This window comes from Streptomyces sp. NPDC059828 (genome assembly GCF_042731955.1).
Classification (GTDB): Bacteria; Actinomycetota; Actinomycetes; order Streptomycetales; family Streptomycetaceae; genus Streptomyces.
In genome coordinates, this window is sequence record NZ_JBHWIW010000016.1 from 1 (window position 1) to 40,997 (window position 40,997).

At 69.8% G+C, this 40,997-nt stretch carries 37 protein-coding genes and 1 pseudogene; 26 read left to right on the top strand and 12 right to left on the bottom strand.

All coding sequences use genetic code 11. The annotated features are described in order from the left end of the window. Positions 1-115: 115 nt before the first annotated feature. Entirely contained in the window at positions 116-1,789 is a 1,674-nt protein-coding gene (pgi, locus tag ACFV6V_RS12355; RefSeq protein WP_385563223.1) for a glucose-6-phosphate isomerase, read from the top strand. A 233-nt stretch (positions 1,790-2,022) separates the two neighbouring features. Then, entirely contained in the window at positions 2,023-3,294 is a 1,272-nt protein-coding gene (thrS, locus tag ACFV6V_RS12360) for a threonine--tRNA ligase (RefSeq protein ID WP_385562947.1), read from the top strand. A 92-nt stretch (positions 3,295-3,386) separates the two neighbouring features. On the opposite strand, the gene pgl is transcribed toward thrS, so the two are convergent. The 5 genes from pgl to tkt are packed head-to-tail and all read right to left on the bottom strand — an operon-like array spanning position 3,387 to position 9,993. Continuing rightward, on the bottom strand, positions 3,387-4,169 hold the full coding sequence (pgl, locus tag ACFV6V_RS12365; RefSeq protein ID WP_385562950.1) for a 6-phosphogluconolactonase: 783 nt from the start codon (positions 4,167-4,169) through the stop codon (positions 3,387-3,389). Continuing rightward, positions 4,166-5,203, bottom strand: a complete 1,038-nt coding sequence (gene opcA, locus ACFV6V_RS12370) for a glucose-6-phosphate dehydrogenase assembly protein OpcA (RefSeq protein WP_385562953.1) — start codon at positions 5,201-5,203, stop codon at positions 4,166-4,168. The genes pgl and opcA overlap by 4 nt, the downstream gene beginning before the upstream one ends. Then, positions 5,200-6,732, bottom strand: coding sequence for a glucose-6-phosphate dehydrogenase (gene zwf, locus ACFV6V_RS12375; protein ID WP_385562956.1), 1,533 nt, complete (start codon positions 6,730-6,732; stop codon positions 5,200-5,202). The genes opcA and zwf overlap by 4 nt, the downstream gene beginning before the upstream one ends. A gap of 5 nt (positions 6,733-6,737) precedes the next feature. Continuing rightward, positions 6,738-7,856, bottom strand: coding sequence for a transaldolase (tal, locus tag ACFV6V_RS12380; protein ID WP_361278054.1), 1,119 nt, complete (start codon positions 7,854-7,856; stop codon positions 6,738-6,740). Positions 7,857-7,890: 34 nt separating this feature from the next. After that, the gene (tkt, locus tag ACFV6V_RS12385) at positions 7,891-9,993 is read right to left on the bottom strand and encodes a transketolase (protein ID WP_385562959.1); all 2,103 of its coding nucleotides are present in this window, start codon (positions 9,991-9,993) and stop codon (positions 7,891-7,893) included. A gap of 418 nt (positions 9,994-10,411) precedes the next feature. Between tkt and ACFV6V_RS12390 the strand changes: the two genes are divergently transcribed. From ACFV6V_RS12390 to ACFV6V_RS12400, 3 genes are all read left to right on the top strand, one after another. Beyond that, the gene (locus ACFV6V_RS12390) at positions 10,412-11,359 is read left to right on the top strand and encodes a heme o synthase (RefSeq protein WP_385562962.1); all 948 of its coding nucleotides are present in this window, start codon (positions 10,412-10,414) and stop codon (positions 11,357-11,359) included. A gap of 96 nt (positions 11,360-11,455) precedes the next feature. Then, on the top strand, positions 11,456-11,815 hold the full coding sequence (locus tag ACFV6V_RS12395; RefSeq protein WP_385562965.1) for a hypothetical protein: 360 nt from the start codon (positions 11,456-11,458) through the stop codon (positions 11,813-11,815). A 135-nt stretch (positions 11,816-11,950) separates the two neighbouring features. Beyond that, complete coding sequence (locus tag ACFV6V_RS12400; protein ID WP_385562968.1) at positions 11,951-13,099, top strand: amidohydrolase family protein; 1,149 nt, start codon at positions 11,951-11,953, stop codon at positions 13,097-13,099. Here the strand turns inward: ACFV6V_RS12400 and ACFV6V_RS12405 are convergent. From ACFV6V_RS12405 to ACFV6V_RS12415, 3 genes are all read right to left on the bottom strand, one after another. Next, positions 13,096-14,064 carry a heme A synthase gene (locus tag ACFV6V_RS12405; protein ID WP_385563226.1) on the bottom strand — a complete coding sequence of 323 codons (969 nt, stop codon included), beginning with the start codon at positions 14,062-14,064 and terminating at the stop codon, positions 13,096-13,098. The genes ACFV6V_RS12400 and ACFV6V_RS12405 overlap by 4 nt on opposite strands. 111 nt (positions 14,065-14,175) lie before the next feature. Beyond that, positions 14,176-15,003, bottom strand: coding sequence for an ABC transporter permease (locus ACFV6V_RS12410; protein ID WP_385562971.1), 828 nt, complete (start codon positions 15,001-15,003; stop codon positions 14,176-14,178). Then, positions 15,000-15,926 (bottom strand): ABC transporter ATP-binding protein, encoded by a 927-nt coding sequence (locus ACFV6V_RS12415; RefSeq protein ID WP_385562974.1) that lies wholly within the window; start codon positions 15,924-15,926, stop codon positions 15,000-15,002. The genes ACFV6V_RS12410 and ACFV6V_RS12415 overlap by 4 nt, the downstream gene beginning before the upstream one ends. 141 nt (positions 15,927-16,067) lie before the next feature. Here ACFV6V_RS12415 and ACFV6V_RS12420 point away from each other — a divergent pair, with 141 nt between their 5' ends. The 11 genes from ACFV6V_RS12420 (at position 16,068) to ACFV6V_RS12470 (ending at position 24,635) form a co-directional block, all read left to right on the top strand. Continuing rightward, a complete protein-coding gene (locus tag ACFV6V_RS12420) occupies positions 16,068-16,820 on the top strand; it encodes a DUF72 domain-containing protein (protein ID WP_385562976.1) in 753 nt (250 codons plus the stop codon). An 82-nt stretch (positions 16,821-16,902) separates the two neighbouring features. Then, a complete protein-coding gene (locus ACFV6V_RS12425; RefSeq protein ID WP_385563229.1) occupies positions 16,903-17,316 on the top strand; it encodes a YidB family protein in 414 nt (137 codons plus the stop codon). A gap of 160 nt (positions 17,317-17,476) precedes the next feature. Beyond that, on the top strand, positions 17,477-18,259 hold the full coding sequence (locus ACFV6V_RS12430) for a helix-turn-helix transcriptional regulator (protein WP_385562978.1): 783 nt from the start codon (positions 17,477-17,479) through the stop codon (positions 18,257-18,259). Then, a complete protein-coding gene (gene sufB / locus ACFV6V_RS12435; RefSeq protein WP_385562981.1) occupies positions 18,256-19,677 on the top strand; it encodes a Fe-S cluster assembly protein SufB in 1,422 nt (473 codons plus the stop codon). The genes ACFV6V_RS12430 and sufB overlap by 4 nt, the downstream gene beginning before the upstream one ends. Before the next feature lie 69 nt (positions 19,678-19,746). After that, on the top strand, positions 19,747-20,928 hold the full coding sequence (gene sufD, locus ACFV6V_RS12440; RefSeq protein ID WP_385562984.1) for a Fe-S cluster assembly protein SufD: 1,182 nt from the start codon (positions 19,747-19,749) through the stop codon (positions 20,926-20,928). Beyond that, complete coding sequence (locus ACFV6V_RS12445; protein WP_338675803.1) at positions 20,928-21,245, top strand: non-heme iron oxygenase ferredoxin subunit; 318 nt, start codon at positions 20,928-20,930, stop codon at positions 21,243-21,245. The genes sufD and ACFV6V_RS12445 overlap by 1 nt, the downstream gene beginning before the upstream one ends. Before the next feature lie 7 nt (positions 21,246-21,252). Next, on the top strand, positions 21,253-22,017 hold the full coding sequence (gene sufC / locus ACFV6V_RS12450; protein WP_385562987.1) for a Fe-S cluster assembly ATPase SufC: 765 nt from the start codon (positions 21,253-21,255) through the stop codon (positions 22,015-22,017). After that, the gene (locus ACFV6V_RS12455) at positions 22,014-23,282 is read left to right on the top strand and encodes a cysteine desulfurase (protein ID WP_385562989.1); all 1,269 of its coding nucleotides are present in this window, start codon (positions 22,014-22,016) and stop codon (positions 23,280-23,282) included. Before sufC ends, ACFV6V_RS12455 begins: the two co-directional genes overlap by 4 nt. An 11-nt stretch (positions 23,283-23,293) precedes the next feature. Next, entirely contained in the window at positions 23,294-23,767 is a 474-nt protein-coding gene (sufU, locus tag ACFV6V_RS12460) for a Fe-S cluster assembly sulfur transfer protein SufU (protein ID WP_385562992.1), read from the top strand. Beyond that, the gene (locus ACFV6V_RS12465) at positions 23,764-24,177 is read left to right on the top strand and encodes a metal-sulfur cluster assembly factor (RefSeq protein ID WP_385562995.1); all 414 of its coding nucleotides are present in this window, start codon (positions 23,764-23,766) and stop codon (positions 24,175-24,177) included. The genes sufU and ACFV6V_RS12465 overlap by 4 nt, the downstream gene beginning before the upstream one ends. Before the next feature lie 92 nt (positions 24,178-24,269). Beyond that, positions 24,270-24,635: a VOC family protein gene (locus ACFV6V_RS12470; protein ID WP_385562998.1), complete on the top strand. Its 366-nt coding sequence runs from the start codon at positions 24,270-24,272 to the stop codon at positions 24,633-24,635. Here ACFV6V_RS12470 and ACFV6V_RS12475 read toward each other — a convergent pair. Further along, a complete protein-coding gene (locus tag ACFV6V_RS12475) occupies positions 24,625-25,653 on the bottom strand; it encodes a hypothetical protein (RefSeq protein WP_385563000.1) in 1,029 nt (342 codons plus the stop codon). The two genes, ACFV6V_RS12470 and ACFV6V_RS12475, sit on opposite strands and share 11 nt — an antisense overlap. 234 nt (positions 25,654-25,887) lie before the next feature. On the opposite strand from ACFV6V_RS12475, the gene ACFV6V_RS12480 reads away from it, so the two are divergent. From ACFV6V_RS12480 to dapD, 5 genes are all read left to right on the top strand, one after another. Further along, a complete protein-coding gene (locus tag ACFV6V_RS12480) occupies positions 25,888-26,208 on the top strand; it encodes a DMT family transporter (RefSeq protein ID WP_385563003.1) in 321 nt (106 codons plus the stop codon). Continuing rightward, complete coding sequence (locus ACFV6V_RS12485; protein ID WP_385563006.1) at positions 26,208-26,756, top strand: TetR/AcrR family transcriptional regulator; 549 nt, start codon at positions 26,208-26,210, stop codon at positions 26,754-26,756. Before ACFV6V_RS12480 ends, ACFV6V_RS12485 begins: the two co-directional genes overlap by 1 nt. A gap of 64 nt (positions 26,757-26,820) precedes the next feature. Continuing rightward, complete coding sequence (locus ACFV6V_RS12490) at positions 26,821-27,453, top strand: RNA polymerase sigma factor (protein ID WP_385563232.1); 633 nt, start codon at positions 26,821-26,823, stop codon at positions 27,451-27,453. Beyond that, positions 27,446-28,375: a hypothetical protein gene (locus ACFV6V_RS12495; protein ID WP_385563009.1), complete on the top strand. Its 930-nt coding sequence runs from the start codon at positions 27,446-27,448 to the stop codon at positions 28,373-28,375. Before ACFV6V_RS12490 ends, ACFV6V_RS12495 begins: the two co-directional genes overlap by 8 nt. Before the next feature lie 154 nt (positions 28,376-28,529). Then, complete coding sequence (dapD, locus tag ACFV6V_RS12500; RefSeq protein ID WP_385563011.1) at positions 28,530-29,531, top strand: 2,3,4,5-tetrahydropyridine-2,6-dicarboxylate N-succinyltransferase; 1,002 nt, start codon at positions 28,530-28,532, stop codon at positions 29,529-29,531. Between the two features lie 22 nt (positions 29,532-29,553). Here dapD and dapA read toward each other — a convergent pair whose 3' ends face one another. Further along, complete coding sequence (gene dapA / locus ACFV6V_RS12505; protein ID WP_385563014.1) at positions 29,554-30,459, bottom strand: 4-hydroxy-tetrahydrodipicolinate synthase; 906 nt, start codon at positions 30,457-30,459, stop codon at positions 29,554-29,556. A 142-nt stretch (positions 30,460-30,601) separates the two neighbouring features. Here dapA and ACFV6V_RS12510 point away from each other — a divergent pair, with 142 nt between their 5' ends. After that, entirely contained in the window at positions 30,602-31,315 is a 714-nt protein-coding gene (locus ACFV6V_RS12510) for a hypothetical protein (RefSeq protein WP_385563017.1), read from the top strand. A 405-nt stretch (positions 31,316-31,720) separates the two neighbouring features. Here ACFV6V_RS12510 and ACFV6V_RS12515 read toward each other — a convergent pair whose 3' ends face one another. Next, positions 31,721-33,571: an endonuclease/exonuclease/phosphatase family protein gene (locus ACFV6V_RS12515; RefSeq protein WP_385563020.1), complete on the bottom strand. Its 1,851-nt coding sequence runs from the start codon at positions 33,569-33,571 to the stop codon at positions 31,721-31,723. A gap of 204 nt (positions 33,572-33,775) precedes the next feature. Between ACFV6V_RS12515 and ACFV6V_RS12520 the strand changes: the two genes are divergently transcribed. Then, positions 33,776-35,353, top strand: coding sequence for a hypothetical protein (locus tag ACFV6V_RS12520; RefSeq protein ID WP_385563023.1), 1,578 nt, complete (start codon positions 33,776-33,778; stop codon positions 35,351-35,353). A 457-nt stretch (positions 35,354-35,810) separates the two neighbouring features. Here ACFV6V_RS12520 and tnpA read toward each other — a convergent pair whose 3' ends face one another. After that, positions 35,811-36,227, bottom strand: coding sequence for an IS200/IS605 family transposase (tnpA, locus tag ACFV6V_RS12525; protein WP_385563026.1), 417 nt, complete (start codon positions 36,225-36,227; stop codon positions 35,811-35,813). 27 nt (positions 36,228-36,254) lie between these two features. Between tnpA and ACFV6V_RS12530 the strand changes: the two genes are divergently transcribed. The 3 genes and pseudogenes from ACFV6V_RS12530 to ACFV6V_RS12540 all read left to right on the top strand — a co-directional run bounded on the left by ACFV6V_RS12530 (position 36,255) and on the right by ACFV6V_RS12540 (position 40,898). Then, positions 36,255-37,499 carry an RNA-guided endonuclease InsQ/TnpB family protein gene (locus ACFV6V_RS12530; protein WP_385563029.1) on the top strand — a complete coding sequence of 415 codons (1,245 nt, stop codon included), beginning with the start codon at positions 36,255-36,257 and terminating at the stop codon, positions 37,497-37,499. 5 nt (positions 37,500-37,504) lie between these two features. Continuing rightward, a pseudogene (locus ACFV6V_RS12535) lies at positions 37,505-38,800 on the top strand (alkaline phosphatase PhoX); the annotation flags it as partial. Between the two features lie 514 nt (positions 38,801-39,314). Next, on the top strand, positions 39,315-40,898 hold the full coding sequence (locus tag ACFV6V_RS12540; protein WP_385563032.1) for a TROVE domain-containing protein: 1,584 nt from the start codon (positions 39,315-39,317) through the stop codon (positions 40,896-40,898). Positions 40,899-40,997: the final 99 nt, after the last annotated feature.

Consider the following 40,997-nt stretch of genomic DNA (forward strand, 5'->3'; position numbering starts at 1 on the left):
TGTCAGTGGTGCCCTCTACCGTCGTACGCGCGGGATGAGGCTTTCCCTTCCCTCAGATCAATTAGGTTGGTGGGGCAGCGGGGCACCAAGCAAGAAAAGAAGTGGGCTGATGTCAGTGAACGCAGCAAGCCGTACCCGGCTGGGCGGGATGCCCGAATGGGCCGCCCTGGGCCGGCACCGTGAGCAGCTCGGGGACACGCATCTGCGGGACCTGTTCGCCGCCGACGCGGGCCGCGGCGGCCGGTACACCCTCCAGGTCGGCGACCTTCACCTTGACTACTCCAAGCACCTGGTGACCGACGAGACTCTGGCGCTGCTGCACGAGTTGGCCGCGGCCACCGATGTCGCCGGACTGCGGGAAGCCATGTTCCGCGGCGAGAAGATCAACGTCACCGAGCGGCGTGCCGTGCTCCACACCGCGCTGCGTGCCCCGCGTGGCGCCGTCATCGAGGTCGACGGCGAGAACGTGGTGCCCCAGGTGCACGCGGTGCTCGACAGGATGAGCGCGTTCTCCGAGCGGATCCGGTCCGGAAGCTGGACCGGGTTCACCGGAAAGCCCATCAGGAACGTGGTGAACATCGGCATCGGGGGCTCCGACCTCGGCCCGGCGATGGCCTACGAGACACTCCGCGCCGCCACCGCACGGCATCTGACGTTCCGCTTCGTCTCCAACGTGGACGGGGCCGATCTCCATGAGGCGGTCCGGGACCTCGACCCGGCCGAGACGCTGTTCATCATCGCCTCGAAGACGTTCACCACCATCGAGACCATCACCAACGCCACTTCGGCCCGCGACTGGCTGCTCACCGAGCTGAAAGCCGGTCCGGAGGCCGTCGCCCGGCACTTCGTGGCCCTGTCGACCAATGCCGACAAGGTCGGGGCGTTCGGTATCGACATCGCCAACATGTTTGAGTTCTGGGACTGGGTCGGCGGGCGTTATTCCTATGACTCGGCCATCGGGCTCCCCCTGATGATCGCCCTCGGCCCCGAGGGCTTCCGCGAGATGCTCGACGGCTTCCACCTCGTCGACGAGCACTTCCGCACCGCCCCGGCCGCCGAGAACGCGCCGCTGCTGCTCGGACTGCTGGGCGCCTGGTACGGCGGCTTCTTCGACGCCCAGTCCCACGCGGTGCTGCCGTACTCGCACTACCTGAGCAAGTTCACGGCGTATCTCCAGCAGCTGGACATGGAGTCCAACGGCAAGTCCGTGGACCGCGAGGGCAATCGCGTCGACTGGGAGACGGGCCCTGTCGTCTGGGGCACACCCGGCACCAACGGCCAGCACGCGTACTACCAGTTGCTCCACCAGGGCACCCGGTTCATCCCGGCCGACTTCATCGGCTTCGCCCGGCCCGTCGGAGAGCTGACCCCGCCGCTCGCCGCTCAGCACGACCTGCTCATGGCCAACTTCTTCGCCCAGACGCAGGCGCTGGCCTTCGGCAAGACCGCCGACGAGGTACGGGCGGAGGGCGTCGCCGAGGAACTGGTGCCGCACAAGACCTTCAGCGGCAACCACCCCACGACCACCATCCTGGCGAGCGAGCTCACCCCGTCCGTGCTCGGCCAGCTCGTGGCGCTCTACGAGCACAAGGTGTTCGTCCAGGGCGCGATCTGGAACATCAACTCCTTCGACCAGTGGGGAGTCGAACTCGGCAAGGTCCTCGCCAAGCGGATCGAACCGATGCTGACCGAGGGCACCGGCACCGAGGACCTCGACGGCTCGACCGCCGGGCTCGTGGCCACCTACCGCAGCCTGCGCGGAAGGTCGTCCGAAGCCTCGGAGCGGTAGGGGCCGGAGCCGATGACTGCTGCGGAGGACGCTCCGGAGCCCGGTGCGGATGCGGTCCCCACGGCCGTCCGGAAAACGAGCGCATGGCTCACGCACCCCTCTGCTACGGTCGGCGGCATGAAGCGCGCTGCCATCACGACGACGCCGGAGAGTGTCCCGGCGCGCTGACCGATGTCCTTAGTCGAAAGCCCCGGGGCGAGTGCCCCGGGGCTTTCGCCTTGGGAGCCCCGGCCGTGTGCGGGGGAGGTCGCTCGCCCCCGAACCGCGAGGAGACCACCATGCACGACCACCGCAGACTCGGTCGCGAGCTGGACCTGTTCGACACCGACCCGCTGATCGGCGCGGGTCTGCCCTACTGGCTGCCTGACGGCGCGACCGTACGGCACACCCTGGAGGAGTACATCCGTGCCGTCGAACGGCGGGCCGGCTACCGGCACGTGTACTCGCCCGTGCTCGGCAAACGCGAACTCTACGAGATCTCGGGCCACTGGTCGCACTACAGCGGCGACATGTTCCCCCCGATGGACCTCGGCGGTGAACAGGTCGTGCTGCGGCCCAGTCTGTGCCCCCACCACGCGCTGATCTACCGCTCCCGCTCCCACAGCTACCGCGAACTGCCCCTGCGCATGGCCGAGCTGGGCGGCATGTACCGCTCCGAGCTGTCCGGAGTCCTCGGCGGGCTGACCAGGGTCCGCTCGATCCAGCTCAACGACGCCCATGTCTTCTGCACCCTCGATCAGGTCACCGACGAGGCGCACGCCGCCCTGGACCTGATCCGCCGCGCCTACCGCGCGCTCGGCATCACCCCCAGCCGCTTCCGGCTCTCCCTCCCCGGACCCGGCGGCAAGTATGTCGACGCCCCGGAGCTGTGGCAGCGGTCCACCGCCCTGCTGACCGAGGTACTCGACCGCTCCGGACTGCCCTACGAGGCAGCCGAGGGCGAGGCCGCCTTCTACGGTCCCAAGATCGATGTGCAGGTCACCGACAGCGCGGGCCGGGAGTCCACCCTGTCAACCGTCCAGGTCGACTTCCACCAGCCGGAGCAGTTCGATCTGCACTACATCGGCCAGGACGGCGCCAAGCACCGGCCCGTCATGGTCCACCGCAGCATCATCGGCAGCGTGGAACGGGCCGTCGCCCATCTCGTGGAACAGCACGGCGGCGCCTTCCCCGCCTGGCTCGCCCCCACCCAGATGGTGATCCTCCCCGTTTCCGAAGGCGAGTCCGCGCAGGCGGAGGCGCTCGCCGGGCGCTGCGACGCCATCGGGTTGCGCGCCGAGGTCGCCGGACCGGAGCGCGGCACTCTCGGCGCCCGTGTCCGCGAGGCGCGGCTGGTGCCCTATCAGGCCGTGATCGGCGCCAGGGAGGCCGCCGACGACCAGGTCGCCCTGCGGCTGCGGGACGGACGCAGGCTTGAGCCACTGCACGCAGCGGAGGTCCTGACCCGGATCGGCGCACTCGTCCAGGACCACAGCACCGAGCTGTGGGACAGCGGCACCGGCTGACAACCGGACACATCGACGGCCCGGTTCCGTGCGGAACCGGGCCGTCGGTGCGGACCCGAGCGGTTCTGCGGCTCGGGCCGGGGTCCAGCGGCTCAGGCCGAGGCCGGTGGATACAACCCGCGGGGCAGCTGGGACGCAGCCGCCGAGTCGAGCAGCCACAGTGTCCTGGCCCGCCCGTACGCACCAGCCGCCGGGGCCTGGATCTCGCCCGCGCCCGACAGTGCGATCCGCGCCGCGTTCGCCTTGTCCTCGCCCGCCGCGAGCAGCCATACCTCGCGTGCCGCGCGGATCGCCGGAAGCGTCAGCGAGATCCGGGTCGGCGGTGGCTTGGGCGCGCCGTGGACGCCGACCACCGTGCGCTCGGTCTCCCGTACCCCCGGATGCTCCGGGAACAGGGAGGCGACATGGGTGTCCGGGCCGACACCCAGCATCAGCACGTCGAAGGTCGGCACATCGCCGTGGTCCTCGGGACCCGCTGCTGCTGCCAGCTCCCGGGCGTACGCGGCCGCCGCGGTGTCCGCGTCGCCGCCGTGGGGGCCGTCGGACGCGGGCATCGGATGCACCCGGGAGGGGTCCAGCGATACCGAGTCCAGCAGGGCCTGGCGTGCCTGGGTGACATTGCGCTCCGGGTCGCCTTCCGGCAGGAAGCGCTCGTCACCCCACCACAGATCGAGCCGTGACCAGTCGATGGCGTCCCGTGCGGGCGCCGCGGCCAGTGCTGCCAGCAGGCCGTTGCCGTTGCGCCCGCCGGTGAGGACCACCGATGCCGAACCCCGCGCGGCCTGGGCGTCCACGATCTTCGTGATCAGCCGGGCCGCGGCGGCCTGCGCCATCAGCTCCTTGTCACGGTGGACGACCAGTTGGGGAGCGCTCATTTCGACGCCGCCTTCCTGGCCGGAGCCTTCGCGGCGGCCTTCTTCTGCGGCGCCGCGGCCTGCGGGGAACCCTGTGCGGGAGCGGGCTGCGGAACCTCGTCCGGCGCCTCTTCCAGCCGGTCGACGCCATACCGCAGTGCCGAGGCGTAGATGTCGTCCGGGTCGAGCCGCCGCAGCTCCTCCGCGATCAGCTCCGCCGTGTCACGCCGCTTCAGTGCCACCGCACGGTCCGGCTGGCCCTCGATGGAGAGCGTCGCGATGGAGCCGTCGGCCCGGCCCAGCACGATCGGCCCCTGCTTGGTCTCCATCCGCACGGACGTCAGACCGGGGCCTGCCGAGACCGAGCGCTGCACCGGCACCTTGAGCCGGTCGGCGAGCCACATGGCGAGCAGCTCGCAGCTCGGGTTGAACTCCTCGCCCTCCACCTCGACCGAGGTCACCTTCCAGGGCGCCTGGTCCAGTGCCGCGGCGAGCATCGAACGCCACGGGGTGATCCGGGTCCAAGCCAGATCGGTGTCACCCGGGGTGTAGGCGTCGGCCCGGGCCGTGAGCTCGGCGATCGGCTGCTCGCAGGCGTAGGTGTCGGTGACCCGGCGCTGTGCCAGCGCGCCGAGCGGGTCGGACGCCGGGTCGACCGGTGCGTGCACCGGCCACCACACCACCACCGGCGCGTCCGGCAGCAGCAGCGGCAGGACGACCGAGTTGGCGTGGTCGGCGACTTCGCCGTACAGCCGCAGTACGACCGTCTCGCCAGTGCTGCCGGCGTCGGCGCCGACCCGCACCTCGGCGTCGAGGCGGGCCTTGGCCTTGTCACGCGGTGACCGGGAGACCCTCTTGATCACCACGAGGGTGCGCGAAGGGTGTTCGCGTGACGCGTCGTTGGCGGCCTTCAGCGCGTCGTAGGCGTTCTCCTCGTCGGTGACGATGACAAGGGTGAGCACCATGCCGACGGCTGGTGTGCCGATCGCCCGCCGGCCCTTCACCAGAGCCTTGTTGATCTTTCCCGACGTGGTGTCCGTGAGGTCGATCTTCATGGCCGACGCCAGCTCCGTCCGTCTCGTGCGAGCATTTCGTCCGCCTCGGCCGGCCCCCAGGTCCCGGCCCGGTACTGCGCGGGCTTGCCGTGCCGGTCCCAGAACTGCTCGATCGGGTCGAGGATCTTCCAGGACAGCTCGACCTCCTCGACCCTCGGGAAGAGGTTGGAGTCGCCGAGCAGCACATCGAGGATCAGCCGCTCGTACGCCTCCGGGCTGGACTCCGTGAAGGACTCGCCGTAGGCGAAGTCCATCGAGACGTCCCGGACCTCCAGCGAGGTGCCCGGTACCTTCGAGCCGAACCGCAGGGTGACGCCCTCGTCCGGCTGAACTCGGATGACCAGGGCGTTCTGCCCCAGCTCCTGGGTGGCGGTGCGGTCGAAGGGGGAGTGCGGGGCGCGCTGGAAGACCACCGCGATCTCGGTGACCCGGCGCCCGAGCCGCTTGCCGGTGCGTAGGTAGAAGGGCACTCCCGCCCAGCGACGGTTGTCGATCTCCACCTTGATGGCCGCGTAGGTGTCGGTCTTCGAGTTCGGGTCGGTGCCCTCTTCCTCGAGATAGCCGACGACCTTCTCGCCGCCCTGCCAGCCCGCCGTGTACTGGGCGCGCACGGTGCCCGCGGCCAGGTCCTTCGGCAGCTTGACGGCCCCGAGCACCTTGGTCTTCTCCGCCGCGAGCGCGTCCGCCTCGAAGGAGGCGGGCTCCTCCATGGCGGTCAGCGCGAGCAGCTGGAGCAGGTGGTTCTGGATCACGTCGCGGGCGGCGCCGATGCCGTCGTAGTAGCCAGCCCGGCCGCCGATGCCGATGTCCTCGGCCATCGTGATCTGGATGTGGTCCACGTACGACCGGTTCCAGATCGGCTCGAAGAGGGTGTTGGCGAAGCGCAGCGCCAGGATGTTCTGGACGGTCTCCTTGCCCAGGTAGTGGTCGATCCGGAACACCTGGTCCGGGTCGAACACCTCGTGGACGATCGAGTTGAGCTCCTTGGCGGAGGCGAGGTCGTGACCGAAGGGCTTCTCGATCACGGCGCGCCGCCAGGAGCCGTCCTTCTGGTCGGCCAGACCGTGCTTCTTGAGCTGTTTGACGACCTTGGGGAAGAACTTCGGGGGCACCGAGAGGTAGAAGGCGAAATTGCCGCCGGTGCCCTGCACCTGGTCGAGCTCGCTGATCGTCTTCTTCAGGTTCTCGAAGGCGTCGTCGTCGTCGAAGTCGCCCTGGACGAAGCGCATTCCCTGGATCAGCTGCTGCCAGACCTCTTCGCGGAAGGGGGTGCGCGCGTGCTGCTTGACCGCGTCGTGCACCTCCTGCGCGAAGTCCTCGTCGTCCCACTCGCGCCTCGCGTAACCGACGAGCGAGAAGCCCGGCGGAAGCAGACCCCGGTTGGCGAGGTCGTAAACGGCGGGCATCAACTTCTTACGTGACAAATCGCCCGTAACGCCGAAAATCACCAGGCCCGACGGCCCCGCGATACGCGGGAGCCGTCGGTCCGCGGCGTCACGGAGCGGATTCGCTCCGTGTGCGGGAGTCAAGATGCTCAGCCCTCCGAAGGGGCGAGGCGCTCGAGCTCCGCCTGCGTCGACTTGAGCAGATCGTTCCAGGCCGCCTCGAACTTCTCGACGCCCTCGTCCTCGAGCAACTGCACCACGTCGTCGTACGAGATCCCGATCTTCGCGAGACCGTCGAGCTCGGCACGCGCCTGCTCGTAGGTGCCGCGCACCGTGTCGCCGGTGATCTGCCCGTGGTCCGCCGTCGCGTTGAGCGTGGCCTCCGGCATGGTGTTCACCGTGCCCGGGGCGACCAGCTCGTCCACGTACAGCGTGTCCTTGTACGCCGGGTCCTTGACGCCCGTCGACGCCCACAGCGGGCGCTGCTTGTTGGCCCCCGCCTTGTCCAGCGCGGCCCAGCGCTGGGAGGCGAACACCTCCTCGTAGGCCTCGTACGCGAGGCGGGCGTTGGCGAGCGCCGCCTTGCCGCGCAGCTGCTTCGCCTCGTCCGTGCCGAGCGCGTCCAGGCGCTTGTCGATCTCGGTGTCCACCCGGGACACGAAGAACGACGCCACCGAACGGATCTTCGACAGGTCGAGTCCGGCCGCCTTCGCCTTCTCCAGACCGGCCAGGTAGGCGTCCATCACCTCGCGGTAGCGCTCCAGCGAGAAGATCAGCGTGACATTGACGCTGATACCGAGCCCGATCACCTCGGTGATCGCGGGCAGACCGGCCTTGGTCGCCGGAATCTTGATGAACGTGTTCGGCCGGTCCACCAGCCAGGCGAGCTGCTTGGCCTCCGCGATCGTCGCCGCGGTGTTGTGTGCGAGCCGCGGGTCGACCTCGATCGACACCCGGCCGTCCTGGCCGCTGGTGGCGTCGAAGACCGGGCGCAGCACATCGGCGGCGTCCCGGACGTCCGCCGTCGTGATCATCCGCAGGGCTTCCTCAACCGTCAGCCGGCGCACGGCCAGGTCGGCGAGCTGCTGCTCGTAACCGTCACCGGACGAGATGGCCTTCTGGAAGATCGACGGGTTGGTGGTGACACCCACGACGTGGTGCTGGTCGACCAGCTCGGCGAGATTGCCGGAGGTGATCCGCCTGCGCGACAGGTCGTCGAGCCAGATCGCCACGCCTTCGTCGGAGAGGCGCTTGAGTGCGTCTGTCATGAGAGTTGCATCTCCTACTAGTCGTATACCGGCGTCAGCGCCCGGCGGCGTCGATCGATTCCCGGGCGGCGGCGGCCACTGCCTCCGGGGTGAACCCGAACTCGCGGAACAGCACCTTGCCGTCCGCCGACGCACCGAAGTGCTCCAGCGAGACGATCCGGCCGGAATCGCCGACGTACCGGTGCCAGGTCAGGCCGATCCCGGCCTCGACCGCGACACGGGCCTTCAGCGACGGCGGCAGGACGCTGTCCTTGTACGCCTGGTCCTGCTCCTCGAACCACTCGACGGACGGCATCGAGACGACCCGGGCCGGGGTGCCCGCGGCCTGGAGCTGCTCGCGCGCCTCCACCGCGAGGTGCACCTCGGAGCCGGTGGCGATCAGAACGACCTGGGCGTCCGCGGCCTGCCCGTCGGGGCCCTCTGCCTCGAACATCACATAACCGCCCCTGGCCGTGTCCTCGTTGGGCTCGTAGGTCGGCACACCCTGGCGGGTCAGCGCCAAGCCGTGCGGGGCGCCCACGCCGAACTCCTTGGTCCAGCGCCGGAGGATCTCCCGCCAGGCGATGGCGGTCTCGTTGGCGTCGGCCGGGCGCACGACGGCAAGCCCCGGGATCGCGCGCAGCGACGCGAGGTGCTCGACGGGCTGGTGGGTCGGGCCGTCCTCGCCGAGACCGATCGAGTCGTGCGTCCAGACATAGGTGACCGGCAGGTGCATCAGTGCGGACAGGCGCACCGCGTTGCGCATGTAGTCGGAGAACACCAGGAAGGTGCCGCCGTAGACCCGGGTGTTGCCGTGCAGCGTGATGCCGTTCATCACGGCCGCCATCGCGTGCTCGCGGATGCCGAAGTGGACCGTGCGGCCGTAGGGGTTCGCCTCCGGCAGCGGGTTGCCCTTCGGCAGGAAGGACGAGGTGTTGTCGATGGTGGTGTTGTTCGACCCCGCCAGGTCGGCGGAACCGCCCCACAGCTCGGGGATGACACCGCCCAGCGCCTGGAGCACCTTGCCGGAGGCGGCACGGGTGGCGAGGCCCTTGCCGGCCTCGAACACCGGGAGCTTCTCCTCCCAGCCCGTCGGCAGCTCGCCCGCGCGGAAACGGTCGAACTCGGCGGCGCGCTCCGGGTTGGCGGCCCGCCACTCCGCGAACGTCTTCTCCCACTCCTCGCGCGCGTCACGGCCCCGGTCCAGGGCCTCGCGGGTGTGCCCGATGACCTCGTCGGAGACCTCGAAGCTCTGCTCGGGGTCGAAGCCGAGGACCCGCTTGGTGGCCGCGACCTCGTCGTCGCCGAGCGCCGAGCCGTGTGCCGCCTCGGTGTTCTGGGCGTTCGGGGCCGGCCAGGCGATGATCGAGCGGGCCGCGATGAAGGAAGGCCGCTCGGTCTCCGCCTGAGCAGCCTTCAGCGCGCGGTACAGACCGACCGGGTCGAGATCACCGTTCGGCAGCTGCTCCACACGCTGCACATGCCAGCCGTACGACTCGTACCGCTTCAGGGTGTCCTCGGAGACGGCCGTCTCCGTGTCGCCCTCGATGGAGATGTGGTTGTCGTCCCACAGCAGCACCAGGTTGCCGAGCTTCTGGTGGCCGGCCAGCGAGGACGCCTCGTGGGAGATGCCCTCCTGGAGGCAGCCGTCGCCCGCGATGGCCCAGACCATGTGGTCGAACGGGGAGGTGCCGGGCGCCGCGTCCGGGTCGAACAGACCGCGCTCGTAACGGGCGGCCATGGCCATGCCCACCGCATTGGCAACGCCCTGGCCCAGCGGACCCGTCGTGGTCTCGACACCGACGGTGTGGCCGTACTCCGGGTGCCCCGGGGTCTTGGAGCCCCAAGTGCGGAAGGCCTTCAGATCATCCAGCTCCAGGCCGTACCCGGCCAGGTAGAGCTGGATGTAGAGGGTCAGGCTGGAGTGACCTGCGGAGAGGACGAACCGGTCACGGCCGGTCCAGTCCGCGTCCGCGGGGTCGTGCCGCATCAGCTTCTGGAAGAGGACATACGCCGCGGGGGCCAGGCTCATGGCCGTACCCGGATGGCCGTTGCCGACCTTCTGTACGGCGTCAGCGGCGAGGACACGGACGGTGTCCACGGCCCGCTGGTCCAATGCGGTCCACTCGAGATCTGTGGTGGTCGGCTTGGTGCTCACCCTGGGTCAGGGCTCCTCTCCACATGTTCGGGTCCCGGTGACTGAACGGGTGTCCCGGGCGTTGTCGAGCCTACCCTCGCAGCAGCGGGCGTCCTTTCGAGAGCACGTCTCTCCCCTCGGACAGCGCCGGTCTTCCCTCCGGTGCCGCCACTGCCAGGGTGCGCTCACGGGCCGGACTTCGCCTCCTGTCGGTGATCGGCTCGGTGTTGGTCGCGTCGACGGGTCACGTCACTGCGTGAATACGCGGCCTCGTCCCCGACCGCTCAACACGACCCCACCCCCGCGAAGATCGGCATGCGGCCAACGTCTAGAGTGGCGTGGTACGCGCGAGCCTCCACGGGTGTTCATGCCCCCACAACCCCTCGGGTACGGGAGGCGTCCTCATGGGCTCGCTGGGAATTCTCTGTCAGGGGTGTGCGTGACGGCCGTCGAGTCCCGGCCCGCAGGGGTCGCCTTGACCACCGGCCCAGGGGGCCATCGGCCATTCGGGGCCCGAGTCAAGGCATTCGTGGCGCTCACCAAGCCGCGGATCATCGAGCTGCTGCTGATCACCACGGTCCCCGTGATGTTCCTGGCCGCCCAGGGGGTGCCGGACCTCTGGCTGGTGGTGGCGACCTGCCTCGGAGGCTATCTCTCCGCGGGCGGCGCCAACGCGCTCAACATGTACATCGACCGCGACATCGACGCGCTCATGGATCGCACCTCGCAGCGTCCGCTGGTCACCGGGATGGTCTCGCCCCGCGAGAGTCTCGTCTTCGGAGTCACCCTGGCGGTGCTCTCCACCCTCTGGTTCGGACTCCTCGTCAACTGGCTGTCCGCGGCGCTCGCGCTCGGCGCACTCCTCTTCTATGTCGTCGTCTACACGATGCTGCTGAAGCGGCGCACCGCGCAGAACATCGTCTGGGGCGGCATCGCGGGCTGCATGCCCGTGCTCATCGGCTGGTCCGCCGTCACGAACTCGATGTCGTGGGCCGCGGTCGTCCTCTTCCTGGTCATCTTCTTCTGGACGCCGCCGCACTACTGGCCGCTGTCGATGAAGGTCAAGGAGGACTACGCGCGCGTCGGCGTGCCGATGCTCCCGGTGATCGCCTCCAACAGGGTCGTCGCCCGCCAGATCGTCATCTACAGCTGGGTGATGGTCGCGGTCTCGCTGCTGCTCACCCCGCTCGGCTACACCGGCTGGTTCTACACGGCGGTGGCGCTGGCCACCGGCGGCTGGTGGCTGTGGGAGGCACACGCCCTCCAGAGCCGGGCCAAGGCCGGGGCCACGGGCGGCAAGCTCAAGGAGATGCGGCTCTTCCACTGGTCGATCACCTATGTCTCGCTGCTGTTCGTGGCGGTGGCCGTGGACCCGTTCCTGAGGTAGGGCGGGCAGCGGACCGGGCCCTTTGGGCCACGGCGTGGCCCAGGCCACGTGGTACGGAGGTCGCCAGTGGATCTACTCGCGAGTAGCATCGCTGTCATGGCAGAAACCCATCAGGTCGACGAGACCGCGCCCCAGGCCAGGCAGGACGCACGCGCCGACCGGAAGGCCGCGAAGCTCGCCAAGGAGATCGGCGCCTTCGCCAAGGCGCACGGCGGCGCCGAGGGCCAGCTCGCCTACATCGGGCAGCGCGGCACCCGCATCGTGCTCGTGGGCGAGGACGGCGGCTGGGGCGACATCGTGGCCCCGACCCACGCCATCGCGGTCAGCGCGGCGGAGAAGTCCGGTATCACCATGCACGAGTCCTTCGACGGCGACTTCGCCGCGAAGGTCCGCACCGGACCGTACGAGTGGACCCGCATGGCGGGCATCCAGGTCGGCGGCCCGTCGAACGGCTGACGCGGGGCCGGGCCGTGTCCTCGGGACAGGGCCCGACCGCCCGTAGGGACGGTCCATCGGGCACCAGGGCAACACCTCATGCGGGGCTCACCCGTTAGGACGTGTGGAAGCGCGTCCACCGCAGGGAGGCCCCGGATGATCGATACGCCGTCCTTGGTGGACCAGTACTGCCACGGCGTCCTGCGCACCGAGCTCGGCCTCGGCACCTTCGAGGCGCACCTGGGCAGGACCGCCGGACCGCCTGCGCCCGGGACCACCTTCTTCGACACCCAGACGGGCTTCGCCGTGCGGCGCTGGTGCCCGCCGCTGCTCGGCCTCGAGCCGCACTGCCCACCCGCGCACTATCTCGCCCGCCGCAGGGAACTCGGCGTCCTGGAGTCCGGCAGACGGCTGCTGCGTGCCACCGGGATCTCCACCTATCTGGTGGACACCGGGCTGCCCGGGGACATCACCGGGATCCCCGAGATCGCCGCGGCGGGCGCGGCCGAAGCCCATGAGATCGCCCGCCTGGAGCAGCTCGCCGAACAGGTGGCCGACACATCAGGCACCGTCGACGGATTCCTCGCCAACCTCGCCGAGGCCGTGCACGGCGCGGCGGCGACGGCGGTCGCCCTCACGTCCGTCGCGGGCGTACGGCACGGGCTCGCCCTCGCACCCGAGCCGCCGGGGCCCGGAGAGGTACGGGGCGCGACCGGCCGCTGGCTGTCCGCGCGCCGCGTGGGAGAGCGCCTCACCGATCCCGTACTGCTCCGCCATCTGCTCTGGATCGCCGTCACCGCGGGGCGTCCGCTGCAACTGCACGTCGGTGTCGACGATCCGCTGCTGCTCACCGGCTTCGCCGCGGCCACGACCGGTCTCGGCACCGATCTCGTCCTGCTGCACGGCTATCCGTACCACCGCCACGCCGCACACCTGGCGAGCGTCTACCCGCATGTGTACGCCGACGTCGGGCCCGCGCTCGCGCACACGGGGGCTGGGGCGGCGTCCGTGCTCGCGGAGATCCTGGAACTCGCGCCCTTCGGGAAGCTGCTGTTCTCCAGTGGGTCGCGCGGACTGCCCGAGCTCCATGTGGTCGGTGCGCGGATCTTCCGGGAGGCGCTGGGGCGGGTACTGAGCGGCTGGGTCACCGACGGTGCCTGGTCCCGTGCGGACGCTCAGCGGGTGGCCGAGATGATCGCGGCGGGCAACGCCCGGCGCGTCTACGGACTGCCGACTCAGGCCCCGGCCCCCGGGCCATTGGCACGGAACCCCGGGCTGCCGGCCCAGATCCAGCGGGGCGGCTAGGCCGTGGTGAGTGCGGGGTCCTGCCGTACCGGGGTGGCCGGGCTCTCGACCGGTCGCTCCCGCAGGCTCAGTGCCAGCCGCAGCACCGCGACCCACATCAGCGAGGAGCCGAGCATGTGGGCGCCCACCAGCAGCTCGGGCACATCGGTGAAGAACTGCACGTAGCCGATGGCGCCCTGGGCCAGCAGCACGATCAGCAGGTCGCGGGCGCGAGCCCGGGTGTCGTTGGGGGCGTCCACCACCCGAAGGGCCAGCCACATCGCGAGGGCCAGCGCACACACCAGCCAGGCCAGGGCGGCGTGTACATGCGCCGCGTCCACCCAGTTGAACGGCATCCGCGGCACATCGCTGCTGTCGCCCGCGTGCTTCCCGGAGCCGGTCACCGTCGTACCCACCGCGATCAGCAGCGCGGAGGACACCAGCAGCGCCCAGGACAGCTTCCGCACCGGGCGAGGCACCCGGGGACGGGCCGCGGCATCGCCCTCGCCCGCCCTGATCCAGGTGAGGGTGGCCACGGTCAGCAGTGCGTTGGCCGCCAGGAAGTGTCCGGCGACGGTCCACGGATTGAGGCCCGCCCACACGGTGACACCGCCGATGACCGCGTTGCTCATCACGACCCAGAACTGGGCCCAGCCGAGCCGGGTGAGCCCGCGCCGCCAGGGCTTGGTGGAGCGTGCCGCGATGATCGCCCAGCCGACCGCGGCCGACAGGACGTAGGTCAGCATGCGGTTGCCGAACTCGATCGCGCCGTGGATGCCCTGCGCGGGGGTGGCGAAGAGGCTGTCGTCCGTGCACTTGGGCCAGGTGTCACAGCCGAGACCGGAGCCGGTCAGCCGGACCGCGCCACCCGTGACGATGATGACGACGCTCATCACGACAGCGGAGAGCGCGGCACGCCGGACGGTCGCGGGGGATGGTGTCCAGCGCTGGGCGATGAAGGCGAGGGGGGTCTGCACGGCGACTATCGTAGGCGGCCGCTTGTGCAAGCATTCACGAGGGGGACGACTGGGTCGTGTCCGGACGTGAACGGCCATGCCGTGGGCGGCGCTCCGCGCACATGCCCCTACCTGCCGTGCTCACTCCCAGCGGAAGAACGCCGCTGCCGCCCCGAGCCCGAGCAGGGCCCAGCCCGCCAGAATCCCCAGGTCGGCCCAGGGCATCCCGGCACCGTGCTGGAGCACGTCCCGCAGTCCGTCCGACAGCGCGGATATCGGCAGCAGCCCGAGCACCGACTGCGCCGCGTCCGGGAACCTGTCGAGGGGCACGATCACCCCACCGCCCACCAGGAGCAGCAGGAACACCAGGTTTGCCGCGGCCAGGGTCGCCTCCGCCCTGAGCGTGCCGGCCATCAGCAGCCCGAGTCCGGAGAAGGCCGCAGTGCCGAGCGCGAGCAGGGCCAGGACGGGGACGGGGCCCCCTTCGGGGGACCAGCCCAGAGAGAAGGCGATCACCGTCAGCAGGACCACCTGAAGCACCTCGGTCACCAGGACCGCGAGCGTCTTGGCCGTCATCAGCCCCCAGCGGGGCAGCGGAGACACAGCGAGCCGCTTGAGCACCCCGTAACGCCGCTCGAAACCGGTGGCGATCGCCTGGCCCGTGAAGGCGGTGGACATCACCGCGAGCGCGAGGATGCCGGGGGCGAGGTAGTCCACGGCACGACCGGCACCCGTGTCCACGATGTCGACCGTCGAGAACAGCACCAGCAGCAGCGACGGGATGATCACCGTCAGCAGCAGCTGTTCGCCGTTGCGCAGCAGCATCCTGGTCTCCAGCGCCGCCTGCGCCGCGATCATCCGCCCGAGCGGCGCGGCGCCCGGCTTCGGCGCATAGCGCCCGGGCGCTCCCGGCGTCCCGGGCGCCGACGACGCACCCGCCGTCACGTCCTCGCTCACCTCAGCGGTCATGACCGCAGCTCCTTCCCGGTCAGCTCCAAGAAGACGTCTTCAAGCGTGTGCCGCTCCACCGCGATCCCCTCCGGCATCACCCCGTGCTGTGCGCACCAGGTGGTGACCGTGGCCAGCAGCTGCGGGTCGACGGCGCCGGAGATCCGGTACACCCCGGAGGCCAGCTCCGCGGCCGAGGTGCCGTCCGGCAGTGCCTTCAGCAGGGAGCCCAGGTCGAGTCCCGGTCGCCCGGTGAAGCGGAGGGTGTTCTCCGCACCTCCGCGGCAGAGCTGCTCGGGGCTGCCCTGCGCGACCACGCGACCCGTGTCGATGATCGCGATGTCGTCGGAGAGCTCCTCGGCCTCGTCCATGAAGTGGGTGGTGAGGACCACGGTCACTCCGTCCGCGCGCAGCTCGCGCACCAGCTCCCAGGTGGACCGGCGGGCCTGCGGGTCGAGCCCCGCGGTCGGCTCGTCGAGGAAGACCAGCTCGGGGCGGCCGACGACGGCCATGGCGAGCGCGAGCCGCTGCTGTTGTCCACCGGACAGCCGCCGGTAGGTCGTACGGCCGCAGGAGCCGAGGCCGAGCCGCTCGATCAGGGTGTCCACGTCCAGCGGGTGGGCATGCAGCCTGGCCATGTGGCGGAGCATCTCGTCGGCGCGGGCCCCCGAGTAGACGCCACCGGACTGGAGCATCACGCCTATCCGGGGCCGCAGCCGCTCGGCGTCGGCGACCGGGTCGAGCCCGAGGACCCGGACGCTCCCCGAGTCGGGGCGGCGGTAGCCCTCGCAGGTCTCGACCGTGGTGGTCTTCCCCGCGCCGTTGGGACCGAGGACGGCGGTCACCGTACCGGCGCGGACGTCGAGGTCGAGCCCGTCCACCGCGGTCTTGGCTCCGTACCGCTTGACCAGGCTGCGCACCTGGAGGACGGACTCGTTGTTCATGCGGGGAAGTCTAAGGAGCCGCGGCCGGTCCCCGGACCCCCGGGTCTGGAACTCGCCATAACCGGAACCAGTGCTTCCGGTGGGCGGCGACGGAGTCCTCCGGAAGCGGGTGAGGCGCGACACGCCGGGAAGATTCCCCCTATGCCTGTGCACATCGGCACCTCCGGGTGGCAGTACAAGGACTGGCGGGGGGTGCTCTATCCCGACGGGCTGCCCCAGCGGCTGTGGCTGGAGGAATACGGGCGGTGCTTCGCGACCCTGGAGAACAACAACGCCTTCTACCGGCTGCCCGAGCGCTCGACATTCGCCGACTGGCGGGACCGGACCCCCGGTGACTTCCTCATGGCGGTGAAGGCGAGCCGCTATCTCACGCACATCAAACGGCTGCGCGACCCCGGGGAGCCGGTGCGGCGGCTCCTGGAGCATGCCGAGGGGCTGGGGGAGCGGCTCGGACCGGTGCTGCTCCAGCTGCCGCCGACGCTCAAGGCCGACCCCGGACTCCTGGACGCCGCTCTCGCCGGCTTCCCGCCCGAGGTGCGCGTGGCGGTCGAGCCCCGTCACGCGTCCTGGTGGACGGAGGAGGTCAGGCGGGTGCTGGAGGATCGCGGAGCGGCCCTGTGCTGGGCGGACCGGGGTTCCCGGCCGCGGACCCCGCTGTGGCGGACCACGGAATGGGGCTATGTGCGCTTCCACGAGGGCCGGGCCGAGCCCTGGCCCCGGTACGGCCGCGGGGCGCTGGCCTCCTGGGCCGGACGTATCGCCGACACCTGGCCCGGGACGGCCGATGTCTTCGCGTACTTCAACAACGACCCGGGTGGCGCGGCGGTCCTCGACGCCACGGCGTTCCGGCGCGCGGTCATGTCGCGCGGGCGCGGCGCGACCCGCACCCCGTGACGGCGCGCCGGACACCAAGCGGGTGAACCATCAGGCAGGGGGTCCGCCCCCGGGGTGCCGGGGGGTAGGCCTTGGGGATGTCCTGGGCGGCCCCTCCCGAAAGGCGACGGTGATGGCGGAGAACGATCTGGAACGTCTGCTCGGCGGGCTGCTGGGCGACTCGCCGGAGGGGAGCGGGGTGGGCAGGCTGCTCGCCTCGCTGTTCAGCGAGGTCGGTGACAGCGGCCAGGGCGGCGGCAACCCGCTTCAGGGCCTGGTGAACGAGCTCGACGAGGGCGGTCTCGCCGCCAAGGTCCGCTCCTGGATCGGTCTCGGTGACAACGAGCCCGTCAGCGGCCCGGAGCTCGCGCAGGCCCTTCCGTACCAGGTGCTCGACCGTGTGGCGCAGCAGGGCGGTGTCTCCCCCGAACAGGCCGCCGACCGGCTCGCCGCCGCATTGCCGCAGGTCGTCGACAAGCTCACGCCGGAGGGGCAGGTGCCCGAAGGGTTGCTCTAGAGCGCTCGACGCCCCCGCGATCACCCGGCGCGCCCCAAGGCGGCCGTACCGGAGTGATCGTTTCCGCAGGTCAGGTTAGGTTTCCCTAAGTGATGCACGGCACCGTCCAGGGCCTGGACGCGGCTTGTCACTGTCCGGGGAATTACGCAACAATGGCGTTGTGAAAAACGGTGAGGCGGGGCCCGAGGCCCCCCAGGAGGAGCTCGCTACCGGGGAGCGCTCGACGCGCAACCGGGTCGCGCGATCCATCCTGGACCACGGTCCCTCCACCGTCGCCGACCTCGCGAAACGCCTCGGCCTGACCCAGGCTGCCGTCCGCCGCCATCTCGACGCGCTGGTGAGCGACGATGTCGTCGCCCCTCATGAGCAGCGCGTGTACGGCACGCGCACGCGCGGCCGGCCCGCCAAGGTGTTCGCACTCACGGACTGCGGCCGTGACGCCTTCGAGCAGTCGTACGACAAGCTGGCCGTTGACGCCCTGAGCTGGATCGAAAGCGCGGCCGGCGGCGGAGCCGCTGGTGAAGCGGCCGTCGCCGACTTCGCCCGGGCCCGGATCGAAGCCCAGGCCGATGCGTACCGCAGGGCGCTCGATGCCGCCGAGCCGGACCGCCGCACCGAGGCTCTGGCCAAGGCTCTGAGCGCCGACGGGTACGCTGCTACGGCCCGTGACGCCCCGGTCGGCGAGCAGCTATGCCAGCACCACTGCCCCGTCGCCCACGCCGCCGAGCGGTACCCCCAGCTGTGCGAGGCGGAGACAGAGTTCTTCTCGCGCCTGCTCGGGACCCATGTGCAGCGGCTGGCCACCATCGCCCACGGCGACGGAGTGTGCACCACCTTCATCCCGAAGGCGGGCCGTGGCACGAGCGGTAGCGGCAGAACCAGAAGCAGCACCACAACAGACACATCAGCATCTGCAAGCAAGGCCGGGAGGAACCCCGCATGACTCTCCCCACGGAGACTGCCCACCCTGAGCTCGAGGGCCTGGGTAAGTACGAATACGGCTGGGCCGACTCCGACGCCGCCGGCGCCGCCGCCAAGCGCGGCCTCTCCGAGGACGTCGTCCGCGACATCTCCGCGAAGAAGTCCGAGCCCGAGTGGATGCTGAAGCTGCGTCTGAAGGGTCTGCGGCTGTTCGACAAGAAGCCCATGCCGAACTGGGGCTCCGACCTCTCCGGCATCGACTTCGACAACATCAAGTACTTCGTACGGTCCACCGAGAAGCAGGCCGCGAGCTGGGAGGACCTGCCCGAGGACATCAAGAACACGTACGACAAGCTCGGCATCCCGGAGGCCGAGAAGCAGCGCCTGGTCGCCGGCGTCGCCGCCCAGTACGAGTCCGAGGTCGTCTACCACCAGATCCGTGAGGACCTGGAGGAGCAGGGCGTCATCTTCCTGGACACCGACACCGCGCTGAAGGAGCACCCGGAGCTCTTCAAGGAGTACTTCGGCACGGTCATCCCCGTCGGTGACAACAAGTTCGCCTCGCTGAACTCCGCGGTGTGGTCCGGCGGTTCGTTCATCTACGTCCCGAAGGGCGTGAACGTCGAGATCCCGCTGCAGGCCTACTTCCGGATCAACACCGAGAACATGGGTCAGTTCGAGCGGACGCTGATCATCGTCGACGAGGACGCCTACGTCCACTACGTCGAAGGCTGCACCGCCCCGATCTACAGCTCGGACTCGCTGCACAGCGCCGTGGTCGAGATCATCGTCAAGAAGGGCGCCCGCTGCCGCTACACGACCATCCAGAACTGGTCGAACAACGTCTACAACCTGGTCACCAAGCGCGCCGTGGCCTACGAGGGCGCGACCATGGAGTGGGTCGACGGCAACATCGGCTCCAAGGTGACGATGAAGTACCCGGCCGTCTACCTCATGGGCGAGCACGCCAGGGGCGAGACCCTCTCCATCGCCTTCGCGGGCGAGGGCCAGCACCAGGACGCCGGCGCCAAGATGGTCCACATGGCGCCGAACACCTCCTCGAACATCGTCTCCAAGTCGGTGGCGCGAGGCGGCGGCCGCACCTCCTACCGCGGTCTGATCGAGATCGGCGAGGGCGCCCCGGGCGCGAAGTCCAACGTGCTCTGTGACGCGCTGCTGGTCGACACCATCTCGCGCTCCGACACCTACCCGTACGTGGACGTCCGTGAGGACGACGTGTCCATGGGCCACGAGGCCACCGTCTCCAAGGTCTCCGAGGACCAGCTCTTCTACCTGATGAGCCGCGGTCTGTCCGAGGACGAGGCGATGGCGATGATCGTGCGCGGCTTCGTCGAGCCGATCGCCAAGGAACTGCCCATGGAGTACGCCCTCGAGCTCAACCGGCTGATCGAGCTCCAGATGGAAGGAGCGGTCGGCTAGCGCCACGCGCCACCGCCGCATCCGACCGTCAGCACCGACTTATCCGAGAAAGCGAGCACCACGACAGCCATGGCTGAGGCTCACAACATCCCGGCGGGCTCCACCACCGCCGGCTCGATCGCGGTGGCCGCGGAGTCCACCGTCGCCACGCGCATGAGCGCGCCCCCGTCCTACGACGTGGCGGACTTCCCCGTCCCGCACGGACGCGAGGAGGAATGGCGGTTCACCCCGCTGGACCGCCTCGCCGGGCTGCACGACGGCACCGCGGTCGCCACGGACGGCGGGGTGACGGTCGAAGTCAGCGCCCCCGAAGGCGTCACGGTGGAGGCCGTCGGCCGCGACGACGCGCGGCTCGGCCGGGCCGGCAAGCCCGTGGACCGGGTCGCCGCCCAGGCGTACTCCTCCTTCGAGAAGGCCTCCGTCGTCACGGTCCCCAAGGAGACCGTGCTCAGCGAGCCGATCCGGATCTCGGTCCGCGGTGAGGGCGGGGTCGCCTACGGCCACCAGCACATCGAGCTGGGCGCCTTCGCCGAGGCTGTCGTCGTCATCGACCACACCGGTGACGCGGCCGTTGCCGCCAACGTCGACTTCGTGCTCGGAGACGGTGCCAAGCTGACCGTCGTCTCCGTCCAGGACTGGGACGACAAGGCCGTCCACATCGGCCAGCACAACGCGCTGGTCGGCCGGGACGCCTCCTTCAAGTCCGTCGTCGTCACCTTCGGCGGCGACGTCGTACGGCTCCACCCGCGGGTGTCGTACGCGGGCACGGGCGGCGAGGCCGAGCTGTTCGGCCTGTACTTCACCGACGCCGGCCAGCACCAGGAGCACCGCCTCCTGGTGGACCACAACACCCCGCACTGCAAGTCGAACGTCGTCTACAAGGGCGCGCTCCAGGGCGACGACGCCCATGCGGTCTGGATCGGCGATGTGCTGATCGAGGCCAGGGCCGAGGGCACCGACACCTACGAGATGAACCGCAACCTCGTCCTGACGGACGGCGCGCGGGTCGACTCGGTGCCGAACCTCGAGATCGAAACCGGTGAGATCGTCGGCGCCGGTCACGCCTCCGCCACCGGCCGCTTCGACGACGAGCAGCTCTTCTACCTGATGGCTCGCGGTATCCCGGAGACCGAGGCCCGCCGCCTGGTCGTCCGCGGATTCTTCGCCGAGCTGGTCCAGCAGATCGGTCTGCCGGACGTCGAAGAGCGCCTCATCGCCAAGATCGAGGCCGAGCTGGAGGCGTCCGTCTGATGGCCTTCGTCCGAGCCTGCGGGCTGAGCGAGCTGGAGGAGGACACCCCGAAGAGGGTGGAACTCGACGGCACGCCGGTCTCAGTGGTGCGCACCGAGGGTGAGGTGTTCGCGATCAACGACATCTGCTCGCACGCGAACGTCTCTCTCTCCGAGGGCGAGGTGGAGGACTGCCACATCGAATGCTGGCTGCACGGCTCCAGCTTCGACCTCCGCACCGGCAAGCCCGACAGCCTTCCCGCGACGGCACCCGTCCCCGTATACCCCGTAAAGATCGAAGGGGACGATGTGCTCGTCTCCGTCACCCAGGAGTCCTGAGTCACCCATGGCAACGCTTGAAATCCGCGACCTGCACGTCTCCGTCGAGGCCGAGAACGGCCCCCGGGAGATCCTCAAGGGCGTCGACCTGACCGTGAAGCAGGGTGAGACCCACGCCATCATGGGCCCCAACGGCTCCGGCAAGTCGACCCTCGCCTACTCCCTCGCGGGCCACCCCAAGTACACGATCACCGGTGGCACCGTGACCCTGGACGGCGAGGACGTCCTGGAGATGTCCGTCGACGAGCGCGCCCGTGCCGGTGTCTTCCTCGCCATGCAGTACCCGGTCGAGGTCCCGGGCGTCTCCGTCTCCAACTTCCTGCGCACCTCCGCCACCGCCATCCGCGGCGAGGCCCCCAAGCTGCGCACCTGGGTGAAGGAGGTCAAGGAGGCCATGGAGCGTCTCCAGATGGACCCGGCCTTCGCCGAGCGCAATGTCAACGAGGGCTTCTCCGGCGGTGAGAAGAAGCGCCACGAGATCCTCCAGCTCGAGCTGATCAAGCCGAAGATCGCGATCCTCGACGAGACCGACTCCGGTCTGGACGTCGACGCCCTGCGCGTGGTCTCCGAGGGCGTCAACCGGGTCCGCGAGACCGGCGAGGTCGGCACCCTGCTGATCACGCACTACACCCGGATCCTCCGCTACATCAAGCCCGACTACGTCCACGTGTTCGCGAACGGGCGGATCGCCGAGTCCGGCGGCCCGGAGCTCGCGGACAAGCTGGAGGCCGAGGGCTACGAGGCATATGTGAAGGGTGGCGTATCCGCGTGACCCATCCCCGCCAGGGGCTCCCCGGCCTTCTCGACACCGAGGCGCTCCGCAAGGACTTCCCGATCCTGGACCGCGTCCTGCACGACGGCAAGAAGCTCGTCTACCTGGACAACGCGGCGACCTCGCAGACCCCGCGCCAGGTGCTCGACGTGCTCAGTGAGTACTACGAGCAGCACAACGCCAACGTCCACCGCGGCGTGCACGTGCTCGCGGAGGAGGCCACCGCGCTGTACGAGGGCGCTCGCGACAAGGTCGCCGCCTTCATCAACGCGCCCAGCCGCAACGAGGTGATCTTCACCAAGAACGCCTCGGAGTCGCTGAACCTCGTGGCGAACATGCTGGGCTGGGCCGATGAGCCCTACCGCGTGGACCAGGACACCGAAATCGTCATCACGGAGATGGAGCACCACTCCAACATCGTTCCGTGGCAGCTGCTGGCGCAGCGCACCGGGGCGAAGCTGAGGTGGTTCGGTCTCACCGACGACGGCAGGCTCGACCTGTCCAACATCGACGAGGTCATCACCGAGAAGACGAAGATCGTCTCGTTCGTGCTGGTGTCGAACATCCTAGGCACGGTCAACCCGGTCGAGCAGATCGTGCGCCGCGCGCAGGAGGTCGGGGCACTCGTGCTCATCGACGCCTCGCAGGCGGCCCCGCACATGCCGCTGGACGTCCAGGCCCTGGGTGCCGACTTCGTGGCCTTCACCGGTCACAAGATGTGCGGCCCGACCGGCATCGGCGTGCTCTGGGGACGCCAGGAGCTGCTGGAGGACCTCCCGCCGTTCCTGGGTGGCGGCGAGATGATCGAGACCGTCTCGATGCACTCGTCCACGTACGCCCCGGCGCCGCACAAGTTCGAGGCGGGCACGCCCCCGATCGCCCAGGCCGTCGGTCTCGGCGCTGCCGTGGACTACCTCACCTCGATCGGCATGGACAAGATCGCCCAGCATGAGCACGCGATCACCGAGTATGCGGTCCAGCGCCTTCAGGAAGTCCCCGACCTGCGGATCATCGGCCCAGTGACGGCCGAGGACCGTGGTGCGGCGATCTCCTTCGTGCTCGGGGACATCCACCCGCACGACGTGGGCCAGGTGCTGGACGAGCAGGGCATCGCGGTCCGGGTCGGCCACCACTGCGCACGGCCCGTCTGCCTGCGGTACGGAATTCCTGCGACCACGCGGGCGTCGTTCTATCTGTACTCCACGCCGGCCGAGGTGGACGCCCTGGTCAACGGCTTGGAGCACGTCCGTGACTTCTTCGGATGAGGGACTGACGCGTGAAGCTTGATTCGATGTACCAGGACGTCATCCTGGACCACTACAAGCACCCGCACGGGCGGGGCTTGCGGGACGGCGACGCCGAGGTGCACCACGTCAACCCGACCTGCGGCGATGAGATCACCCTTCGCGTGAAGTACGACGGATCGCGCATCGAGGACATCTCCTACGAGGGTCAGGGCTGCTCCATCAGCCAGGCCTCGGCCTCCGTGCTGAACGAGCTGCTCGTCGGCAAGGAACTGGCCGAGGCGCAGAAGATCCAGGGCACCTTCCTGGAGCTGATGCAGTCCAAGGGTCAGATCGAGCCGGACGACGCGATGGAGGAGGTGCTGGAGGACGCGGTGGCGTTCGCCGGCGTCTCGAAGTATCCGGCGCGGGTGAAGTGCGCGCTGCTGAGCTGGATGGCGTGGAAGGACGCGACGGCCCAGGCGCTGTCCGAGCTGCCGGAGCCGTCCGAAGGGAAGACCGCATGACTGAGAACGCCGACACCACGACGACCCCGGAAGGCACCACCGAGCAGGAGTGGCCGACCGAGGAGACCTTCTCTTCCGCGGCTCCGGGCCCGGCGGGTTCGAAGGCGTCCGAGGAAGAGGTCCGCGAGGCCCTCTACGACGTCGTCGACCCCGAGCTGGGCATCGACGTGGTCAACCTCGGGCTGATCTACGGCATCCACATCGACGACTCCAACATCGCCACCCTGGACATGACGCTGACGTCCGCGGCCTGCCCGCTGACCGATGTCATCGAGGACCAGGCGAAGGCGGCGACCGACGGCATCGTCAATGAGCTGAAGATCAACTGGGTCTGGATGCCGCCGTGGGGCCCGGACAAGATCACGGATGACGGTCGCGAGCAGCTTCGCGCCCTGGGCTTCAACGTCTGACCCGCGTCCGACGCTCCGGGGTGGTCCTCCGCGACATCCCGGCACCGTCCGGATACCGGCAACGGCCATGCCCGCCAGGCACACTGGCGGGCATGGCCGTTCGTCTGTACCACCTCGTCCTCGACGCCCGAGACCTGCCCGGACTCTCGCGCTTCTGGTGTCAGGTGCTCGACTGGAAGGTGCTCTACGAGGCCGAGGACGAAGTCGTCATCGGGGCCGACGAGCACGCGATGCCGGGCATGTGCTTCGTACCGGTGCCGGAGCGCAAGACCGTCAAGAACCGGCTCCACATCGATCTCGCGCCCGACGACCAGGACGCCGAGGTCGAGCGGATCCTCGCACTCGGGGCGCGGCGGGTCGATGTGGGACAGGGCGCGGAGGTGAGCTGGGTGGTGCTGGCAGATCCCGAGGGCAACGAATTCTGCGTGCTGCGGCCGAAGCGGACGCTCACGGACTGACGGGCGGCTCCCCAGGGGCAGCGGGACCGTACGACGCCGGGGGCGCCGGCGGCTGCTGCATCCCCGCCGCCTCGGCCAGGACCGGGCCCAGGTTCTCCTTCCGGAGGCGCTCGTCCACGTAGAGCAGGCACGTCACCAGGCTGGGGAAGGTCGTGGTGATGATCTGGGAGATCAGCCCGCCGACCATGGAGATGACCATGGCGACACCGAGCCCCGCGAAGATCTCGGCGATGTCGGGCTCCGGGCCGTAACTGCTGGGGCTCATCAACATCGTCGGGAACATGCCCAGGAGCTGTGTGAAGTACTGCACCATCGAGCCCACGGTCGCCGCCCCCATGTAGGCGAGCAGCGAGATGCCGAAGACCCGCCACCACTCGCCGCGTACCAGGACGGATGAGCGGCGCAGCGCCTTGACCGGTCCCTGGCCCTCGAAGACGACGGCCGCCGGAGCCAGACTGAATCTGACCCAGAGCCAGACGGCCAGGGGGGTGGTCACCATGGTTCCCAGGAATCCCAGCAGCGCCAGGCCGCCTGCTGCGGGGGCGTCGTCCTGGGTGGCAAGGACGACGATCGCGCTGACGAAGCCCAGGAGGGCAAGCGCCACCGGGACCACCACGATGAGGCTGCTGATGAGGAGGGCACCCAGCACGGCCGGGACCCGGGGTGCTGTGCGCCGCCAGACCGCGCCGATGGTCGTGGGACGTCCGAGGACGGCGTCCTGGACGACGACCGCGATGCTCGTCTGCACCACCACCGTCGAGAGCAGCATCGCCAGTACGGCGATGAGCCAGACGCAGACGAAGGCGGTGAGCAGCGGGCCGCCTTCGTCCCAGCTCGGGGGCGAGTCGTGGGACGTGTCCAGCAGGACACGGAGCTCCCTCTCGACGGCCGAGTAGGCGATGGCGAACGCCGCGACCACGAGCAGGGTCGCGGCCCCGTACACGGCGAGGGCCATGCCGAACAGCTGCTTCCAGTGACGGCCGACCGTGCTGAAGGCGCCGTTGAAAAGATCGCCCACCGTGAGTGGCCGCAGGGGTATCACGCCCGGCTTCGGCGGCGGCGGTGCCCAGCCGCCCCAACCTGGCGCGCCCGGCGCTCCGTGAGGCCCGCCGTAAGGTCCCCACCCCGTGTTCTGCGACATCCCGTACCCCGCCCCGTCCGTACTCATCCCCACTGTGACTCGAACACGGTAGCGGTATGCGCCGACGGGTTGTGCGTACGGTCGTACCCATCGATAGGTACACTCGTACATATGGGATACGCACTGCTGGCCGCGGCGATCGCGGCAGAGGTGGCAGGCACCACGGCCATGAAGTACAGCGAGGGCTTCACCAGGCTGTGGCCGTCGCTGATCACCGTGGTGGGTTATGTGACCGCCTTCGCGCTGCTGGCACAGACACTGAAGACCCTCTCGGTCGGCACGGCCTATGCGATCTGGGCCGGTGTGGGCACCGCCGCGGTGGCGGCGATCGGGATGGTGTTCCTGGGCGAGCCCGCGAACGCCATGAGGCTCGCGGGTATCGCCCTCGTCGTCATCGGGGTCATCGTGCTCAACCTGGGCGGCGCCCACTGATGCCGCGCCGCAGGCGGTACGACCCCGAGCGGCGCCAGCGCGTCATCGACGCCGCGATCCGGGTGGTCGGACGCGACGGCATCGCAGGGCTCAGCCATCGCACGGTCGCCGCCGAGGCCGACGTGCCCCTCGGCTCGACCACGTACCACTTCGCCTCCCTGGACGAACTGCTCATCGCCGCCCTGCGGCAGACGAACGAGGGCTTCGCGGAACTGCTGCGCACCAGCGATGTCCTCGCGGACCCGGACGCGGACCTTGCCGTCGGACTCGCCCGGTTGATGGGGGAGTGGCTCGGCGGTGAACGGACCGGCGTGGAGCTCGAATACGAGCTCTATCTGGCGGCGCTGCGCCGTCCCGCCCTGCGCCCGGTCGCCGCCGAATGGACCGATGGTGTCATCGAGGCACTCTCCCGCAGGACGGACCCGGTGACGGCGCGTGCGGTGATGGCGCTGATGGACGGAATCTGCGTACAGGTGCTGCTCACGGACATCAGCTACGACGAGACGTTCGCACGGGAGATGCTGGCCCGTGTACTGGTCCGGGGCTGACCGCCCAGGGTGCGGGACCCGCCGTGAACCCGTTCCGGACCTGTGGGTAACAAGGGGCGTGACTCTGACCGATATCAGATACGGAGCCGGCAGGGCCGGTCCGCCCGAGGCACCCGGCGATGACGCTTCGGTCATCGCCCAGTCCCTCGAACGGCCCGAGATCTTCGCCGAGCTCTACCGGCGGTACGCAGGCGACATCCATCGCTATGCCTTGCGACGGCTCGGCGACGGCGCTGCCGACGACATCACCGCGGACACCTTTCTGACCGCCTTCCGTATCCGAGGGCGCTACGACCTGGCCCGCGCCAGTGCCCGCCCCTGGCTCTACGGCATCGCCGGCAACCTGATCGGCAAACACCGGCGTACGGAAATCAGGGCGCTGAAGGCGCTCGCCCGTACCGGTACCGACCCGGTGGCCGAGTCATGGTCCGAGCGTGCCGAGAGCCGCGTCGCGGCACAGGCCGCAGGCGGGCCACTCGCCGGAGCGCTGGCCGGGCTCAACGCCGGCGACCGGCATGTCCTGCTGCTGGTCGCCTGGGCCGACCTCAGCTACCAGGAGGTGGCCGAGGCCCTCTCCATACCCGTGGGCACGGTCCGCTCGCGGCTCAACCGGGCCCGGCGCAAGGTGCGGGAGGCACTGGGCGGCGCGGACCCCACGCTCGTACACGACAAACACGAGGTAACCGGTCATGGATGAGATGAGCGCGGTACGGAACCTGCGCGCCGACGCTCCGGCGTCCGACCACCTCCGGCTGACACCGGGGCGGCAGCGGCTGCTCGACGAGATCGAAGGGCGCAGGCGGCGCCGCGGCGGCTGGCGGCTCGCAGCCGTGAGCGTGGCGGCCGCGGTGGTGGCGGCGGTGGTGCTGGCCTCGCAGCTCGGGCCGGACACGGGCCGGGGGAAGCCGGAGGTCGGGCAGAGCATCACCGTCGAGCCACGGGACTCGCAGTGGATCTACCGCAAGGTGATGGTGACGCAAGCAGACCTCAGCTTCGTCAACGACCTCAACCCCACATCGGACGGCGACGGCGAGCCTGCTGCGCATGAGACGGAGACCTGGACGCAGTACGGCACCGGAAAGGAGCGCCAGACCCTTCCCACCGGTGCGCTCGACGCATACGTGACGCAGGCGAACTGGGGCAGCCCGAAAGCCTTGCGGAACATGGTCGGGGGCCTGCCCGACGAGTCACCTGCCCTGCTCCGGGACCTGCGGGGCCTGGTCCCCATCGATGACCGTGACGTCGGGGCCGACAAGGGTGACTATCTCCGGATCGTGTGCGCCTACTCCGAGGTCGACGTGATTCCGCCGAGGGTGCGCAGCGCGCTTTTCGAGGCGTTGAAGACGATCCCCCGGGTGAAGATCAGCGAGCGACTCGTCGATGACGCGCTGGGGCGGCCGTCCCTGGCCGTCCACTTCACCAGCACGGACCGGACCAAGGACCTGAACCTCCAGGACGAACTGCTCCTCGACCCCGACAGCTACGAGTACCGGGGCGGCCGAACCATGTACCTCGCCGGTGGAAAGCTCAACGGCAAGGCCACCACGAAGGACACCCTGGTGGACGTCAGCGCCGTGGTGCGGCAGGGGGTCGTCGACAAGCCGGGGCATCGGCCCTGACGCGCGGGGGCCGGACCGTCACGGGGGCGGTCCGGCCCCCGGCTACCGGGGCTGCCCGGGGACGGCTCGGCAGGGCACTCGGTGGGCCCGCGGGTGCGGACCGGCACCTGAGACCGGTTCGCACCCGCCCGGTCCGGCCGGTTAGGTTCTCCGTATGACTGACTCGCCCGACAGCACCACCGCACCCCGCACCACCGGCGCCGTCGCCGCCGGCCTCGCCACCATCGCCGGCGACGGCACCGTGCTCGACACCTGGTTCCCCGCCCCCGAGCTCTCCGCCGAGCCCGGGCCGGCAGGCACCGAAAGGCTCTCCGCCGACCAGGCGGTCACGCTCCTCGGCGCGGGCGCCGCGAAGGCCGTCGGCGTGGACGCCCGCCGCGGGGTCGAGATCGTCGCCGTCCGCACGGTCATCGCCTCGCTGGACGACAAGCCGCTGGACGCGCACGACGCCTATCTGCGTCTGCACCTGCTCTCCCACCGCCTGGTGAAGCCGCACGGCCAGAACCTGGAGGGCGTCTTCGGGCTGCTCTCCAACGTCGCCTGGACCTCGCTCGGGCCGGTCGCGGTCGACGACATCGAGAAGGTGCGGCTCAACGCGCGCGCGGAGGGCCTGCACCTCCAGGTGACCTCGATCGACAAGTTCCCGCGGATGACGGACTACGTCGCACCCAAGGGTGTGCGGATCGCCGACGCCGACCGCGTCCGGCTCGGCGCGCATCTCGCCGAGGGCACCACCGTGATGCACGAGGGCTTCGTCAACTTCAACGCCGGCACGCTCGGCACCTCCATGGTCGAGGGCCGGATCTCCGCGGGCGTCGTGGTGGGCAACGGCTCCGACATCGGCGGTGGCGCTTCCACCATGGGCACCCTCTCGGGCGGCGGCAACGTCATCATCGCCATCGGCGAGCGCTGCCTGGTCGGCGCCGAGGCGGGCGTCGGGATCGCGCTCGGCGACGAGTGCGTCGTCGAGGCCGGTCTGTACGTCACCGCCGGTACGCGTATCACCATGCCGGACGGCCAGATCGTCAAGGCCCGCGAGCTCTCCGGCGCCTCGAACATCCTCTTCCGCCGCAACTCGGTGACCGGCACCGTCGAGGCCCGCCCGAACAACGCGGTGTGGGGCGGTCTCAACGAGGTGCTGCACAGCCACAACTGACCCTTGGCCGGGGGCATCCGGGCTACCAGGCCGACCGGAGTTGCTCATACGCCGCCAGCAGCCCGTCGACCGTTTCCCGGTCGGCGGGCTGTAGCGGTGCCCGCACCGCCCCCGAGGGCAGACCCAGTGCGGCCAGCAGCGCCTTCGCCGTCACTGTGCCCGGCAAGCCGGAGGCCATCATCAGCTCGGTGAGCGGCAGGGTGAGCCGGTGGAGCCGGGCGGCCTCGTCCGGACGGCCCGCGTCATGGGCGTCGAGCACTGCCCGCAGCGGGCCCGGAGCGATGTTCGCGACCGTGCTGACGAAGCCCGCGCCGCCGATCGCGTAGAGCGGCAGGTTCAGCTCCTCGCAGCCCGCGTAGTAGGCGAGGGAGGTGTCGGCCAGCACCTTGCCGCTGCCGAGAAGGTCGTAGGCACAGTCCTTCACGGCCACGATCCGTGGATGGTCCGCGAGCCGCACCATCGTCGCGGGGGTGATCCTGGTGCCGGTGCGGCCCGGGATGTCGTACAGCATCAGCGGGATTCCGACCGCGTCCGCGACCTCCCGGAAGTGCGCCTCCACCGCGGCCTGCGGCGGACGGCTGTAGTACGGGGTGACGACCAGCAGCCCGTCCGCGCCCGCGCCTTCGGCGGCCCGGGCCAGCTCGACGGTGTGTCGGGTGCTCGCACTGCCGACGCCCGCCACGATGCTCGCCGACGCCCCGATCTCTTCGCGCACGGCGGCGACGAGCGCGGTCTTCTCGGCGTCCGTGGTGGTCGGGGACTCGCCCGAGGTCCCGTTCAGCACCAGCCCGTCGCAGCCCTCGGCCACCAGATGTGCGGCGAGCTTGCGCGCTCCGTCCAGGTCCGGTGCGCCATCGCCGGTGAATGGAGTGATCATGGCGCAGAGGGCACGGCCGAAGGGCGGCTCGGGAAGGTGAGACATCGTCATGTCTGAAGTGTCCGCCGGGCCTACCGTGAAGGTCCACTTAGATCTCCTTCGAACCAAGGGTTAGTGATGGTTAACGAAGGGGCGGTGGCGAGTATGTGCCAGGGGGGTGCGAGGTCGCTCGAGCGCCGGGCAGGATGGATCCATGATCCGTCACGCGCGCATCACCCGTACCGGCGGTATGGTCCGCATGAGCCGCACTGGCCGCATCGGGCGTATTGCTGTGTTTCCCCTGCTCATCGTGCTCGCTGCCTGCGGCACGCAACGGGTCGACGGGATACGGACGTCCGGTGCCACCCCGTCCCGGCCCGGCCCCGATCGGTCCGCCGCCATCGACCGGCCCGTCCCCGACCGGTCCGTGCTGGAGGCCAGGGCGCGGAGTCTGGAGTCCGCCATGGAGCTGATCTACGTCATCGACGTTCCCGGCTTCGCGGTGGCCAAGCAGTCCCTGGGGCCCTCCGGGGACGACGGCTTCCAGAGCGCCTATGCGGCGGCGTCCGGCGGCGGGCAGATCCATCTGCGCGTCGACCGGGGCACGTTCCCCGACGCCACCTGCGAGTCCGGTGCGCAGCGGAGTTGTCGGCCCGACGGTGATCGGACGTGGTACAGCGCCACGGGCGGACAGCACGAGTACGTCCGGGTCGAGGACGGCCACATAGTCCGGCTTGACGCCGACAGTGCGTTGGTGGACCGGGCGGTCCTCCACGCCGCGGCGATATCCGCGCACCGGGCCGACGACCGTGAGCTCGACGCTCTGCTCCCCGAGGAGCCGGCGCGGTCCGCCGTACCGGTCGAGCGGGGCGATCTGCCACCAGTCGGTGACGGAGCACCCGACAACGAGGTGAACGCGGGAGGCTGACCATCATGGGGATATGCGGAGGGCGGCCTTCATCGCGGCCGGGTGGCCTCGCCACCCGGTGGTGCTTCTTCTCCCGCACCTGCGCCGGGGACCACGACCCGCTGATACGCCGACGCCTGGACCTCCCGGTGCTGCCCGGGCTTCGGTGGGCCTGGTCGAGTGCGTGACAGAGGGTTCGACTCCCCGGCGCAGAAAGGATGATCCGCGTCTCGCCCGAAGGCAGAGGAGACATCTGCTCCGCTCTCGCCGTCACGGCGGTCGTCGAGAAGACGGCCCCGCCCGCACCACCATGTGCCCTCACCGCGTGGCGGCTGCTCAGCGAACGAGCGGACTGAGGCGGGCCCATGACGCACTACACGCCCGCACTCGGTATGAGCACGGGCGTGTGGTGGCGAGCACTAGCGCTTACGGGCGGAAGCGCAGCACCTGCGGGTCGTGGTCGCTGTTCTGGTCGGCGAACTCCGCGTTGATGTGCACGCTGTCGTAGTCGAAGTCGCAGATCGACGGGCTGACCAGGATCTGGTCCAGCACCTGGCTGTTGCCCTGGTAGACGTACGAGTAACGCTCGGCGCGTGGCAGGGACTTGATGCCCGAGTACAGCACACCGCCGTCGGACAGCGCCTTGGTCGTGTCCGAGAACTCGAAGTCGTTGATGTCGCCGAGGGTCACGACGTGGGCGTTGCGCTGCACCTTCAGGATGTCCTTGACGAAGGTGTTGACGGCCTTGGCCTGCTCGAGGCGCTTGGTCTCCGACGAGCGGGCCGGCGGCTGGTGCTGCGCGGTCAGGCCCTCGTCGCCGCCCTTCGAACCGAAGTGGTTGGCGATGACGAACACCGTGCGGCCGCGGAAGACGAACTCGCCCGCGAGCGGCTTGCGGCTGGCCTCCCAGGCGGTGTTCGCCGGGTCGATGCGGCCCGGGGAGAGGGTGAGCGCGGCCTTGCGGCCCTCGCTGGTGACACCGGTCGCAGTGGCCGCGTCACCACCGGCGCGGTCGGTGAAGGAGACCCGCTCCGGGTTGAACAGGAACACCTGGCGGATGTTGCCGCCCGGCTCGCCACCGTCCTTGTTGTTCTCCGGGTCGACCGTGCGGTACTCGTACGCCGGACCACCGGCAGCCGCGATCGCGTCCGTGAACTTCTTGATCGTCTGGTCGGCGGCGACCACACCGTCGTTCTTGGCGCCGGTGTTGTCCTGGATCTCCTCCAAGGCGAGGATGTCCGGGGAGGCGAGATTCTCGACGACGGCCTTGGCCAGCGCGTCGAACTTCTCCTGCGGGTCGGACGGGTCCAGGTTCTCCACGTTGTAGGTGGCGATCGCCAGCTCGCCACGGCGCTGCGGACGGGTCGACTCGCGCTCCAGCTCGCGGTCGGTGACCGTGCCCATGGTGCGGGCGGTGATGGTGTAGCCGCCGAACTGGTTGAAGTCCAGAGGGCCCTCGGTCGTACCGGACAGCACATCGCCGACGTTCGCCTTCGGGAACGCCTGCTGGGCGGTCGGCACCAGCGACTGGATCTGGAGACGGCCGGTGTTCTGGGACTCGTACGAGCCGTAGCGGGCGCCGCCGCGCACGGTCGCGTTCTCGCGGGGCTTCACCGTGACCCAGAGCTCGGAGTACGGGTCGGTGGCGCCGACCACGCGCGAGGTGCCGATGCTCACGTTGGTGCCCTCGAGGGACTCGTAGTAGTCCAGGGCGTACGTACCGGGCTCCAGCGTGAGTCCGTTGATGCTGTTCGCTGCGGCCGGGTCGCCCTCGGGGGCGTAGGCCGACGGGACGCTCTTGGCGTTGATGGTGACCGGGGCCGGCAGCGCGTTGCCCGAGGACACCACGGCGATGGTCGGCTTGGAGATCTGGGTCAGGGACTGGTTGCCCGACGTCAGACCGCCCGGGACGTACTCGCTGACCGTGCCGGAGACCTTCACCGAGTCGCCGACGGCGACGGTCGGGGCGGAGCTGGTGAACACGAACAGGCCCTCGCTGGTGGCCGGGTTGGCGTCCGCCTGCGTGTCCTGCATCCAGAAGCCGCGCGAGGAGCCGTAGGCGCGCACGCCGGTGACGATGCCCTCGACATCCTTCACCTGCTGGCCGACGAGCGGGCTGGTGCGGGTGGTGCCCTGGATGTCGTGAATGCGTACACCGGCGGTGTCTGCCGTGATGTCGGCGTCGGCGGCGGCCGAGGAGGAACCGGCGAGCAGTCCGGCGGCCAGGGCGGACGCCATAACGGACGCGACGGCGGCTGATCTCGGGATCGAAGGCATCGAGAAAACTCCGGAATGAGGGGGGTATGAGGGTGGTGATGCTGGTTCTACGCGCGTCAATGTCCTGGGTGGACATGTCACTTGTCAAGGGGCTCTCGGTGTACTGCCGTTGACGCGTGTATGAACCGGGTGGCATGGGGCGAAATGCGTCTACGCTGGGGGCGCCGCCCGAGCCGGTACACGTATGCCGAGGAGAACTTCCAGATGTCACCAGACCGCCCCGCCGCAAGCCCCGCACTGCCCCCGGTGAGGCTGCGCCAGGAGGCCGAGCTGGCACGGGACGCGCTGGGCGCACCGTTGCTGTCGCGTGCCGTGCGACTGGCGCGCTGGGCCGGCCCCGGCACCAGGGTCGGCGCGGGCGGAGTGCTGGTGGATGAACAGCTTCCGGATGCGGCGAAGGCCTTGGGCCTCGCGCCCGACGAAGAGGGGACGGCGGACGCGAGCGCGGCCTGGCGCGTGGCCGTGGACACCGGACTGGTCGAGGTCGTCGTCCCCGATGACGGAGACGGGGATGGAGACGGTGGCGGCGAACTGCCGGGGACCGTCACCACCGGTGGCAATCTGCCGCTGATCACGGGCGGCAGCCCCAAGGATGTGCTGGCGCTCTGGCAGGACGCTTTCGAATCGGTCCGCGCCGACGCCATCGCGCCCCTTCTGGACGATCTGTCGGCGGTCATCGACGAGCACGGCGAGATCGACCTGGACGCCCTGGACTGGGACCCGGAAGCGGAGTCCGAGTTCCTCGACGGTGTGCTCGGCAATCTGTATCTGCTGACCCTGACCGAGGGAGCCGCAGGCGGAGCCGCTGATGACGGCTTCACCGGGGCCGACGCCGCGTCCGCGGGCAGCGGTGGCGCGGTGCCGCTGCCCGCGCTTGCCGCGTCGATGATCGTGCCCGACGACATGGGAGAGCCGACCGACGACATCCTGGAGCAGGTGTCGGAGGCGATGATGCGGCTGGACGACCAGTTCCGGCTGCTCGAGCCGATCGGCCTGGTGCGGTACCGGCCCGTGGACGGGGAACTGATGGAGGAGGAGGCGGGGCCCGCCACCGCCCGGTCCGGCCCCTCCGGTTCGGCCGCGACGGACTCGCATGCGCCCGACGCGGCGGATGACGATGTGTCACGCTACGGCCTGGTGACGCTCACCCCGCTCGGGCTGTACGGGATCAGGGCCCGGATGCTGGAGGCCGGGATCGCGGCACCTGCCGTCGGGGACCTCGCGGCCGGGGGAGCGGACGCACTGCTCGACGGGGTGGCGCGGTACTCCGAGCTCGCGGCGCGGGCGGAGACCATCGAGTGGCTGGCCCGCCGTACCCCACGCGCAGCCGCCACCGAACTGCTGGACGCCGCACACGGCACTGACCGCGGCGCGCCGCTTCGGCGGCTGCACTGCCAGCAGGCGCTGGCACTGCTCGGCGCGGACGCCGAGCCCGCCGTACGCGCGGTACTCGACGACCGGGAGCTGGGCGGGCTCGCCCGGGTATGGCTCGCGGAGCGTGGCACCGCCGATGTTCCGGCGCCCCCGCCGTCCATGATCCTCTGGCTGGCGGTCGACACGATCGCGGCCCAGCTCGACGCCGAGGGGGAGTCGGACGAGCTACGGGGGCTCGTGGAGGGGCTCGTCGGACAGCACAGCGGGTTCTTCGGCGAGGCATGGCGCGTGGAGCATCCCGCGACAGCCGATGTGCTGGAGGCGATGGGACGGCTTCACGGCGACCGCAGGACGGCCAAGGAGGCCCGCAAGGCGGCGTTCAAGGCCCGCTCCCGCGCCGGGACCTGAGAAAGCGGCCGGCAGACAGAGCCGGGTGCGCGGCAGCGGGAACGGGCGCAGGGCGGCGATTCACGGACGCGGGCCCACCGTGTCGTGTGACGGTCGCGTGGTGTTCACCTGCCGTCTGTCCGTGCGCGGGTCGCGGCCGGGCACACTCGCACCGCCAGCATTCAAGAGGCACACCGCCTCATCTCCCCGGGAGAACGCGATGCCGCTCAGCCGCAGGGAATTCACCAGGCAGTCCGCGCTCACCGGCGCGGGTGTCGCCCTCACCGGCGCCGTCGGCGCACTCGCCACCGCCCCCGGCGCCCTCGCCGCCGAAGACACCGCGCACGTCCTCGTCCGCCGCCGACCGCCACGGCGACCACGGGCACGGTCACCCCGGCCTCGGTTACCGGGACCTTGCAGAAAGCCCCGGCGTTCACGCCGGGGCTGAATGCATCTCAAGACTGCTCTGACGTGCACTTTAGAGCGGACGTTTTTGCTGCTCGATGTACTGGCGGACGATCGCCAACGGTGCTCCGCCGCACGATGCGGAGAAATACGAGGGCGACCACAGGTGCCCGTGCATGATGGCGCGGTTGATCCGGCCCGTGAACTCCTGGCGTATGCGGCGGGCGGAGACGCCCTTGAGGCTGTTGACCAGCTTGGAGACGGCGACCTTGGGCGGGTAGTGCACCAGGAGGTGGACGTGATCGCGTTCGCCGTTGAACTCTTTCAGCTCCGCTTCGAAGTCCTCGCAGACCTTGCGCATGATTTCTTCGCAGCGTGTCAGCATCTCGTCGTTGAACACCCCGCGCCGGTACTTCGTCACAAAGACCAAGTGCACATGCATCGCCGAAACAACGTGTCTCCCACGCCTGTAGTCGTTCTGCTCATCCATGAGACCAATCGTAGTAGGATCTTGGGCATGCAGCTCCGCTACAACTACCGGGCCTACCCGGACGCCTCCCAGCGTCGTGGGCTGGCGAGGGCGTTCGGGTGCGCCCGCGTGGTGTGGAACGACTGCCTGCGCGACCGGAAGGAAGCGCACGCGGCCGGGCTGCCGTACGTGAACTCGGCCGAACTGTCCCGGCTTCGCATCACCCAGGCCAAGCGCACCGAGGAACGCGCCTGGCTTGCCGATGTGTCGGCGGTCGTCCTGCAACAGTCCCTTCGGGACCTGGACACCGCGTACAAGAACTTCTTCGACTCGGTCAAGGGCAAGCGGCAGGGCCGCAAGGTCGGCCCTCCCCGCTTCAAGTCGAAGAAGGACACCCGGCAGTCGGTCCGCCTCAACACCAACGCCTTCTCCCTGACGGACGACGGCACGGTGTATGTGGCCAAGGTCGGCAACCTCAAGGTCAAGTGGTCCCGCCGGCTTCCGGCCGCACCCACGTCCCTGACCGTCACCAAAGACAGCTGTGGCCGGTACTTCCTCAGCTTCGTCGTGGACACCGAGCCGGACATCCTCCCCAAAGCGCAGACCGACGCCGGTATCGACCTCGGCCTGTCCTCCTTCGCCGTCCTGTCCGACGGCCGGAAGATCGACAGCCCTCGCTTTCTGCGCCGGGCCGAGAAGAAGCTCAAGCGTCTTCAGCGGGAGCTGTCCCGCAAGGCCAAGGGCTCGAAGAACCGGGCCAAGGCCCGTATCAAGGTCGCACGCCAGCACGCCAAGGTGGCCGACCGGCGCCGGGACTTCCACCACAAGGCCTCTACACAGATCATCCGCGACAACCAAGCGGTGTATGTGGAAGACCTCGCGGTGTCCGGTCTCGGGCGCACCCGGCTTGCCAAGTCCGTGCACGACGCGGGATGGTCCGCGTTCGTCGGCATGCTGGAGTACAAGGCGGCTCTGCACGGCCGCACCTTTGCCAAAGTGGACCGGGCCTTCCCGTCCTCTCAGGTCTGTTCGGCCTGCGGATTCCGGAGCGGCCCCAAGCCCCTGCACGTCCGGGAGTGGACGTGCGGCGAGTGCGCCACCGTGCACGACCGTGACCACAATGCAGCCCGCAATGTCCTGTTCGAAGGACGCCGAATCGTCGCCGCCGGACGGGTGGAGACACTAAACGCCTGTGGAGCGCCGGCAAGACGGGCACACGTGCCCGCACAGCGCGTTGAAGCAGGAAGCCCCCGGAAGGGTCAGACGACCCAGGCCGGAATCCTTGGACTTTAGGCCAGGGAGCACGTCAAGGACCCCTGATTCCTGACCCGAAGGGCATGCTCGCCCTGCCCGCCGGGTTCTCGTACCGCGTCATCACCCACTGCGGCGTCACCAAGCTGGAGTCGGGTGAGTTCACCCCGTCCAAGCACGACGGCACTGCCACCTTCGAGGGTCCGCGCGGCTCGGTCCTGCTCGTCAACAACCACGAACTCAAGGGTCCCCGCACCAAGTTCCCCCACCCCGTCCCGCTCGCTGACGGCCTCGTCTACGACCCTGGCGCGGCCGGCGGCTGCACCGTCGTCGAGACCCACCGCGACGGCCGGACCGCCGAATGGGTGGGCATCGCGGGCACGTCCACCAACTGCGCGGGCGGACGGACCCCTTGGGGTACCTGGCTGACCTGCGAGGAAAACGCGGACAGGGCCGGTGAGAACGGCATGACCAAGGACCACGGCTATGTGTTCGAGGTCGATCCCCACGACCGTCGTGCCAACCGCGATCCGGTGCCGGTCAAAGCCTTCGGCCGCTACGAGCACGAGGCGGTCGTCATCGACACCCGGCGCGGCCACGCCTACCTCACCGAGGACGCCGCAGGCCCGAACGGACTGTTCTACCGCTGGGTCCCGCCGCACGGCTTCCAGCACGGCCGCGGCCGACTGCGCCACATTCCGGAGGACGCCGGGCTGTTGCAGGCGCCCACGTGCTACGACGCCGGCGGACGCTTCGTCGACGATCTGTCCCGTGCCACCAGGATCGGCACGGTGTACGGCGTGGACTGGGTCAACGTCCCGGACCGCGACGCCAGGACCGTGCCGGTGCGCCAGCAGTTCGGCGACGGCGAGGTCACCCGCGCCCGCAAGCTGGAGGGCATGTGGTGGGCGGACGGCGGGGCGTACATGGTCTCCTCGTTCGCCCGCGACGAGAGCCCGGGCCAGCCGCACGACGGCCAGGTCTGGTTCTACGACCCCCGGCGCCGGACCCTCACCCTCAAGGTGCTGCTGGGGGTGAACGCCGCCCCGGCCGAGGACGGCTCGTACGACGGCCCCGACAACATCACCGTCTCACCCTACGGCGGCCTCATCATCGCCGAGGACGGCGAGGGCATCCAGCATCTCTTCGGCGCCACCGAGAGCGGCCGTACGTACCCGATCGCCCGTAACGACCTCAATACCGGCACCGAAGAGAATCCGGACTACAGCGAGTTCACCGGTGTGGTCTTCTCACCCGACGGGCGGACGCTGTTCGCCAACATCCAGAACCCGGGCATCATGCTCGCCATCACCGGACCATGGAAGCGCCAGCGCCCCCGCTGAACCGCCGGCGCCCTCCGGGTAAATCCCTTGGCGCGCACCCGGCCCGCCGCCCTAGAGTGATCAGCGTCCAGGTGCGCAGGCAGGACCTACTTCCACTTCTCATGGGGAGGTCACGGGTTCGAGTCCCGTCACCGGCACTCAGGCCGGTGTAGCTCAGGGGCCAGAGCACCATCGTCGGTTCCGCCGAACTTGTCCTCTGGACACCACAATTTCATGCACCTCCCGGTGCGCAGGCTGCGGTTACTTCGTTGTGATCGAATCCCAACCGCCGCCATTTTGATCTCGGGAGGCCGGCATGCGATGAGAGTGCCCGGTGCGCAGGCCCCGGATACTTCATGGGGAACAGCGGGTTGCGGGTTCGAATCCCGTCATGCCTTCGGGGCGTGTAGCTCAATCGGACAGAGCAGCCGTTATATGGACCGTGGCCGCTTCGACCTCGGGCTCCTCTCATCGCTCGTTCATGCTGTGCCTCCCCCGGTAATGAACAACCAATGGGGAATTCGGGGGAATTCACATGGCACGCTTCAACACCCGCAGCGCGCGACGAGCCGCGGCGACCTCGCCCGTACGCTCCACCGGCCGTGCCGCCACCCACCAGGGCGGCATCGGTCTCCGGCGCGACGCGCGCTCCGAGCTGTTCCTGCTCGCCGTCGCCAACTTCGTTTCGCAGCAGACGTTCTACGAGTCCGGCGACGTACGCGACAACCGCTTCACCGCCCTGGTGCGCACCCTCGCCGTCGAGGACCCGGAGTGGACCGCCGGCCTGCTCGGATGGCTTCGCGGCGACGCGGGTATGCGCACGGCCTCGCTCGTCGGCGCGGCGGAGTACGTCAGCGCCCGGCTCGCTGCCGCTGCCACCGACGGCCCCGCGAACCGGCAGGTCATCGCGTCCGTGCTGCGCCGCGCCGATGAGCCGGGAGAGCTGCTCGGCTACTGGACCTCGCGCTACGGGCGGGCCCTGCCCAAGCCCGTCAAGCGGGGTGTCGCCGACGCCGTGCGCCGCCTTTACCGCGGTGCGTCGCTGCTGAAGTACGACTCCTCCGGCAAGGACTACCGCTTCGGCGACGTCCTCAATCTGGTGCACGCCTCGCCCGACCCCGGCAAGCCGTGGCAGGGCGAGCTGTTCCAGTACGCACTGGACCGCCGCCACCACCCCGACACCGCCACCCCGCCCGCGTCGAACCGGATGCTGACCGCCCATCGCGCGCTGATGGACCTGCCCGTCGCCGAGCGGCGTGCCGTGGTCACCGGACCGGGTGGCGCTGAGCGCCTGGCCGAGGCCGGGGTGACGTGGGAGGCGCTGGCGGGCTGGCTCCAGGGGCCGATGGACGCGGCGGCCTGGGAAGCCGTGATCCCGTCCATGGGGGCCATGGCGCTGGTACGGAATCTGCGCAACTTCGACGAGCCCGGGGTCTCGGACGAGGTGGCGGCCCAGGTCGCCGCGAGGATCTCGGACCCGGAGGTGGTGGCCGCCTCGAAGCAGTTCCCGTTCCGCTACCTGGCCGCGTACCAGCACGCGCCGTCGCTGCGCTGGTCGTACCCGCTGGAGAAGGCACTCGGGCACTCGCTGGCCAACGTGCCCGCGCTGCCCGGGCGGACGCTGATCCTCGTGGACCGCTCGGGCTCGATGTGGTCGCCGCTGTCCGCGCGCTCCCAGCTCAACTGCGCGGACGCGGCGGCGATCTTCGGTTCGGCGCTGGCGATGCGAGCTGCCGATGCCGATCTGGTCGAGTTCGGCACGAGCAGCCGGGCCGTGAAGTACCGCCGCGGCGACTCGGTGCTGAAGGTCCTGGGGCGCTTCGGCGAGCTCGGCGGCACCAACACCGCCGAGGCAGTGCGCCGGTACTACCGCGGGCACGACCGTCTGCTGATCGTCACCGACGAGCAGACGGCGTACAGCCACCACGGAAGCCCGATCGCCCAGATCCCGGCGGATATACCCGTCTACACCTGGAACCTGGCGGGCTACCGGGCCGGACACGGCCCGTCCGGTGAGGGAAACCGGCACACCTTCGGCGGGCTCACCGACGCGGCCTTCCGGATGGTCCCGCTGCTGGAGGCGGGTCAGTCGGCCGACTGGCCCTGGGCGCCGCGCTGACCACCGGCTCCGGGCGGCCCCCCGGGGGGGGCCCCCGGGGGGGGGTTGGCCGGGTGGGGGACTGCGGCAGGGCCCCCCGCGTTTACCATACCCCGACCC

Bases quoted from the DNA above. Each gene is read 5' to 3' on its own strand.
- ACFV6V_RS12420 (WP_385562976.1), top strand. From the start codon at position 16,068: ATGCCTGTGCACATCGGCACCTCCGGGTGGCAGTACAAGGACTGGCGG.
- ACFV6V_RS12510 (WP_385563017.1), top strand. From the start codon at position 30,602: ATGATCCGTCACGCGCGCATCACCCGTACCGGCGGTATGGTCCGCATG.
- ACFV6V_RS12465 (WP_385562995.1), top strand. From the start codon at position 23,764: ATGACTGAGAACGCCGACACCACGACGACCCCGGAAGGCACCACCGAG.
- ACFV6V_RS12470 (WP_385562998.1), top strand. From the start codon at position 24,270: ATGGCCGTTCGTCTGTACCACCTCGTCCTCGACGCCCGAGACCTGCCC.
- ACFV6V_RS12485 (WP_385563006.1), top strand. From the start codon at position 26,208: ATGCCGCGCCGCAGGCGGTACGACCCCGAGCGGCGCCAGCGCGTCATC.
- ACFV6V_RS12395 (WP_385562965.1), top strand. From the start codon at position 11,456: ATGGCAGAAACCCATCAGGTCGACGAGACCGCGCCCCAGGCCAGGCAG.
- ACFV6V_RS12410 (WP_385562971.1), bottom strand. From the start codon at position 15,003: ATGACCGCTGAGGTGAGCGAGGACGTGACGGCGGGTGCGTCGTCGGCG.
- ACFV6V_RS12540 (WP_385563032.1), top strand. From the start codon at position 39,315: ATGGCACGCTTCAACACCCGCAGCGCGCGACGAGCCGCGGCGACCTCG.
- ACFV6V_RS12445 (WP_338675803.1), top strand. From the start codon at position 20,928: ATGGCCTTCGTCCGAGCCTGCGGGCTGAGCGAGCTGGAGGAGGACACC.
- tal (WP_361278054.1), bottom strand. From the start codon at position 7,856: ATGACAGACGCACTCAAGCGCCTCTCCGACGAAGGCGTGGCGATCTGG.
- dapA (WP_385563014.1), bottom strand. From the start codon at position 30,459: ATGACGATGTCTCACCTTCCCGAGCCGCCCTTCGGCCGTGCCCTCTGC.
- ACFV6V_RS12480 (WP_385563003.1), top strand. From the start codon at position 25,888: ATGGGATACGCACTGCTGGCCGCGGCGATCGCGGCAGAGGTGGCAGGC.
- ACFV6V_RS12415 (WP_385562974.1), bottom strand. From the start codon at position 15,926: ATGAACAACGAGTCCGTCCTCCAGGTGCGCAGCCTGGTCAAGCGGTAC.
- tnpA (WP_385563026.1), bottom strand. From the start codon at position 36,227: ATGGATGAGCAGAACGACTACAGGCGTGGGAGACACGTTGTTTCGGCG.
- sufD (WP_385562984.1), top strand. From the start codon at position 19,747: ATGGCTGAGGCTCACAACATCCCGGCGGGCTCCACCACCGCCGGCTCG.
- ACFV6V_RS12520 (WP_385563023.1), top strand. From the start codon at position 33,776: ATGTCACCAGACCGCCCCGCCGCAAGCCCCGCACTGCCCCCGGTGAGG.
- ACFV6V_RS12400 (WP_385562968.1), top strand. From the start codon at position 11,951: ATGATCGATACGCCGTCCTTGGTGGACCAGTACTGCCACGGCGTCCTG.
- ACFV6V_RS12515 (WP_385563020.1), bottom strand. From the start codon at position 33,571: ATGCCTTCGATCCCGAGATCAGCCGCCGTCGCGTCCGTTATGGCGTCC.
- ACFV6V_RS12495 (WP_385563009.1), top strand. From the start codon at position 27,446: ATGGATGAGATGAGCGCGGTACGGAACCTGCGCGCCGACGCTCCGGCG.
- sufC (WP_385562987.1), top strand. From the start codon at position 21,253: ATGGCAACGCTTGAAATCCGCGACCTGCACGTCTCCGTCGAGGCCGAG.
- sufB (WP_385562981.1), top strand. From the start codon at position 18,256: ATGACTCTCCCCACGGAGACTGCCCACCCTGAGCTCGAGGGCCTGGGT.
- ACFV6V_RS12530 (WP_385563029.1), top strand. From the start codon at position 36,255: ATGCAGCTCCGCTACAACTACCGGGCCTACCCGGACGCCTCCCAGCGT.
- dapD (WP_385563011.1), top strand. From the start codon at position 28,530: ATGACTGACTCGCCCGACAGCACCACCGCACCCCGCACCACCGGCGCC.
- pgl (WP_385562950.1), bottom strand. From the start codon at position 4,169: ATGAGCGCTCCCCAACTGGTCGTCCACCGTGACAAGGAGCTGATGGCG.
- opcA (WP_385562953.1), bottom strand. From the start codon at position 5,203: ATGAAGATCGACCTCACGGACACCACGTCGGGAAAGATCAACAAGGCT.